Source organism: Rubrivivax sp. JA1055, from assembly GCF_020966565.1.
GTDB lineage: Bacteria > Pseudomonadota > Gammaproteobacteria > Burkholderiales > Burkholderiaceae_C > Rubrivivax > Rubrivivax benzoatilyticus.
Genome location: NZ_JAJKFP010000001.1, coordinates 454,549 through 510,057, shown reverse-complemented (window position 1 = coordinate 510,057; position 55,509 = coordinate 454,549). Strand labels below are relative to the sequence as shown.

At 72.7% G+C, this 55,509-nt stretch carries 52 protein-coding genes and 1 riboswitch (2 of these 53 cut by a window edge); of the genes, 33 read left to right on the top strand and 19 right to left on the bottom strand.

From position 1 onward, the window contains the following. The 6 genes from LOC65_RS02135 to LOC65_RS02110 all read right to left on the bottom strand — a co-directional run. Positions 1-1,011, bottom strand: partial view of a ribonuclease catalytic domain-containing protein gene (locus LOC65_RS02135; RefSeq protein ID WP_230246475.1) — the 5' portion only. The gene continues 1,005 nt to the left of window position 1, outside the view; 1,011 of the gene's 2,016 nt are visible here — the first part of the coding sequence; its start codon is at positions 1,009-1,011; its stop codon lies beyond the left edge, outside the window. Between the two features lie 432 nt (positions 1,012-1,443). Continuing rightward, the gene (locus LOC65_RS02130; RefSeq protein ID WP_230246473.1) at positions 1,444-2,154 is read right to left on the bottom strand and encodes a beta-ketoacyl-ACP reductase; all 711 of its coding nucleotides are present in this window, start codon (positions 2,152-2,154) and stop codon (positions 1,444-1,446) included. After that, a complete protein-coding gene (locus tag LOC65_RS02125; protein ID WP_230246471.1) occupies positions 2,145-2,735 on the bottom strand; it encodes a YqiA/YcfP family alpha/beta fold hydrolase in 591 nt (196 codons plus the stop codon). The genes LOC65_RS02130 and LOC65_RS02125 overlap by 10 nt, the downstream gene beginning before the upstream one ends. Continuing rightward, complete coding sequence (gene mpl, locus LOC65_RS02120) at positions 2,732-4,090, bottom strand: UDP-N-acetylmuramate:L-alanyl-gamma-D-glutamyl-meso-diaminopimelate ligase (protein WP_230246469.1); 1,359 nt, start codon at positions 4,088-4,090, stop codon at positions 2,732-2,734. Before mpl ends, LOC65_RS02125 begins: the two co-directional genes overlap by 4 nt. Before the next feature lie 120 nt (positions 4,091-4,210). Further along, positions 4,211-5,503 carry a glutamate-1-semialdehyde 2,1-aminomutase gene (hemL, locus tag LOC65_RS02115; RefSeq protein WP_009857639.1) on the bottom strand — a complete coding sequence of 431 codons (1,293 nt, stop codon included), beginning with the start codon at positions 5,501-5,503 and terminating at the stop codon, positions 4,211-4,213. Positions 5,504-5,514: 11 nt separating this feature from the next. Continuing rightward, positions 5,515-6,471, bottom strand: coding sequence for a bifunctional hydroxymethylpyrimidine kinase/phosphomethylpyrimidine kinase (locus tag LOC65_RS02110; protein WP_029718530.1), 957 nt, complete (start codon positions 6,469-6,471; stop codon positions 5,515-5,517). Between the two features lie 169 nt (positions 6,472-6,640). On the opposite strand from LOC65_RS02110, the gene LOC65_RS02105 reads away from it, so the two are divergent. From LOC65_RS02105 to LOC65_RS02075, 7 genes are read left to right on the top strand one after another with little or no spacing between them, the layout of a single operon-like run. After that, entirely contained in the window at positions 6,641-6,793 is a 153-nt protein-coding gene (locus LOC65_RS02105) for a rubredoxin (RefSeq protein ID WP_081467630.1), read from the top strand. 53 nt (positions 6,794-6,846) lie between these two features. Then, a complete protein-coding gene (locus LOC65_RS02100) occupies positions 6,847-7,239 on the top strand; it encodes a PleD family two-component system response regulator (RefSeq protein WP_009857636.1) in 393 nt (130 codons plus the stop codon). Positions 7,240-7,282: 43 nt separating this feature from the next. Beyond that, positions 7,283-7,648 (top strand): PleD family two-component system response regulator, encoded by a 366-nt coding sequence (locus tag LOC65_RS02095; protein ID WP_009857635.1) that lies wholly within the window; start codon positions 7,283-7,285, stop codon positions 7,646-7,648. 4 nt (positions 7,649-7,652) lie between these two features. Next, on the top strand, positions 7,653-8,183 hold the full coding sequence (locus tag LOC65_RS02090; protein WP_009857634.1) for a chemotaxis protein CheW: 531 nt from the start codon (positions 7,653-7,655) through the stop codon (positions 8,181-8,183). 19 nt (positions 8,184-8,202) lie between these two features. After that, positions 8,203-10,500: a methyl-accepting chemotaxis protein gene (locus LOC65_RS02085; RefSeq protein WP_230246467.1), complete on the top strand. Its 2,298-nt coding sequence runs from the start codon at positions 8,203-8,205 to the stop codon at positions 10,498-10,500. A 10-nt stretch (positions 10,501-10,510) separates the two neighbouring features. Then, on the top strand, positions 10,511-16,657 hold the full coding sequence (locus LOC65_RS02080; protein ID WP_230246466.1) for an Hpt domain-containing protein: 6,147 nt from the start codon (positions 10,511-10,513) through the stop codon (positions 16,655-16,657). Between the two features lie 3 nt (positions 16,658-16,660). Next, positions 16,661-17,683, top strand: coding sequence for a GGDEF domain-containing protein (locus tag LOC65_RS02075; protein ID WP_230246465.1), 1,023 nt, complete (start codon positions 16,661-16,663; stop codon positions 17,681-17,683). Between the two features lie 27 nt (positions 17,684-17,710). Here LOC65_RS02075 and LOC65_RS02070 read toward each other — a convergent pair whose 3' ends face one another. Together LOC65_RS02070 and LOC65_RS02065 are read right to left on the bottom strand one after the other, a co-directional pair. Then, positions 17,711-19,258 (bottom strand): methyl-accepting chemotaxis protein, encoded by a 1,548-nt coding sequence (locus tag LOC65_RS02070; RefSeq protein ID WP_230246464.1) that lies wholly within the window; start codon positions 19,256-19,258, stop codon positions 17,711-17,713. Positions 19,259-19,390: 132 nt separating this feature from the next. Further along, positions 19,391-20,908 carry a deoxyribodipyrimidine photo-lyase gene (locus tag LOC65_RS02065; RefSeq protein WP_230246463.1) on the bottom strand — a complete coding sequence of 506 codons (1,518 nt, stop codon included), beginning with the start codon at positions 20,906-20,908 and terminating at the stop codon, positions 19,391-19,393. A gap of 33 nt (positions 20,909-20,941) precedes the next feature. Between LOC65_RS02065 and LOC65_RS02060 the strand changes: the two genes are divergently transcribed. The 8 genes from LOC65_RS02060 to LOC65_RS02025 are packed head-to-tail and all read left to right on the top strand — an operon-like array spanning position 20,942 to position 27,979. Then, positions 20,942-21,511 (top strand): YqgE/AlgH family protein, encoded by a 570-nt coding sequence (locus tag LOC65_RS02060; protein WP_009855279.1) that lies wholly within the window; start codon positions 20,942-20,944, stop codon positions 21,509-21,511. Positions 21,512-21,537: 26 nt separating this feature from the next. After that, complete coding sequence (gene ruvX, locus LOC65_RS02055; protein ID WP_230246462.1) at positions 21,538-21,948, top strand: Holliday junction resolvase RuvX; 411 nt, start codon at positions 21,538-21,540, stop codon at positions 21,946-21,948. Next, positions 21,945-22,448 (top strand): bifunctional pyr operon transcriptional regulator/uracil phosphoribosyltransferase PyrR, encoded by a 504-nt coding sequence (pyrR, locus tag LOC65_RS02050; protein WP_230246460.1) that lies wholly within the window; start codon positions 21,945-21,947, stop codon positions 22,446-22,448. Before ruvX ends, pyrR begins: the two co-directional genes overlap by 4 nt. A gap of 37 nt (positions 22,449-22,485) precedes the next feature. Then, the gene (locus tag LOC65_RS02045; RefSeq protein WP_230246459.1) at positions 22,486-23,448 is read left to right on the top strand and encodes an aspartate carbamoyltransferase catalytic subunit; all 963 of its coding nucleotides are present in this window, start codon (positions 22,486-22,488) and stop codon (positions 23,446-23,448) included. 5 nt (positions 23,449-23,453) lie between these two features. Beyond that, entirely contained in the window at positions 23,454-24,758 is a 1,305-nt protein-coding gene (locus LOC65_RS02040) for a dihydroorotase (protein ID WP_009855275.1), read from the top strand. 5 nt (positions 24,759-24,763) lie between these two features. Next, on the top strand, positions 24,764-25,492 hold the full coding sequence (locus tag LOC65_RS02035) for a lysophospholipid acyltransferase family protein (protein ID WP_310733809.1): 729 nt from the start codon (positions 24,764-24,766) through the stop codon (positions 25,490-25,492). A gap of 28 nt (positions 25,493-25,520) precedes the next feature. Continuing rightward, positions 25,521-27,044: a thymidine phosphorylase family protein gene (locus tag LOC65_RS02030; RefSeq protein ID WP_230246458.1), complete on the top strand. Its 1,524-nt coding sequence runs from the start codon at positions 25,521-25,523 to the stop codon at positions 27,042-27,044. Beyond that, positions 27,041-27,979 (top strand): ribose-phosphate diphosphokinase, encoded by a 939-nt coding sequence (locus tag LOC65_RS02025; RefSeq protein WP_230246457.1) that lies wholly within the window; start codon positions 27,041-27,043, stop codon positions 27,977-27,979. Before LOC65_RS02030 ends, LOC65_RS02025 begins: the two co-directional genes overlap by 4 nt. A gap of 143 nt (positions 27,980-28,122) precedes the next feature. Here the strand turns inward: LOC65_RS02025 and gpmA are convergent, their stop codons facing one another. After that, positions 28,123-28,869, bottom strand: a complete 747-nt coding sequence (gpmA, locus tag LOC65_RS02020; protein ID WP_009855271.1) for a 2,3-diphosphoglycerate-dependent phosphoglycerate mutase — start codon at positions 28,867-28,869, stop codon at positions 28,123-28,125. 49 nt (positions 28,870-28,918) lie between these two features. On the opposite strand from gpmA, the gene LOC65_RS02015 reads away from it, so the two are divergent. The 4 genes from LOC65_RS02015 (at position 28,919) to LOC65_RS02000 (ending at position 31,476) form a co-directional block, all read left to right on the top strand. Then, on the top strand, positions 28,919-29,527 hold the full coding sequence (locus LOC65_RS02015) for a rhodanese-like domain-containing protein (protein WP_230246456.1): 609 nt from the start codon (positions 28,919-28,921) through the stop codon (positions 29,525-29,527). A gap of 101 nt (positions 29,528-29,628) precedes the next feature. Continuing rightward, entirely contained in the window at positions 29,629-29,886 is a 258-nt protein-coding gene (gene grxC / locus LOC65_RS02010; protein ID WP_009855269.1) for a glutaredoxin 3, read from the top strand. Positions 29,887-29,978: 92 nt separating this feature from the next. After that, positions 29,979-30,449 (top strand): protein-export chaperone SecB, encoded by a 471-nt coding sequence (gene secB, locus LOC65_RS02005; RefSeq protein ID WP_009855268.1) that lies wholly within the window; start codon positions 29,979-29,981, stop codon positions 30,447-30,449. Positions 30,450-30,495: 46 nt separating this feature from the next. Next, a complete protein-coding gene (locus tag LOC65_RS02000; RefSeq protein WP_230246455.1) occupies positions 30,496-31,476 on the top strand; it encodes an NAD(P)H-dependent glycerol-3-phosphate dehydrogenase in 981 nt (326 codons plus the stop codon). Positions 31,477-31,621: 145 nt separating this feature from the next. Here the strand turns inward: LOC65_RS02000 and LOC65_RS01995 are convergent, their stop codons facing one another. Together LOC65_RS01995 and LOC65_RS01990 are read right to left on the bottom strand one after the other, a co-directional pair. Then, a complete protein-coding gene (locus tag LOC65_RS01995) occupies positions 31,622-32,092 on the bottom strand; it encodes a tRNA (cytidine(34)-2'-O)-methyltransferase (RefSeq protein WP_230246454.1) in 471 nt (156 codons plus the stop codon). Positions 32,093-32,106: 14 nt separating this feature from the next. After that, positions 32,107-32,793 (bottom strand): ComF family protein, encoded by a 687-nt coding sequence (locus LOC65_RS01990; RefSeq protein ID WP_230246452.1) that lies wholly within the window; start codon positions 32,791-32,793, stop codon positions 32,107-32,109. 20 nt (positions 32,794-32,813) lie between these two features. Here LOC65_RS01990 and LOC65_RS01985 point away from each other — a divergent pair, with 20 nt between their 5' ends. Next, positions 32,814-33,725 carry a trans-aconitate 2-methyltransferase gene (locus LOC65_RS01985; RefSeq protein ID WP_164963095.1) on the top strand — a complete coding sequence of 304 codons (912 nt, stop codon included), beginning with the start codon at positions 32,814-32,816 and terminating at the stop codon, positions 33,723-33,725. Between the two features lie 83 nt (positions 33,726-33,808). Next, a complete protein-coding gene (locus tag LOC65_RS01980) occupies positions 33,809-34,420 on the top strand; it encodes an SCO family protein (protein WP_230246450.1) in 612 nt (203 codons plus the stop codon). 57 nt (positions 34,421-34,477) lie between these two features. On the opposite strand, the gene rpoH is transcribed toward LOC65_RS01980, so the two are convergent. From rpoH to LOC65_RS01950, 6 genes are all read right to left on the bottom strand, one after another. Next, positions 34,478-35,398: an RNA polymerase sigma factor RpoH gene (rpoH, locus tag LOC65_RS01975; RefSeq protein WP_230246448.1), complete on the bottom strand. Its 921-nt coding sequence runs from the start codon at positions 35,396-35,398 to the stop codon at positions 34,478-34,480. A gap of 109 nt (positions 35,399-35,507) precedes the next feature. Continuing rightward, entirely contained in the window at positions 35,508-36,179 is a 672-nt protein-coding gene (locus tag LOC65_RS01970) for a YiiX/YebB-like N1pC/P60 family cysteine hydrolase (RefSeq protein ID WP_230246446.1), read from the bottom strand. Next, positions 36,148-36,522: a DUF4878 domain-containing protein gene (locus LOC65_RS01965; protein WP_009855259.1), complete on the bottom strand. Its 375-nt coding sequence runs from the start codon at positions 36,520-36,522 to the stop codon at positions 36,148-36,150. Before LOC65_RS01965 ends, LOC65_RS01970 begins: the two co-directional genes overlap by 32 nt. 86 nt (positions 36,523-36,608) lie before the next feature. Continuing rightward, complete coding sequence (locus tag LOC65_RS01960) at positions 36,609-39,797, bottom strand: CHASE domain-containing protein (RefSeq protein ID WP_230246444.1); 3,189 nt, start codon at positions 39,795-39,797, stop codon at positions 36,609-36,611. A gap of 61 nt (positions 39,798-39,858) precedes the next feature. Next, a complete protein-coding gene (gene ychF, locus LOC65_RS01955; protein WP_009855257.1) occupies positions 39,859-40,953 on the bottom strand; it encodes a redox-regulated ATPase YchF in 1,095 nt (364 codons plus the stop codon). Positions 40,954-41,049: 96 nt separating this feature from the next. Continuing rightward, positions 41,050-41,901: an MOSC domain-containing protein gene (locus tag LOC65_RS01950; protein WP_230246443.1), complete on the bottom strand. Its 852-nt coding sequence runs from the start codon at positions 41,899-41,901 to the stop codon at positions 41,050-41,052. 81 nt (positions 41,902-41,982) lie between these two features. After that, positions 41,983-42,095, top strand: a riboswitch (TPP riboswitch). Positions 42,096-42,162: 67 nt separating this feature from the next. On the opposite strand from LOC65_RS01950, the gene thiM reads away from it, so the two are divergent. The 9 genes from thiM (at position 42,163) to LOC65_RS01905 (ending at position 50,626) form a co-directional block, all read left to right on the top strand. Beyond that, positions 42,163-42,993 carry a hydroxyethylthiazole kinase gene (gene thiM / locus LOC65_RS01945; protein ID WP_230246442.1) on the top strand — a complete coding sequence of 277 codons (831 nt, stop codon included), beginning with the start codon at positions 42,163-42,165 and terminating at the stop codon, positions 42,991-42,993. Then, positions 42,986-43,651: a thiamine phosphate synthase gene (gene thiE, locus LOC65_RS01940; RefSeq protein WP_230246441.1), complete on the top strand. Its 666-nt coding sequence runs from the start codon at positions 42,986-42,988 to the stop codon at positions 43,649-43,651. Before thiM ends, thiE begins: the two co-directional genes overlap by 8 nt. Then, positions 43,648-44,490, top strand: coding sequence for a bifunctional hydroxymethylpyrimidine kinase/phosphomethylpyrimidine kinase (gene thiD / locus LOC65_RS01935; protein ID WP_230246440.1), 843 nt, complete (start codon positions 43,648-43,650; stop codon positions 44,488-44,490). The genes thiE and thiD overlap by 4 nt, the downstream gene beginning before the upstream one ends. 63 nt (positions 44,491-44,553) lie before the next feature. Continuing rightward, on the top strand, positions 44,554-45,696 hold the full coding sequence (locus tag LOC65_RS01930) for an FAD-dependent monooxygenase (RefSeq protein WP_230246439.1): 1,143 nt from the start codon (positions 44,554-44,556) through the stop codon (positions 45,694-45,696). Continuing rightward, positions 45,693-46,424, top strand: a complete 732-nt coding sequence (locus tag LOC65_RS01925; protein ID WP_009855251.1) for a DsbC family protein — start codon at positions 45,693-45,695, stop codon at positions 46,422-46,424. The genes LOC65_RS01930 and LOC65_RS01925 overlap by 4 nt, the downstream gene beginning before the upstream one ends. A gap of 89 nt (positions 46,425-46,513) precedes the next feature. Then, positions 46,514-46,948 (top strand): DUF3429 domain-containing protein, encoded by a 435-nt coding sequence (locus LOC65_RS01920; RefSeq protein WP_230246438.1) that lies wholly within the window; start codon positions 46,514-46,516, stop codon positions 46,946-46,948. A 1-nt stretch (position 46,949) separates the two neighbouring features. After that, positions 46,950-48,665: a M61 family metallopeptidase gene (locus LOC65_RS01915; RefSeq protein WP_230246437.1), complete on the top strand. Its 1,716-nt coding sequence runs from the start codon at positions 46,950-46,952 to the stop codon at positions 48,663-48,665. Further along, entirely contained in the window at positions 48,665-49,765 is a 1,101-nt protein-coding gene (locus tag LOC65_RS01910) for a DUF3108 domain-containing protein (RefSeq protein ID WP_230246435.1), read from the top strand. The genes LOC65_RS01915 and LOC65_RS01910 overlap by 1 nt, the downstream gene beginning before the upstream one ends. Before the next feature lie 66 nt (positions 49,766-49,831). Next, positions 49,832-50,626 (top strand): enoyl-CoA hydratase, encoded by a 795-nt coding sequence (locus LOC65_RS01905; protein ID WP_230246434.1) that lies wholly within the window; start codon positions 49,832-49,834, stop codon positions 50,624-50,626. 277 nt (positions 50,627-50,903) lie between these two features. On the opposite strand, the gene LOC65_RS01900 is transcribed toward LOC65_RS01905, so the two are convergent. Both LOC65_RS01900 and lysS read right to left on the bottom strand, forming a co-directional pair. Next, positions 50,904-51,449, bottom strand: coding sequence for a pyridoxamine 5'-phosphate oxidase family protein (locus LOC65_RS01900; RefSeq protein WP_230246433.1), 546 nt, complete (start codon positions 51,447-51,449; stop codon positions 50,904-50,906). A gap of 41 nt (positions 51,450-51,490) precedes the next feature. Next, entirely contained in the window at positions 51,491-52,969 is a 1,479-nt protein-coding gene (gene lysS / locus LOC65_RS01895; RefSeq protein WP_009856566.1) for a lysine--tRNA ligase, read from the bottom strand. 54 nt (positions 52,970-53,023) lie between these two features. Between lysS and LOC65_RS01890 the strand changes: the two genes are divergently transcribed. The 3 genes from LOC65_RS01890 to LOC65_RS01880 form a co-directional block, all read left to right on the top strand. Next, positions 53,024-54,088: a Gfo/Idh/MocA family protein gene (locus LOC65_RS01890; protein ID WP_029718525.1), complete on the top strand. Its 1,065-nt coding sequence runs from the start codon at positions 53,024-53,026 to the stop codon at positions 54,086-54,088. 104 nt (positions 54,089-54,192) lie between these two features. Beyond that, positions 54,193-54,768 carry an acyltransferase gene (locus LOC65_RS01885; RefSeq protein WP_230246432.1) on the top strand — a complete coding sequence of 192 codons (576 nt, stop codon included), beginning with the start codon at positions 54,193-54,195 and terminating at the stop codon, positions 54,766-54,768. After that, positions 54,750-55,509, top strand: partial view of a DegT/DnrJ/EryC1/StrS aminotransferase family protein gene (locus LOC65_RS01880; protein WP_230246431.1) — the 5' portion only. 326 nt of this gene lie beyond the right edge of the window; the window shows 760 of its 1,086 coding nt (coding positions 1-760); its start codon is at positions 54,750-54,752; its stop codon lies off the right edge, out of view. Before LOC65_RS01885 ends, LOC65_RS01880 begins: the two co-directional genes overlap by 19 nt.

The following is a 55,509-nucleotide window of genomic DNA, read 5'->3' as shown; positions in this document are numbered from 1 at the left end:
GGCCTCGTCGACCGTCGCGTACAGGCTGACGGCCGGGCAGTCGCGGCCCTCGATCAGCGTGTAGGCCTGCACGACCTCGTCGGGCAGCATCGTGATCTTCCAGCCCGGCATGTAGACGGTGGACAGGCGGTCGCGCGCGACCTTGTCCACCGGCGAGTCCGGCTGGATCGCCAGCCCCGGGGCGGCGATGTGGATGCCGAAGATCACCGTGCCGGTGCCCAGGCCCTGGACCGACAGTGCGTCGTCGATCTCGGTCGTCTGCGAGTCGTCGATCGAGAAGGCCTGCACCGCGGCCAGCGGCAGCTCTTCCTTGATCGCCGGCGCCGCCAGCGCCGGGAAGCCGGTGCCGTGCGGGAAGGTCTCGAACAGGAAACGCCGCCAGTGGAACTGGTACGGGCTGTCGATCGCGCCGGCGTCCTTCAGCAGGTCCAGCGGTGCGCGTTGCGTGCGCTTGGCGGCCTCGACGACGGCCTTGTACTCGGGCGCGTTCTTGTCGGGGCGGAACAGGATCTTGTAGAGCTGCTCGCGCACCGGCGCCGGGCACTGGCCGGCGGCGATCTCGCCGGCCCAGGCCTCGATCTGCGCCGCGAGCTGCTTCTTGCGCTCGATGCCCAGCAGCGCCGCCTTGACGGTCTCCTCGGGTGCCTTGCGGAACAGGCCCTTGCCGAGGCGGCGGAAGTAGTGCGGCGCCTCGAACAGGCGGAACAGCGCCGCGGCCTGCTTGTCGGGGCCGGCCGAGGCCTCGAAATAGTCGCGCGCCAGGTCGGCGAAACCGAATTCACCTTCGGGCGCGAACTCCCAGGCGAGGTCGAGGTCGATTTCCGCCGCCAGCGCCTGCGCCTGGGCGATCAGCTCGGCCGGGGCCGGCTTCTCGAAGCGCAGCAGCACGTTGGCCGCCTTCACCTTCACGCGTTTGCCGGAATCGAGCTCGATCTGCATCGAGCTCTCGGCTTCGGACATCACGCGGCCGGCGTGGAATTTCCCGGCGTCGTCGAACAGGGCATAAGTCACCGGGCGATTGTCCACCAGCGGCCCGGGTGCCGGGCTTGCCGGATCGCCGGGGTTCGATCGGCGTCAGGCTTCAGCAGTGCGTCTCGCTGCACTCGCTTCAGCCGCGGCGGGCCACGGCCGCCGGGCGGCCGGCTCGCTCCATGTCCCCCTGCCGGGCTGCGCCCGGCCTCCTCCTAATACTTGCGCGATCCGGCCGCCCGGCGTCCGCGGCCGGCACCGCCGAGGCGTCGGGCAGCTGGCGTGCGGTGTGCAACAGCCGGTTCGGGCCGGCCGGCGGGGCGTGTCCCGGAGTGAAGTCAAGGAGGAGACCCGGCCGCAGGCCGGGGCGGGGGACATGAACGCAGGGACACGCCCCGTCGGCCGGCCTCGCGCCGCCGCTGGCGCGAAAACCGTGCTCGTGGAGCCACGCCGCGCAGCCGGCGCCGTGGCCCGTTACACCGTCATCCCGCCCGAGACCTCGAGCACCGCGCCGTTGACATAGCTGGCCTCGTCGCTGGCCAGGAAGGCGTAGACGGCGGCGATCTCCTCGGGCCGGCCCAGGCGCTGCAGCGGCACCTGCTCGCGCATGTGCGCCAGCACCTTCTCCGGGATCGTGTCGAGGATCGGTGTGGCGACGAAACCCGGCGCGACGGCGTTGACACGCACGCCCTTGGGGCCGAGTTCGCGGCTCCAGGTCTTGGTGAAGCCGATGACGCCGAACTTGGACGCGGCGTAGTTGGTCTGGCCGAAGTTGCCGTAGATGCCGACGACGCTGCTGGCGTTGAGGATCACGCCCGAGCCCTGCTCGATCATCAGCGGCGCCACCGCCTGCGCGCAGTGGAAGACGCCGCGCAGGTTGACGTCGATGACGGCGTCGAACTGCTCCTCGGTCATCTTCACCAGCCGCGCGTCGCGCGTGATGCCGGCGTTGTTGACCAGCACGTCGATGCGGCCGTGTTTCGCCCTCACCGCGGCGACCATCGCATCGACCTGGGCGCGCACGGTCACGTCGACGGCCAGGCTTTCGGCGGCGCCGGGCACGGTGTCGGCGTGGCGGTCGCAGGCGACGACCACGGCGCCTTCGGCCGCGAACTTGGCGACGGTGGCCGCGCCGATGCCTTGCGCCGCGCCGGTGACGATGCAGACCTTGTCCTTCAATCGCATAGCCGCAGAAACCTCAGCAGGTGGGGCAGGTGCTCGTCGAAGTCGGACAGCGCGTGGTCGCTGCCGTCGACGAGGCGGATCGTCGCGCCGGCGTAGCGCGCGTGCATCTCGCGCCAGTCCAGCAGCTCGTCGCCGGTGGCGACGACGGCGAAGTAGCGCTCGGGCCGGGTGATCGCCGGCACCGTCAGCGCACGCAGCTCGTCGACGTACTCGGGCAGGAAGAAGAAGCTCTCCTCCGGCTTGTGGAACTGCTTGTTCTCGCCGATGTAGGCGGCGAGGTCGCGTGCCGGGTCGACGGCCGGGTTCAGCACGCCGGCCGTCCAGCCGCGCGCCTCGGCGACCGCGGTGGCGTAGAAGCCGCCGAGCGAGCTGCCGACGACGGCGGACGTCTGCGGCCAGTCGGCCGTGCCGTCGAGCAGCATCGCCACCGCGGCGCGTGGCGACGGCGGCAGCTGCGGGCTCCAGAACTGCAGATCGGGCCGGTGCTCGGCCAGCCAGGCGCCGACACGCCGCGCCTTCGCCGACTGCGGCGAGGAGCGGAAGCCGTGCAGATACAGCAGGTGGGTCGGTCCTGCGCTCACGCCTTCCCCTGCAGCGCCGCCAGCAGCTTGGCGTGGATGCCGCCGAAGCCGCCGTTGCTCATGCAGACGACGTGGTCGCCCGGCTGAGCGGCGCGCGCGATCGTGGCCACCAGCATGTCCACCGTGTCGGCCGTCACCGCCTTGGCGCCCAGCGGCGCCAGCGCTTCCTTGACGCTCCAGCCCCAGTCGCCCTGCAGGCCGAAGGCAAGGTCGGCGTCTTCCAGCGCCCAGGGCAGCTGGGCCTTCATCGTGCCCAGCTTCATCGTGTTCGAGCGCGGCTCGAAGACGGCGAGGATGCGCGCCGCGCCGACCTTGCGGCGCAGGCCGTCGATCGTCGTGCGCATCGCCGTCGGGTGGTGGGCGAAGTCGTCGTAGACCTTGACGCCGCCGGCTTCGCCGCGCAGCTCGAGCCGCCGGCGCACGTTCTGGAACGTGGCCAGCGCCGCCGCGGCGGCGTCCGGTGCGACGCCGGCGTGTTCGGCGGCGGCGATCGCCGCCAGCGCGTTGAGCTGGTTGTGCTCGCCCAGCAGCGCCCAGTCGACGCGGCCGATCTTCAGGCTGCCGCGCAGCACGTCGAAGGCGTGCGGCTCGCCGCGGGCGCGCAGCGCGCCGGGCTCCTCGCGCTTCGGGCCGAAACGCTGCACCTCGCTCCAGCAGCCGCGCTGCAGCACACGCTGCAGCGCCTCGTCGCGGGCGTTGACGACCAGCCGGCCGCTGCCGGGCACGGTGCGCACGAGGTGGTGGAACTGGGTCTCGATCGCCGCCAGGTCCGGGAAGATGTCGGCGTGGTCGTGCTCGAGGTTGTTCAGGATCGCCGTGCGTGGCCGGTAGTGCACGAACTTGCTGCGTTTGTCGAACAGCGCGGTGTCGTACTCGTCGGCCTCGATGACGAAGAAGCGGCCGCCGCCCAGGCGCGCCGAGACGCCGAAGTTCAGCGGCACGCCGCCGACCAGGAAACCCGGCGCCAGCCCGGCATGCTCGAGGATCCAGGCCAGCATCGAGGTCGTCGTCGTCTTGCCGTGCGTGCCGGCGACGGCCAGCACGTGGCGGCCGAAGAGCACGTTCTCGGCCAGCCACTGCGGCCCGCTGGTGTAGGCGGCGCCGGCGTCGAGGATGGCTTCCATCAGCGGGTTGCCGCGCGTGACGACGTTGCCGATGACGAAGACGTCGGGTTTCAGCGCCAGCTGGTCGGCCCCGAAACCCTCGATCAGCTCGATGCCGAGCGAGCGCAGCTGGTCGCTCATCGGCGGGTAGACGTTGGCGTCGCAGCCGGTCACGCGGTGGCCGGCTTCGCGGGCGAGGGCGGCGATGCCGCCCATGAAGGTGCCGCAGATGCCGAGGATGTGGAGATGCATCCGGGCATTCTAGGCAGCGGGTCCGACGGGGGACGGCGGTCCCGCGTCAGCCCATGAAAAACGGCCGCCCTGGGGCGGCCGTCGGGGCGTGGCGGCGGCACGCGGCCGCCGCGTCGGGCCTCAGCCCGCCTTCAGCGCTTCCAGTGCGGCCTGGGCGGTCGCCGCCAGGTCCTCGTCGGTGTGCGCGGCGCTGACGAAGCCGGCTTCGTACATCGCCGGGGCGAGGTAGACGCCGCGGTCGAGCATGCCGTGGAAGAAGCGGTTGAAGCGCTCCTTGTCGGTGGCCATCACCGCGGTGTAGTTCTGCGGCAGCGCATCGGCGAAGAAGAAGCCGAACATGCCGCCTTCGCTGTCGGTGACGATCGGCACGCCCGCCTCGCGGCCGGCGTCGGCGATGCCCTGCACCATCTTCTGCGTCTTGGCCGCCAGCGCCTCGTAGAAGCCGGGCTTGGTGATCTCGGCCAGCGTCGCCAGGCCGCAGGCCGTGGCCACCGGGTTGCCCGACAGCGTGCCGGCCTGGTAGACCGGGCCCAGCGGCGCGAGCTGCTTCATCACGTCCTTCTTGCCGCCGAAGGCCGCCAGCGGCATGCCGCCGCCGATGACCTTGCCGAAGACCGTCATGTCGGGCTCGAAGCCCGGGATCAGCTTGGCGTAGACGCTCTGCGCGCCGCCGAGCGCGACGCGGAAGCCGGTCATCACCTCGTCGAACACCAGCAGCGCGCCGTGCTTGGTGCACAGCTCGCGCAGCTTGGTCACGAACGGCACCGAGGCACGCACGAAGTTCATGTTGCCGGCGATCGCCTCCAGCATCACGCAGGCGATCTCGTCGCCCTGGGCGGCGAAGGTCTCCTCGAGCTGCTCGACGTTGTTGTATTCGAGGACCAGCGTGTGCTGCACGACCTCGGCCGGCACGCCGGCGGAGGTCGGGTGGCCGAAGGTCGCCAGGCCCGAGCCGGCCTTGACCAGCAGCGCGTCGGCGTGGCCGTGGTAGCAGCCCTCGAACTTGATGATCTTGCTGCGGCCGGTGACACCGCGCGCCAGGCGCAGCGTGCTCATGCCGGCCTCGGTGCCGCTGGAGACCAGGCGCACCTGCTCGATGCTCGGCACCTGGGCGATGATGGCTTCGGCGAGTTCGATCTCGCGCTCGGTCGGCGCGCCGAAGCTGAAGCCCTCGCGCAGCGCCTTCTGCACCGCTTCGAGCACCGCCGGGTGGCCGTGGCCCAGGATCATCGGGCCCCAGGAGCCGATGTAGTCGATGTAGCGCTTGTCTTCGGCGTCCCAGATGTACTGGCCTTCGGCGCGGGCGATGAAACGCGGCGTGCCGCCGACGGCGCGGAAGGCGCGCACGGGCGAGTTGACGCCGCCGGGAATGACGGCCTGGGCGCGGGCGAAGAGCTGTTCGTTGGTGGTCATCGAGAGTGTTTTCAGTGCACGCGCCGCGGGGCGCCTTGGGTCTTGGGATCGTCGAAGCCGGGGTCCGGCTCGTCGGGGCCGGGCTCGGGCTCGCCGTCTTCGGCTGGCGGCAGAGCCCAGAAGAAGCGGTCGGGCACGACGTTGCCCATGCCGGGGCGGAAACCCGCGTCCAGGCTCTGGTCGAGGAAGGACAGGGCTTCGCCCACCGCCGCCTGCAGCTCGCTGCCGGCGGCCAGGAGTGCGGCCAGGGCCGCGGACAGCGTGTCGCCCGCGCCGACGAACGCGGTTTCGAAACGCTCGAACTTCTCGCCGGTCAGTGCGCCCTGCGGCGACGCCAGCACGTTGTCGATGTACTGCTCGTGGCCCTTGCTGGCGAGCATCACGCCGGTGACGAGCACGTAGCGCGTGCCGTGTTCGCCGGCGGCCACCGCCAGCTCGCGCGCCGACGGCGGGCGCTCGCTGTCCCAGTCGGGCAGCAGGAAGTCCTGCAGCGTCTTGTGGCTGCCCACCAGCACCTCGGTGGCCGGCAGGATCAGCTCGCGGAAGGCGTCGAGGTAGGGCTGCAGCTGCTCCTCGTCGAGCCAGGACAGGCCGGGCAGATAGGCCACCAGCGGCACGTCGGCGTAGTCGGACAGCACCTCGGCGACGGCGCTCACGGTCTCGGCGTTGCCCAGGAAGCCGACCTTCCAGCCGGAGATCGTGACGTCCTCGAGGATGGTGCGCGCCTGCTCGACGACGGCGTCGTCGTCGATTTCGTGCTGATCGAAGACCTCGGCCGTGTCGCGCATCACGATCGACGTGACCACCGGCAGCGCATGGGCGCCCATCGCGGCTATCGTCGCCACGTCGCCGGCCAGCCCGCCGGCACCGCTCGGGTCACTGGCGTTGAAGCTGATCACGCACGCCGGCGGCGGGGGCTCCTGCGCAGGATCCTGCAGCTCCGTGGCGGGGTGGGGGTCGGGGGTCATCGCGATGCCTTTGCGCGTTCCGCCCGGGGCCTGTCGGAGACCTCGAGCGAAACCTGAAGAATGGTGCGTATGTCCTCACAAATCCTTGATTTTTCGCGGATATGCGTGACTACAATCGTTGCCCATTGTAGTGAGGGACCGCCCCGAAGTGAGCCATAGCCGAACCTGGATGTGTCTGATCTGCGGCTGGATCTACGACGAAGCCGCCGGGGATCCCGAGCACGGGATCGCCGCCGGCACCGCGTGGGCCGACGTTCCGATGAATTGGACCTGTCCGGAATGCGGAGCCCGTAAAGAAGATTTCGAAATGGTCGAAATCTGAACGCCGTCGGCGGCCTTCCGTGCCGCCGGGCACTCCAACAGGTGGACAGTGACGTGAACGAAGCCGTGTCCTCCGGCGCCAAGGTCCTGGTGATCGACGACAGCAACACGATCCGGCGCAGTGCCGAGATCTTCCTGCGCCAGGGCGGCCACGAGGTCGTGCTGGCGGAGGACGGCTTCGACGCTCTCGCCAAGGTCAGCGACCACGATCCCGAACTGATCTTCTGCGACATCCTGATGCCGCGGCTGGACGGCTACCAGACCTGCGCCATCATCAAGCGCAACCCGCGCTTCGCGAAGGTGCCGGTGATCATGCTGTCGTCCAAGGACGGCCTGTTCGACAAGGCCCGTGGCCGCATGGTCGGCTCGGAGGACTACCTCACCAAGCCGTTCACCAAGGAACAACTGCTGCGTGCGGTGGAGTCCTTCCGCCGCACCGCCGCCTGAACCCGCGGCGCTGCCGCCCGTCAGAACCCGAGACCCGCTTCCGATGGCCATCCGCAAGATCCTCGTCGTCGACGACTCGAAGACCGAGTTGCACCACCTGTCGGACATCCTCGGCAAGCGCGGCTACGCCGTGCGCACCGCCGAGAACGGCGAGGAGGCCATGCGCCGCCTCGACGAGGACCTGCCCGACCTCATCCTGATGGACGTCGTGATGCCGGGCCAGAACGGCTTCCAGCTCACGCGTCAGATCACGCGCGACCCGCGCTACGCCGCGGTGCCGGTGATCATGTGCACCAGCAAGGGCCAGGAGACCGACAAGGTCTGGGGCCTGCGCCAGGGCGCACGCGACTACATCGTCAAGCCGGTCCAGGCCGACGAGCTGCTGTCCAAGATCCGCGCCTTCGACTGAGGCGATGGCCAAGCGCGAAGCCCTGCGGGACCTGCAGAGCCGCCTGGCCCAGCGGCTGAGCGCCGTCCGCAGCGAAGCCCCCGCCGCCTCCTGGCTGGCCATCGAGTGCGCCGGCGTCGGCCTGCTCGTGCCGCTGGCCGGCGCCGGCGAGATCTTCCCGGTCGGCACGCTGGCGCCGGTGCCGCACACGCGGCCCTGGTTCGTCGGCGTCGCCAACCTGCGCGGCGGCCTGCACGGCGTCGTCGACCTGGCGGCCTTCCTGGGCCTGCGGCCGACGCAGTCGGCGGCCGAGGGCGTGCGCGAGCAGGCCCGGCTGCTGGCGCTGAACCCGGCCGTCGGCAGCCACGTCGCGCTGATGTTCGAGCGTCTGGCCGGCCTGCGCACCGCGGGCCAGCTGCAGCGTGAACCCGAGGACGACGTGTCGCGCCCGTCGTTCGCCGGTGCCCGGTGGCGCGACGACCGTCAGCGCGTGTGGCAGGAGATCGACCCGGCCGCGCTCGTCCAGCACGAACAGTTTCTCGGCATCGCCCGATGACGAACGCCGCGAGGATCGAATGAGCTTTCTCGACAAGTTGAAGGGCCCCGCGCGGGGCCGCCCGTCGGTGCCTGACGCGCCGTCCCAGGAAACCGTCGCCGGCGACGCCATGGACGCGACGATCCGCCTCGGCCCCGGCACGCTGGCGCCCGAGAGCCGGCCGCGCGCCGAGGACTCCTCGATCATCTCGGAAGCCGCCCCGTCGGAGCTGGCCGGCGAGTACGCCAACACCCGCGTGCCCGAGGACAGCGCTCCCGAGATCGCCACCGGCCTGCCGATCGTCGGCGGCATGCCGCTGGCGCGCCAGCAGCAGCTGATGGCCTTCGCCTTCGGCATCGGCCTGACCGGGCTGGTGCTCAGCGGCGGTGCCGGCATCGTCTCGGCCAGCCGCAGCGCGCAGCAGGTCTCGGCCGCCGGCCAGGCGCAGACGCAGTCGCAGCGGCTCGCCAAGTCGGTGTCGCAGGCGCTGCTGGGCAACCCGCAGGCCTTCCCCGAACTGCGCGAGAGCGCCGAGATCCTGTCGCGCAACGTGCGCGGCCTGGCCGAGGGCGGCGACGTGCCGGCGGTCTCCGGCAGCCTGGGCGACCGGGTGCAGGCGCTGCTGCCGATGGTCGAGCGCGCCGACAAGAGCGCGCGCTCGGTGCTTGCCCAGCAGAAGACGCTGACCCAGGTCGGCGCCGCGCTGCGCACCATCAACCGCCAGTCGGCCGATCTGCTGGAGATCGCCGAGACGGTGTCCTCGCTGAAGCTGCAGGGCGGCGCCTCGGCCGGCGAGCTGTCGGCCGTCGGCCAGCTGGTCATGCTGACGCAGCGCATCGGCAAGAGCGCCAACGAGTTCCAGACCACCGAGGGCGTCAGCGCCGAGGCCGTGTTCCTGCTCGGCAAGGACCTGAACTCCTTCCGCGAGATCGCCCAGGGCCTGCTCGACGGCAGCGCCGAGCTGCGCCTGCCCGGCACGCGCGAGCCCCAGGTGCGCGAGCAGCTGCAGGAGCTGCTCGCCCAGTACGACAAGACGCGCACCGAGGCCGGCGCCATCCTGGGCAACCTGCAGGGCCTGGTCGGTGCGCGCGAGGCCCAGGCGGCGATCATCCGCGACAGCGAACCGCTGCGCCGCGGCCTCGACGAGCTGCAGGGTGAACTGGCCGACGCCGGCGGCCTGCGCGCCATCGTGCTCGTGCCGGCGCTGCTGTCGGCGCTGCTGCTGGCCGCAGGCGCCTTCGGCCTGCTGCGCCTGTTCGTCGCCGACCAGACCAACCGCGCCCGCCTCGCCGAGGCCCAGCGCCAGGAAGCCGAGCGCCAGGAGCTGGAGGCCAAGCGTGTCAACGACGCCAACCAGGCCGCCATTCTTCGCCTGATGAACGAGCTGCAGAGCGTCGCCGAGGGCGACCTGACGCAGCAGGCCACCGTCACCGAGGACATCACCGGCGCGATCGCCGACTCGGTCAACTACACCGTCGAGGAACTGCGTTCGCTGGTCACCTCGGTGCAGGGCACCGTCACGCGCGTGGCCGACACGACGCAGCAGGTCGAGCAGACCTCCTCCGAGCTGCTGGCGGCGTCGACCGAGCAGCTGCGCGTCATCCGCGAGACCGGCGAGTCGGTGCTGCAGATGGCCGACCGCATCACCGAGGTGTCGGCCGAGGCGCAGCGCAGCGCCGAGGTCGCGCGCCAGTCGCTGGAGGTGGCGGCCACCGGCCAGCAGGCGGTGCAGAACTCGATCGGCGGCATGAACGCCATCCGCGACCAGATCCAGGAGACCTCCAAGCGCATCAAGCGTCTGGGCGAGAGCTCGCAGGAGATCGGCGAGATCACCGAGCTGATCTCGGACATCACCGAGCAGACCAACGTGCTGGCGCTGAACGCCGCGATCCAGGCCGCCAGCGCCGGCGAAGCCGGCCGCGGCTTCAGCGTCGTCGCCGAGGAAGTGCAGCGTCTGGCCGAACGTTCGGCCGAGGCGACGCGCCAGATCGCGGCCATCGTGCGCGCCATCCAGACCGACACCCAGGACGCGGTGGCCGCCATGGAACGCTCGACGCAGGGCGTGATCGAGGGCGCGCGGCTGTCCGACGCGGCCGGCAGCGCGCTGGCGGACATCGACCGCGTGACACGCGAGCTCGCCGAGCTGATCGGGCGCATCTCCGAGCAGGCCTCCAGCGAAGCCGAGTCGGCCAGCGGCGTGGCCACCAACATCCAGCACATCCTGGCCGTGACCGAGCAGACCGGCGAGGGCACACGCTCGACCGCCCAGGTGGTGCACGAGCTCTCGCGCGCCGCCGAGCAGCTGCGCGCGTCGATCTCCCGCTTCAAGATCAGCTGACGCCACGCGGATGAACGCCGTCACCGACAGCCTCGGCGGCAGCGCCGACGACCTCAGCCCGCTGGCCTGGGTGCACGGCGAGCTGCGCCGTTCGCTCGAGCTGGCGCACAAGGCGCTGCACCGGCACCTCAAGGAGTCGGAGGCGGCGGCCGCGTCCGACGTCGACGCCGTCGAGCCGGCCGTGCTGCGCACCGCGCGTGTGCACCTGCACCAGGGTGTCGGCGCGCTCGAGCTCGTCGGCCTGCCGGCGGCGGCGCAGATGCTGCGCGCCAGCGAGACGCTGGTGCAGCGCTGGGTGGCCAAGCCGGCGCTGGTCGACGCCAAGGCGGTGCAGACGCTGGAGAAGGCTTCGTTCGCGCTGCTGGACTACCTGTCGCGGCTGCTCGCGCGCCGGCCGGTGTCGCCGGTGGCGATGTTCCCGCAGTACCTGGCGGTGCAGGGCCTGGCCGGTGCCGAGCGTGCGCATCCGGCGGACCTCTGGCCGCAGGACTGGCGCTGGATCGAGCTGCCGCCCGAGCCCGGCGTGCGTCCGCATGCGCCCGACGCCGCGGCGCGCACGGCGATGGAGTCGCTGTCGCTGGCGCTGATGCGCCAGCCCGAGCCGGCGCGGCTGGACGCGATGGGCGAGGTCTGCGCCTCGCTGGCCGCCGGCACGCAGGGCCGGCTGTCGACGCTGTGGCGTCTGGCGGCGGCCTTCTTCGAGGCCCAGGCCCGCGGCCTGCTGTCCAGCGACGTCTACACCAAGCGCATCGCGTCGCGCCTGCTGTCGCAGCTGCGCACGACGATGCGCGACGCCGACGAGGTCTCCGACCGTCTGGCGCAGGACCTGCTGTTCTTCTGCGCCCACGCCCGTGCACCGGCCGGCGGCGAGGCGCCGCGGCTGGCCGCGGTGCGCGAGGCCTGGCGCTTGGACGACAGTGCCGCCGCGGACTACGACGTCGCGCGCCTGGGCCGCTTCGACCCGGCCTGGGTCGCGCAGGCGCGCAAGCGAGTGGGCGGCGCCAAGGACGCCTGGTCGGCGGTCGCGGCCGGCGAGCTGCACCGCCTGACCGGCCTGGCCGAGCAGTTCACGCTGGTTGGCGACTCGGTGCAGCGGCTGTTCCCGTCCGGCGAGGTGCTGGCCAACGTGCTGCAGGACGCCGCGACGCAGACCGTTGCGGCGCAGGAGGCGCCGCCGGCCGCGCTGGCGATGGAAGTCGCCACCGCGCTGCTGTCGCTGGACGCGTCGCTGGAAGACGGCGAGTTCGACCATCCGGCGCTGCCCGAGCGCGTGCAGCGCCTGGCGCGCCGCGTCGACGACGTGCGCCGCGGCCAGCCGCAGCTGCCGCTGGAGCCGTGGATGGAGGAGCTGTACCGCCGCGTCAGCGACCGCCAGACCATGGGCAGCGTCGTGCAGGAGCTGCGCAGCAGCCTGTCCGAGATCGAGAAGCAGATCGACACCTATTTCCGGGCCCCGGCGCAGCGCGAGACGCTGATCCCGGTGCCGGGCCAGCTGTCGGCGATGCGCGGCGTGCTGTCGGTGCTCGGCCTGGACCAGGCCTCGCAGGCCGTGCTGCGCATGCGCGACGAGGTCGACACGCTGGCCCAGACCGAGGTCGACCCGACGCACGAGCCGGCACGGCTGAGCTTCGAGCGCCTGGCCGAGAACCTGGGCGCGCTGAGCTTCCTGATCGACATGCTGGGCGTGCAGCCGGCGCTCGCCAAGTCGCTGTTCCGCTACGACGCCGAGAGCGGGCGCCTGTCCACCGTGATGGGCCAGGCGTCGCGCCCGACGGTGCCGCCACCGTCGCCGCCGGCCCGCCCGGCCGAGCTGCCTCCGCCTCCGGCGCCGCCGGCGCGGCCGCCGGAGCCCGTGGCGGCTGTCGCCACGGCCGAGGACGACGAGATGCGCGGCGTCTTCCTGGAGGAAGCCGCCGAGGTCATCCCGGCGGCGCGCGAGTCGCTCGCGCGTCTGGCCGACGAACCCGAGGACCTGGGCGAGATGACCGCGGTGCGCCGCGCGTTCCACACGCTCAAGGGCAGCTCGCGCATGGTCGGGCTGAAGGACTTCGGCGAAGCCGCCTGGGCCTGCGAGCAGCTGTTCAACTCGCGCCTGGCGCAGTCGCCGCGGCTGGACCCGGCGCTGCGCTCCTTCACCTCCGAGGCGCTGGACTACTTCGCGGCCTGGGTCGCCGCGCTGAGCGCCGGCCGCGACGAGGGCCACGCCTCGCAACCCGTGGTGCGCGCCGCCGACGGCCTGCGCCTGGACGGCCAGCGCCTGGCGATCGGTGCCGCCGCGGTGCCGCCGGCCGTCGTGCCGGCTGCCGAAGCCGCAGCGCCGGCGTTCGAGCCCGTGGCCGAGCTGGCCGTCGAGCCGGCCGTCGAGCCGCTGCCCGAGCCGCTGCCCGAGCCGGTCGTCGAGCCGGTCCCCGACGCGGCGCTGCTGCCGGACTTCGAGTTCGACTTCGGCACCGACACCTCGCCCCCGGCGCTGGCCGAGCGTGTGCCCGACCTGCCGAGCGCGGCCGATCTCGACCTGGACCTCGGGGCTGCCCCGGCCGCCGCCCCGGCGCTGCCGCTGCCCGCCGACGAGGTCGACTTCCGCCTCGACCTCGGCGCGCTCGAGCCCGAGGCCGAAGCCGCTCCCGAGCCGGTCGAGACCGCCGAGCTCGCCGAGAGCTTCGACGCCATCGAGGCCCTGCAGCCGCTCGAACCTGCGGCGCCAGCCGAACCCGCGCCGCAGGCCGCTTACGCCGACTTCGACTTCGATCTCGGCGAACTCGCCGCCATCGGCCCCGAGCCCGCGGCGCTGCCGGCCGAACCCGCGGTGCCTGCCGCCGACGCCGAACCGGCGCCCGACGAGACCACCTGGCCCGAGCGCCTCGAGGTGCCGGCCGACGAGCCGCTGCCGCAGCCGGTGTTCGTCGAGACCGTGCCCGGGCCGCTGCCCGCGGCCGAGGTGCTCGAAGGCGCCGAGATCGACTGGCCGGCCGAATTTGCCGCCGCGCCCGCGGCCGAGGCTCCGCCGCCGGCCGAGCCGGTGCCGTCGTCGCCGGTTGAACCCGAGGCCGCCGAACCCGGCCTCCAGCCTGCCAAGAGCGACGCCGAAGTCGAGCCCGAGCCCGAGCCCGAGCCCGGGGCCGAGCCCGACGCGGCGCCCGAGGCCGACGCCGACGGCGTGCCGATGCCGGAGGTGTTCGCCGTGCCCGCCGCCGAGCCGGTGTCGCCGCCGGCCACGCCGGAGCCGGAGAGCGTCGACGCCCCCGCCGCCGCGCCGCTGTCGGCCGACGAGGCGCCGTCGCCGGAGATCGGGGCCGTCGAGCCGGCCGAGGCCGAGTCGCCGGTGCCCGACGAGGAGCCGGTCAAGGTCATCGGCCCGCTGCGTGTGCCGCTGCCGCTGTTCAACATCTACCTCAACGAGGCCGACGAGCTGTCGCGCCGGCTGGGCACCGAACTCGCCGAATGGGCGCTGGAAGCCGAACACCGGCCGGTGTCGGAGACCGCGATCGCGCTCGCCCACTCGCTGGCCGGCAGCTCGGCCACCGTGGGCTACGCTGACCTGTCGGCGCTGTCGCGCTCGCTGGAGCATGCGCTGATGCGCTCGCGTGCCGGCGGCCGCGGCCGCGACGGCGAACCGACGCTGTTTGCCGAGGCCGCCGAGGAGGTCCGCCGCCTGCTGCACCAGTTCGCCGCGGGTTTCCTGCGGCCGGTGGCGCCGGCCATCGTCGAGCGCCTGGCCGACCACGAGCGCTGGCCCGATCTGCCGCCGCCGGCGGCCGACACCTCCGGCCTCGGGCCGCTGGACAGCGGCTATGGCGACGAGGAGCTCGACGCCGAGGACGCGCTCGACCCCGAGCTGTTCCCGATCTTCGAGGACGAAGCCGACGAGCTGCTGCCGCAGCTGCTGTCGCGCCTGCGCGAGTGGGCCGACAACCCGGCCGACGGCGGCGCCGCGGCGGCCTGCCTGCGCACGCTGCACACCTTCAAGGGCGGTGCCCGCCTGGCCGGAGCGATGCGCCTGGGCGAGCGGGCCCACCGCATGGAGACCGCGATCGAGCGCCTGGGCGACCGCGGCGGCGTGCACGCCAGCGAGGTCGAGACGCTGCTCGCACGCGCCGACACGATGGTCGCCGAGTTCGAGGCCCTGCGTGCGCCGCCGGCCGCCGAGCCGCCGGCCGAGGTAGCCGAGGCCGTCGAGGCGGCGCCCCTGCCGCCGGCCGAGGCCCAGGCCGCGGCCGCCGAGCCGCCGGCCGCGCCGGTGGCCGAGATCGACTGGAGCCGCTTCGCCGTGGCGGCGCCCGCTGTCGTGGTGCCGGCGGAGCGTGCCGCCCCGGCCTCGACGGCCGCGGTGCGGGTGCGCGGTGCGCTGCTCGACCGCATGGTCAACCATGCCGGCGAGGTCAGCATCGCGCGTGCCCGGCTCGACGGCAGCGTGCGCCAGCTGCAGGGCTCGCTGGGCGAGCTCACCGGCAGCCTGGAGCGCATGCGCAGCCAGCTGCGCGACATCGAGCTGCAGGCCGAGTCGCAGATGGCCTCGCGGCTGGAGGCCGCCAAGGCTGCCGCCGAGGTCTTCGACCCGCTCGAGATGGACCGCTTCACGCGGCTGCAGGAGCTCACGCGCTTCATGGCCGAGTCGGTCAACGACGTCGCGACGCTGCAGCGCAGCCTGCAGCGCACGCTGCAGTCGGCCGAAGACGACCTCGCCGCGCAGGCCCGCCTGACGCGCGAGCTGCAGGGTGACCTGCTGCGCACGCGCATGGTCGAGTTCGACAGCGCCAGCGACCGCCTCTACCGCACCGTGCGCCAGGCCGCCAAGGAGACCGGCAAGAGCGTGCGCCTGGACATCCTGGGCGGCGCCATCGAGGTCGACCGCGGCGTGCTCGACCGCATGATCGGCCCGTTCGAGCACCTGCTGCGCAACGCCGTCGTGCACGGCATCGAGCCGGCCGCGGTGCGCGCCGCCGCCGGCAAGGACACGACCGGCACGATCACGCTGGTCATCACGCAGGAAGGCAACGAGGTCGGCGTCGAGCTGCGCGACGACGGCGCCGGCCTGGACCTGGCGCGCATCCGCGCGCGCGCCGTCGAGCGCGGCCTGCTCGCCGCCGACACCACCGTCGACGACGAGGCGCTGGCGCAGCTGATCTTCACGCCGGGTTTCAGCACCGCCGCCGACGTCACCGAGCTGGCCGGCCGCGGCGTCGGCCTGGACGTCGTGCGCGCCGAGGTCGCCGCGATGGGCGGCCGCGTGCAGGTGCACCACGCGCCGGAGCGTGGCACCCGCTTCCGCCTGCTGCTGCCGCTGACCACGGCGGTGACGCAGGTCGTCATGCTGCGCTGCGGCGAGCTGTCGGTGGCCGTGCCGTCGACGCTGATCGAGGCCGTGCGGCGTGCCTCGCCGGCGGAGGTCGAGGCGGCCTACGCCAGCGGCGTCTACACCGACGGTGACCAGGCGCTGCCCTTCCATTGGCTGGCCGCGCTGCTCGACGGCCCCGAACGCGGCGCCGCCGGCACACGCAGCCAGGCCGTCGTCGTCGTGCGCTCGGCCGAGCAGCGTGTCGCGCTGCACGTCGACGAGGTCGTCGGCAACCAGGACGTGGTCGTCAAGAACGTCGGCCCGCAGCTGGCGCGTGTGCCCGGCCTGGCCGGCGTGACGCTGCTGCCCAGCGGCGCGGTGGCGCTGATCTACAACCCGGTGGCGCTGGCCACGCTGTACGGCCCGGCGGCGCGGGCGCGGCTCGAAGGCCGCGGCGTCGAGCGGCTGCCGGACGTCGCCGAGCCGGTGGCTGCCGAGCCGCTGCCGCCGCTGGTGCTGGTCGTCGACGACTCGCTGACCGTGCGCCGCGTCACCCAGCGCCTGCTGCACCGCGAGGGCTGGCGCGTCGAGACCGCCAAGGACGGCGTCGAGGCGCTGGAGCGGCTGGCCCAGGAGCGGCCGGCGGTGATGCTGTCGGACATCGAGATGCCGCGCATGGACGGTTTCGACCTGCTGCGCGCGGTGCGCGCCGACGCCGCGCTGGCCGGGCTGCCGGTGGTCATGATCACCTCGCGCATCGCGCAGAAGCATCGCGACCACGCCGCGGACCTGGGGGCCGACCACTACCTCGGCAAACCTTATGCGGAAGAGGAGCTGCTGGCCCTCGTCGCACGTTACGCGGGAGCGGCCAGGCCGAGCTGAACGGTGTCCCGGGTTGCCGATCATCTTGCGGAACTGACCGGGTTCCGGGACCGCGACGCGCTCGACGCGACGCTGGTCAGCGCGCTGCATGACCTGCTGCGCCCGCTGGACATCGCCATCTACCGCATCGTCGGCGAAGGCGAGGACCGCCGCTGGTTCACGCGCGCACGGCTGGCCGCCGGCGAGCTGGTGCCCAGTGCCGACCCGCTGTGGGCCGACCTGTCGGCGCTGCCGCCGCTGGCCGAGCATCCGGTGCGCCAGACCTGTCTGCGCCAGCGCGAAGGCCTGATGCTCGACGGCCAGCCGGCGCTGACGCTGCTGCCGCTGGACCTGGAGCGCGACTGCGACGCCGTGCTCGAGCTGCGCAGCCATGCGCCGCTGGGCGCCGAGCAGCTGCGCCTGATCGGCAGCGTGCTGCGCGTCTACCGCAACTTCCAGTCGCTGCTGGACTACAGCGAACGCGACACGCTGACCGGTCTGCTCAACCGCAAGACCTTCGACGAGAGCTTCATGCGCTGCACCGTGCCGCTGCCGCCGCCATCACGCGACGCGCTGGGGCAGCGCCGCGGCGGTGGCGCCGCCTGGCTGGGCGTCGTCGACATCGACCACTTCAAGCACGTCAACGACTGCCACGGCCACCTGATCGGCGACGAGGTGCTGCTGCTGCTGTCGCGGCTGATGCGCGGCGTGTTCCGCCAGGGCGACCAGCTCTACCGCTTCGGCGGCGAGGAGTTCGTCGTGCTGATGCGCTGCGACGACGGCGAGGCCGCCGGCCGTGCCTTCGAGCGCCTGCGCGCGACGATCGAGGAGCACGCCTTCCCGCGTGTGGGCCGCATCACGGTCAGCATCGGCTTCACCGCGGTGCGGCCGGGCGACACGCCGAGCTCGGCCTTCGAGCGTGCCGACCAGGCGGTCTACTTCGTCAAGCAGAACGGCCGCAACCGCGTCGCCAGCCACACCGAGCTGGTGGCCCGCGGCGACCTCGTCGAACACCGTCAGGGCGGCGACGACGTCGTCCTGTTCTGAGCCGCGGCCGCCGGCCGCGGCCCGCCGTCAGGCGTCGGTGCGCGCCGGCAGGCGGAACAGCTTCACCGCCTCGTCCAGCGCGGTTGCCTGCTCGGCCAGCGCGGCGGTGGCATGCGCCGCCTCCTGCACCAGGCGGGCGTTGTCGCCGGTCACGCCTTCCAGGCTGGACAGCGTGCGGTTGACTTCCTCGATGCCGGCCATCTGCTCGCGGCTGGCGGCGTCGATCTCCGACATGATGTCGGTGACGCGCTTCACGCTGTCGACGACCTCGGTCATGGTCTGGCCGGCGCGGTGCGCCATGCGCGAGCCGCCGACGACCTGCTCGACCGTGGAGTCGACCAGCGTCTTGATCTCCTGCGCCGCCTGCGACGAGCGCTGGGCCAGCGCCCGCACCTCGCTGGCGACGACGGCGAAGCCGCGGCCGTGCTCCCCGGCGCGCGAGGCCTCGACCGCGGCGTTCAGCGCCAGCAGGTTGGTCTGGAAGGCGATGTCGTTGATGACGCGGTTGATCTCGGCGATGCGCTTGGACGCGGCGCTGATCGAGTCCATCGTCGTCACCACCTGGTCCACGACCGCGCCGCCGGCCTTGGCGACGTCGGAAGCCGAGATCGCCAGCGCGTTGGCCTGACTGGCGTGCTCGGCGTTCTGGCGCGTGGCGTCGGTCAGGCGCGACATCGACACCGCGGTCTCGTGCAGCGCCTGGGCCTGGTGCTCGGTGCGCGACTCCAGCTCCTTGTTGCCGCCGGCGATGCGCGCCGAGGCCTGGGCGATGGTGTCGGTGCCGCGGCGCACGCGGCCGACGATCGACGCCAGGCTGCCGCGCATCTCGTGCAGCGCACGCTGCAGGTGGCCGATCTCGTTGCGGCTGTCGACGACGACGTCGCGCGTCAGGTCGCCCGAGGCGATGCCGTGCGCCAGGTCGACGCCCTGTTCCAGCGGCCGCGTGACGACGCGGCGGATGAACGGGTAGATGACGATCAGCACCGGGATGCAGGTGACGATGGCCATCAGGATGGTCTGCCAGCGCTGGCGCGCCATCAGCGCGTTGGTCTGGTCCAGCGAGACCTTCATGCTGACCGCGCCCAGCACCGTGCCCTCGGGCACCTGGTGGCAGGTCGTGCAGTCCTTGCCGAGGTAGTTCTTGGACGCGATCGCCGGGCGCACGACGCGCAGGTACTCGCCCTTGTCGTCGCTGGCGACGTGGATCTCGGTCTTGCCGGTGGCGAGCACGGCGCGCTCGGCGGCGTCGGGGTCGCTGGCGTCGGCGCCGGTGCCGTTGCCGAAGATCTTGTTGACGGCCTCGCCGCGCAGCACGCGCAGGTCACGGATGTTGTCGAGCTGGCGCACCTGGTCCAGCAGCACGGCGCGCTGCGCCACGGTGCCGGTGACCATCATGCCGGTCAGGCCGGCCATCGTGGCGTCGTGCATGCTGCTGGAGAAGGCGGTCGCCTGCTCGATCGCGGCCTCGCGGTTGACCCGGCCCTGCCAGACGATGCCCACCGCCCAGACCACCGTGAGCGCGATCGCGATGGTGCTGATCAGCTGTACCCAGATCTTCTTTTGTGCGACGTGCATCGCGCACGCTCCTGACGTCCAATGCCGGCCCCGGATGTCGGGCCGGCCCCGTCGTCTTATCGGCACGTGAGGGGATGGAATGAAGCGAGAAATCGCGCGAATCGCCGCCGTCGCGCTGGATCTTGAGCCAGCTCAGGAGTCGCGGCCCGCCGCCGGCCGGGCCCGGCCGGCGGCACGTGCGGCCGCCGGCTTGACGGCCGCGAAACGCGCCAGCGTGCGTTCGCGCGCCTCCTCGTGGGCGACGACGGGCGCGGGATAGTCGCGGCCCAGCACGACGCCGGCGGCGGCCAGGTCGGCCGGGCGGGCGCGCCAGGGCGCGTGCAGCAAGGTGTCGGGCAGCTTGGCCAGCTGCGGCAGGTAGCGGCGGATGAAACGCCCCTCGGGGTCGAAACGTTCGCTCTGGCTGACCGGGTTGAAGATCCGGAAGTAGGGCTGGGCATCGCAGCCGGTCGAGGCCGCCCACTGCCAGCCGCCGTTGTTCGATGCCAGGTCGAAGTCGTTCAGGTGGCGTGCGAACCAGGCCTCGCCGCGGCGCCAGTCGATGCCGAGGTCCTTGGTCAGGAAGCTGGCGCTGATCATGCGCAGCCGGTTGTGCATGTAGCCGGTGCGCGTGAGCTGGTGCATCGCCGCGTCGACGATCGGATACCCGGTGCGGCCCTCGCACCAGGCGGCGAAGAGCTCGTCGGCGTGTTTGCCGTGCTCCCAGTGCAGCCGGTCGTACTCGGTCTTGAAGCAGCCGCCGACGACCCGCGGGTGGTGGTGCAGCAGCTGGTGGTAGAAGTCGCGCCAGACCAGCTCCGACAGCCAGACCTCGGCGCCGCGCGAGCCGGCCGTCAAACGCTGGTGGGCCTCGCGCGCCAGGCGGCGGATCGACACCGTGCCGAAACGCAGGTGCGGCCCCAGGTAGCTCGGGCCCTTGACGGCCGGGAAGTCGCGCCAGTCGGCGTAGTGGTCGACGCGCTCGAGAAAGTCGGCCAGCAGCTCGCGGCCGCCGGCCGGGCCGCTGGGCAGCTTCAGCGCGTGCAGGTTGGTGCTCTCGAAGCCGATGTCGGCCAGCGTCGGCAGCGTCTCGCCGGCGGGTTTGGGCGCCAGCGCGCCGGCGTGGCGCTCGACCGGGTAGGACGAGAGGTAGAAGTCGTCGAGCTTCTTCAGCCAGGCGTTGCGGTACGGCGTGAACACCGAGAACGGGCCGCCGCCCTGGGTCAGCACCTCGTCGCGCTCGAAGATCACGTGGTCCTTCGAGCCGTGGAAGGCGATGCCGGCGTCGGCCAGCGCGCCGCGCACGCGGGCGTCGCGTGCCAGCGCCTCGGGCTCGTCGTCGTGGCTGGCGTAGACCGCCTGCGCGCCCAGCGCCGCCGCCAGCCGCGGGATCTCCTGCAGCGGCCGGCCGTGGCGCACGATCAGCCCGGCGCCGTCGATGCCGTGCGAGGCGGCCAGCGCGCGCAGCTCGGCGTCGACGCCGACGACGCTGTCGCGGATGAACTCCACGCGCCGGTCGGCGCGCGGCAGCGGCTCGAGGATCTCGGGGTCGAAGACGAACACGCACCAGACCCGCCGCGCCGCGCGCAGCGCGTGGTACAGGGCCGCGTTGTCCTCGGTGCGCAGGTCGCGGCGCAGCCAGACCAGGGCGTTGTCGATGCCGTTCTTCACATCCGCCAGTGTGCCGCGGAATAAGATAGGCGCATGGCCGCCATCGACCTGTCGAACCAGTTCCTCATCGCCATGCCCGGCATGGCCGACGAGACCTTTGCCGGCTCGGTGGTCTATCTGTGCGAGCACAACGAGCGTGGTGCGCTCGGGCTGGTGATCAACCGGCCGATCGACATCAAGCTGCGCAACCTGTTCGAGCGTGTCGATCTGCCGCTGGACCGCGACGAGTTCGCCGAGCAGCCGGTGTTCTTCGGCGGCCCGGTGCAGACCGAACGCGGCTTCGTGCTGCACGAGAAGGCCGGCGACGGCAGCGCCTACAGCTCGACGATGTCGGTGCCCGGCGGCCTGGAGATGACGACCAGCAAGGACGTGCTCGAGGCGATGTCGCAGGGCGGCGGCCCGCGCCGCGTGCTGGTGACGCTGGGCTACAGCGGCTGGGAGGCCGGCCAGCTCGAGGACGAGATCCGCCGCAACGGCTGGCTCAACGTCGACGCCGACCCGCGCATCATCTTCGAGACCCCCGTCGAGCAGCGCTACGGCCAGGCGCTGTCGCTGCTGGGTGTCGACCCGCGCATGCTGTCGCAGGAGGCCGGGCACGCCTGACGCGTGACCCGTCACGTCGTTCCCGAATGAGCCCGGCCGCTCCGCCTGCCCCCGCGCGCAGTTTTCTCGCCTTCGACTTCGGCGTGCGCCGCGTCGGCGTCGCCGTCGGCAACACCTTGCTGGCCCAGGCCCGGCCGCTGAAGACCGTCGCCGCCGAAGGCGACGCACGTTTCGAGGCCATTGCCCGGCTGATTGACGAGTGGCAGCCCGACGCGCTGGTCGTCGGCGTGCCGTTCCATCCGGACGGCGCGGAGCACGACAATACGCGCCGCGCGCGGCGCTTCGCCCGCCAGCTGCACGGCCGCTTCCGGCTGCCGGTGCACGAGGTCGACGAGCGCTACACGACCGTCGACGCGCTGGCCGCCGGGGCCCGCGACGCCGACGCCGCGGCCGCCGCACTGATCCTCGACCAACACCTGAGAACCCTCGCCCCATGACCGTCCTGCAGCTCGATGCCGAGGCGCTCTACGCCGAACTGCGCCAGGGCCTGCGCGCCATCCTCCCGCCCGACGCGGTGCTCGTCGGCATCTGGTCCGGCGGCGCCTGGCTGGCCGAACGCCTGCAGCGCGACCTGGGCCTGCCCGGCGCGCACGGCGTCATCTCCAGCATGCTGCACCGCGACGACTTCGGCTCGCGGGGGCTGGCCGCCGGCACCGCCACGACGCAGCTGCCGTTCGCCGTCGACGGCCGCCATGTCGTGCTCGTCGACGACGTGCTCTACACCGGCCGCACGATCCGCGCCGCGATCAACGAGCTCTACGACTTCGGCCGCCCGGCCAGCGTGACGCTGGTGGTGCTGGTCGACCGCGGCGGCCGCGAGCTGCCGATCGCCGCGGCGCTGGCCGCGGCGCGCATCACCCTGCCGTCCACGCAGCGCCTGTCGCTGGCGCGTGCCGAGGACGGCCGCTTCACTTTCGCCATCGAGGAGGCCGCATGAGACCTCAGGACCGCGCCCTGCGGCGGGAGGCCCGCTGATGCTGTCGCGCCGCAACCCCCAGCTCAACCGCCACGGCGAGCTGATCCACCTGCTGTCCATCGAAGGCCTGCCGCGTGCGGTGCTGACGCAGATCCTGGACACCGCCGGCACCTTCCTGTCGGTCAACGACCGCGAGGTCAAGAAGGTGCCGCTGCTGCGCGGCAAGAGCGTGTTCAACCTGTTCTTCGAGAACAGCACGCGCACCCGCACGACCTTCGAGATCGCCGCGACGCGGCTGTCGGCCGACGTCATCAATCTCGACATCAACAAGAGCAGCACCGCCAAGGGCGAGAGCCTGCTGGACACGATCGCCAACCTGTCGGCGATGCACGCCGACATGTTCGTCGTGCGCCACAGCGAAAGCGGCGCGCCCTACCTGATCGCCCAGCACTGCGCGCCGCACGTGCACGTGGTCAACGCCGGTGACGGCCGCCACGCGCACCCGACGCAGGCGCTGCTCGACATGTACACGATCCGCCACTACAAGCGCGATTTCACGCAGCTGACGGTGGCCATCGTCGGCGACATCGTGCACTCGCGCGTGGCGCGCTCGGACATCCACGCGCTGAACATCCTCGGCGTGCCCGAGATCCGCGCCGTCGGCCCCAAGACCCTGGTGCCGGGCGACCTGGCCGGCATGGGCGTGCGCGTCTGCCACGACATGGCCGAAGGCATCCGCGACGCCGACGTGATCATCATGCTGCGCCTGCAGAACGAGCGCATGAGCGGCGCGCTGCTGCCCTCGGCCGGCGAGTACTTCAAGAACTACGGCCTGACGCCGGAGAAGCTGGCGCTGGCCAAGCCCGACTGCATCGTCATGCACCCGGGGCCGATCAACCGCGGCGTCGAGATCGAGTCCTCGGTCGCCGACGGCACGCACAGCGTCATCCTGCCGCAGGTGACCTTCGGCATCGCGGTGCGCATGGCGGTGATGTCGACGATCGCCGGCAACCAGGCCTGAACCCCATGAAGATCCTCATCCGCAACGGCCGCGTCGTCGACCCGGCCACCGGCCGCGACGAGACGGCCGACGTCGCGATCGCCTCCGGCCGCATCGTCGGCCTCGGCGCCGTCGGCGACTTCCAGGCCGACCGCACGATCGACGCCTCGGGCCTCGTCGTCGCGCCCGGCCTCGTCGACCTCGCCGCGCGCCTGCGCGAACCCGGCCAGGAACACGAAGGCATGCTCGAGAGCGAGCTGGCGGCCGCCGCCGCCGGCGGCGTCACCAGCCTCGTCTGCCTGCCCGACACCGACCCGGTGCTCGACGAGCCCGGCCTGGTCGAGATGCTGAAGTTCCGTGCCCGCAAGCTCAGCCGCTGCCGGCTGTTCCCGCTGGGCGCGCTGACGCGCCGGCTCGAAGGCACGACGCTCGTCGAGATGGCCGAGCTGACCGAAGCCGGCTGCGTCGGCTTCTCGCAGGTCGATGTCGCGATCCAGGACACCCAGGTGCTGCTGCGCGCCATGCAGTACGCCGCAACCTTCGGCTACGCCGTCTGGCTGCGGCCGCAGGACGGCTGGCTGGGCAAGGGCGTCGCCGCCTCGGGCGCGGTGGCCACGCGCATGGGGCTGTCGGGCGTGCCGGTGGCCGCCGAGACGGTGGCGCTGCAGACCATCCTCGAGCTGGTGCGGGTCACCGGCTGCCGCGTGCACCTGTGCCGGCTGTCCAGCGCCGCCGGCGTCAGGCTGGTGCGTGCCGCCAAGGCCGAGGGCCTGCCGGTCACGGCCGACGTCAGCATCAACTCGCTGCACCTGACCGACGTCGACATCGGCTTCTTCAACGCCGACATGCGCCTGACGCCGCCGCTGCGCCAGGGCGCCGACCGCGACGCGCTGCGCGCCGCGCTGGCCGACGGCACGATCGACGCGCTGGTCTCGGACCACAACCCGGTCGCCGAGGACATGAAGAACCTGCCGTTCGGCGAGGCCGAGCCCGGCGCCACCGGGCTGGAGCTGCTGCTGAGCCTGGCGCTGCGCTGGGGCCGCGACCACGGCCTGACGCTGTCGCAGGCGCTGGCGCCGGTGACGCAGGCGCCGGTGCGGGTGCTCGGCGAGGCCGTCGGCTCGCTGGCGTCGAGTGCCGGCCGGCTGGTCGAAGGCGGTGTCGCCGACGTCTGCGTCTTCGATCCCGAAGCCGAATGGCAGGTCGCGCCGGCGGCGCTGGCCAGCCAGGGCAAACACACGCCGTTCGCGTTCGCGTCGACCGGCATGGCGCTGCCGGGCCGGGTGCGTGCGACGCTGGTCGCCGGCACGGTCGCCTACGAGGCCGCTTGACCGCGGTGCTGCTCGCCCCCTGGCGCGTCGCCGGCGTGCTGCTGCACGGCCTGCGCGGCGTGGCGATGGCGCTGTGGGTCTTCCCGCGACTGGACGCCGCGGGCCGTCACCGGCGCACCCGCTGGTGGGCCGCGACGATGCTGCGCTGCCTGGGTGTCGAGCTGCGGGTGCAGGGCGAGTTCCGCCCCGGCGCCAAGCTGATCGTCGCCAACCACCTGTCGTGGCTGGACATCATGGCCATCCACGCCGTCTGCCCCGAGGCGCGTTTCGTCTCCAAGGCCGACGTGCGCCACTGGCCGGTGGCCAACCGCCTGGTCGATGCCGCCGGCACGCTGTACCTGGAGCGCGAGAGCAAACGCGATGCGCTGCGTGTCGTGCACCGCATGGCCGAGGCGCTGCAGGCCGGCGACACCGTCGCCGTCTTCCCCGAAGGCACGACCGGCGACGGCCATGCGCTGCTGCCCTTCCATGCCAACCTGTTGCAGGCGGCGATCGCCACCGCCACGCCGGTGCAGGCGGTCGCGCTGCGTTATGCCGAGCCCGGCCACGCCGTCAGCCCGTCGGCCCGCTGGGTCGGCGCCGAGACGCTGGCCGCCAACGTCTGGAAACTCGCCCGGGCGCGCGGCGTCGTGCTGCACCTGACGGTGCTGCCGGCCGAAGCCAGTGCCCACGCCGACCGTCGCGCGCTGGCGGCGCGGGTGCGTGAACAGATCGCCAGCGTCTTGCCCGACTGAACGCCTCGCGCGAGCGAGCGTGCCCGCGATGAACCGTCCGACCCTCGCCGTGCGCCGCCTCGGCATCGACACCTGGCGCGAGAACGTCGCCTTCCTGCACCGCGACTGCCCGGTCGTGCGCGCCGCCGGTTTCCAGGCGCTGTCCAAGGTGACGATCGCCGCCGGCGGCCGGAGCATCGCCGCGGTGCTCAACGTCGTCGACGACCTGCGCCTGCTCGAGCCGCTGCAGCTGGGCCTGAGCGAACAGGCGTTCGCGCGGCTGGGCGCCGCCGAAGGCGACAGCGTCTCGATCGAACACGCCGCGCCGCCGCCGTCGCATGCCGCGCTGCGGCGCAAGATCGCCGGCGAGCGCCTGGGCCGCGAGGACCTGCACGCCGTCGTCGCCGACATCGCCGCCGAGCGCTACACCAAGGTCGAACTGGCCGCCTTCGTCGTCGCGACGCAGCAGTACGAGCTCGACCGCGAGGAGGTGCTGCACCTGACCGAGGCGATGATCGCCGCCGGCCGGCGCCTGGACTGGAACGGCAGCGGCGGCGGCCGGCCGATCGTCGACAAACACTGCATCGGCGGCGTGCCGGGCAACCGCACCTCGATGCTCGTCGTGCCCATCGTCGCCGAGCACGGCCTGCTGTGCCCCAAGACCTCGTCGCGCGCGATCACCTCGCCGGCCGGCACCGCCGACACGATGGAGGTGCTGGCCGAGGTCGAACTCGCGCCAGAACGGCTCAAGCAGATCGTGCACGCCGTCAACGGCTGCCTGGCCTGGGGCGGCACGGCGGCGCTGTCGCCGGCCGACGACGTGCTGATCGCCGTCGAACGCCCGCTGGCGATCGACTCGCCGGGGCAGATGATCGCCTCCATCCTGTCCAAGAAGATCGCCGCCGGCTCGACGCACCTGGTGCTGGACATCCCGGTCGGGCCGACGGCCAAGGTGCATGGCGAGGCCGCGGCGCAGCGCCTGAAGCGGGTCTTCGAGTTCGTCGCCGAACGCCTGGGGCTGACGCTGGAGGTCATGCTGACCGACGGCCGCCAGCCGATCGGCCGCGGCATCGGCCCGGTGCTGGAGGCGCGCGACGTGATGCAGGTGCTGCGCCACGACCCGCAGGCGCCGCAGGACCTGCGCGCCAAGGCGATCCGCCTGGCCGGCCGCATGATCGAGTTCGACCCCGCGGTGCGTGGCGGTGACGGCGAGCGCATCGCCACGCAGATCCTCGACTCGGGCCGCGCGCTGGCGCGGCTGGAGGCGATCATCGAGGCCCAGGGCCGGCGCGCCGAGCCGCCGCCGCCGGGGCCGCTGGTCTTCGACGTGCCGGCGCCGGCCGACGGTGTCGTCGCCGGCATCGACAACCTGCGCCTGGCGCGCATCGCCGGGCTGTCGGGCGCGCCGCAGATGGCCGGCGCCGGGCTGGACCTGTTCGTCAAGATCGGCGCCGCGGTGCGCCGCGGCGAGCCGCTGTACCGCATCCACGCCTGCGTCGCCGCCGACCTGGAGTTCGCGCGCCGCGAGGCGCTGCACGACTGCGCCTACGCCCTCGCCGGAGCTGCCCGATGAGTCTGCTGCTCGCTTTCGACGACGAACTGACGCTGGCCCGGCCGCTGGCCGCGGCGCTGGGCTGGCCGCTGGCGGTGGTCGATCGCCATGTCTTCCCCGACGGCGAATCGCGGCTGAGGCTGCCGCCGGCGCTGCCGCCGCGGGTCGTGCTGCTGCGCGGTCTGCAGCGGCCCAACGAGCGCCTGGCCGAGCTGATGCTGGTCGCCGGCGGCGCGTGTGAACTCGGTGCTGCCGAGCTGACGCTGGTCGCGCCGTACCTCGGTTACATGCGCCAGGACATCGCGTTCACGCCCGGGGAGGTCGTCAGCCAGCGCCACCTGGGGCGGGCGCTGGCGGCCTGGTTCGACGCCGTGATCACCGTCGACCCGCATCTGCACCGTGTCGCGTCGATGGCCGAGGTCGTGCCCGGGCGGCGCGGCGTCGCGCTCGGTGCCGCGCCGCTGCTCGGCCGGCTGGCCGCAGAACGTGTGCCGGGTGCGCTGCTCGTCGGCCCGGACGCCGAGTCCGAGCAGTGGGTGACGGTGGCCGCCGAGGCCGCCGGGCTGGAGCACGCGGTCTGCCTGAAGCAGCGCCACGGCGACCGCGACGTCGCCGTCGCGCTGCCGGCGGCCGACGTCGCCGGGCGCGCCGTCGTGCTGCTCGACGACGTCGCCAGCACCGGGCGCACGCTGCAGGCCGCGACACGCGGGCTGCTGGAACGTGGCGCGGCCAGCGTCGACGTCGCCGTCACGCACGCGCTGTTCGTCGGCGACGCGCTGGCCGAGCTGCGCGCCGCCGGCGTGCGTCACGTCTGGAGCAGCGACTGCATCGCGCACGAGAGCAACGCGGTGTCGGTGGTGCCGCTGCTGGCGGCGGCGCTGCGGGACGGGGCAGGCTGGGGTCAGGTCTCACAAGGCAGGCTGGGGTCAGGTCTCACAAGACCTGACCCCCTCTAGGCAGGCCGAGGTCAGGTCTCACGAGACCTGACCCCTCCCGGCGTGACCCCTCCCGGCGCGAGACCTGACCCCACCCGCTGGTTGCGCCAACGAAAACGCCGGCGCGAGGCCGGCGTCGTCCGTCGTGCTCGGGGGAGGGCGCGTCAGGCCTTCTTGCCCTGGTTCGCCACCGCAGCCGCGGCCTTGGCGGCCGCCTCGGGGTCGCCGAGGTAGTAGCTGCGGATCGGCTTCAGCTCGTCGTCGAGCTCGTAGACCAGCGGGATGCCGTTGGGAATGTTGAGGCCGACGATGTCGGCGTCGCTGATGCCGTCCAGGTACTTCACCAGCGCGCGGATGCTGTTGCCGTGCGCGGCGATGACCAGGCGCTGGCCGCTCTTGATCGCCGGCGCGAGCTCCTCGTTCCAGAACGGCAGCACGCGCGCGACGGTGTCCTTCAGGCACTCGGTCAGCGGCACCTGCTCGGGGGCGAGCTTGGCGTAACGCGGGTCCTGGCGCTGGCCACGCGGGTCGGCGGCGTCGAGCACCGGCGGCGGCGTGTCGTAGCTGCGGCGCCAGATGAGCACCTGCTGGTCACCGTACTGCTTGGCCATGTCGGCCTTGTTCAGGCCCTGCAGCGCGCCGTAGTGGCGTTCGTTCAGGCGCCAGTCCTTGACGACCGGCAGCCAGGTGCGCTCCATCGTGTCCAGGCAGTGCCACAGCGTCCAGATGGCACGCTTCAACACCGAGGTGTAGGCGACGTCGAACTCGTAGCCGGCGGCCTTCAGCAGGCGGCCCGCTTCGCGCGCCTGGGCGACGCCGGTGTCGGTCAGCGGGACGTCGGTCCAGCCGGTGAAACGGTTCTCGAGGTTCCAGGTGGATTCCCCGTGACGGATCAGGACGAGCTTGTGCATGGCCCGAATTCTATAATTCGCGCCCTCTGCCGCCCTTGACCCCGACGCCTTGAACTTCCTCATCGAAAACTGGTTGCTCGTCTTCATGGCCGCCCTCTCCGGCAGCCTGCTCCTGTGGCAGACGATCCAAGGCGGCACCGGCCGCGGCGTGCCGCCTGCCGAGGCGGTGCGGTTGATCAACCGCGAGAAGGGCGTGCTGATCGACGTATGCGAGCCCGCCGAGTACGAGAAGAGCCACGCCGTCGGCGCGCGCAACATCCCGCTGGCGACGCTGGCCGACGCCAAGGGCCTGCCGGGCAACAAGACGCTGCCGATCCTGCTGCTGTGCGCCTCGGGCGCACGCGCCGGCCGTGCCGCGGCGCAGCTGCAGAAGGCGGGTTACGAGAAGGCCGTCGCGGTGGCCGGCGGCAATGCCGCCTGGCGCGAAGCCAACCTGCCGATGGAAAGCGGTGCCAAGGCCGACAAGCCCGAGAAGGCCGAAAAGGCCGAGAAGAAGGCCAAGGCCGCCAAGGCCGAGCCCAAGCCGCTGCCGGCGCCGGCCGCCGAAGCGCCCGCTGCCGAGCCCGCGCCCGCCCCGGCGCCGGTCGCCGAGATCCCCGTCGCCGAGACCCCGGCCGCCGAGCCGTCGGAGCCGCCCCAGGCGCCGAAGAGCGCCTGAGCCTCGCCCGGTCGGCGCTCGCCCCACGCGCCCTCCGGGTCTTCTCATCCGCCGGACAATCCGGCCTGAGCCCGCCATCCTCGTGCGGGCGAGGAAAGCGCATGAGTTCCGTCCGGATGTACACGACCCAGGTCTGCCCCTACTGCCTGCGCGCCAAGGCGCTGCTCAAGCAGCGCGGCGTCGAGGCGATCGAGGAGATCCGCGTCGACCTGGACCCCGCCCAGCGCGACACGATGATCGCGCTCACCGGACGCCGCACCGTGCCGCAGATCTTCATCGGCGAGACCCACGTCGGCGGCTGCGACGACCTGATCGCGCTGGACCAGCGCGGCGGCCTCGCGCCCCTGCTCGCGGGCTGACCGGCCCGGGGCGGACGCCCCGGTGCGCTGGTCCATAATCGCCGGCCGCTGCCGCCCGAACCCGGGCGGCCACCTCCCAACACGGAAGCACCATGGCCGACGAGACCCCCGTTTTCCAGATCCAGCGCATGTACCTGAAGGACCTGTCGCTGGAGCAGCCGAACTCGCCGCAGATCCTGCTCGAGCAGCAGCAGCCGGCGGTCGAGATCAACCTCGCGATGGCCGCCGAGGTCGTGGCCGACGGCATCTTCGAGGTCACCGTCACCGCCACCGTGACGACCAAGGTCGCCGACAAGACGCTGTTCCTCGTCGAGGCCAAGCAGGCCGGCATCTTCGAGATCCGCAACATCCCCGACGAGCAGATGCAGGGCATCCTGGGCATCGTCTGCCCGCAGATGGTCTACCCCTATCTGCGCGCCATCGTCTCGGACGTCTGCACGCGCGCCGGCTTCCCGCCGATCCTGCTGAACGAGGTCAACTTCCAGGCCATGTTCGAGGCCCGCATGCAGGCCGAGGCCGCCCAGGCCAACGGCGGCTCGCCGATCATCACCTCGGCGAACTGATCGCCTTCGCGGGGCCGCCCGGCCCCGCCCCCGCGCTGCCGACACGATGAAGATCGCCGTCCTCGGCGCCGGTGCCTGGGGCACGGCGCTCGCCGCCGCGGCCGCGCCGCGTCACGAGGTCCTGCTCTGGACCCGTGACGCCGCCCAGGCTGCCGAGATCGCGGCCACCGGCCGCAACACCCGCTACCTCGGCGACGAGCCGCTGCCCGCCGGCCTGCGCATCAGCGCCGACCGCGACGCCGCGCTCGCCCACTGTGCCGACGGCCTGCTGGTCATCGCCACGCCGATGGCCGGGCTGCGCGAACACCTGGGCTCGCTGCCCGACGATCGCCCCGCGCTCTGGGCCTGCAAGGGCTTCGAGAGCGTCACCGGCCTGCTCGGCCACGAGATCGCGCGCGAGCTGCGCCCCGGCGCCGCCGGCGGCGTGCTGTCGGGCCCGAGCTTCGCGCTCGAGGTGCTGCGCGGCCAGCCGACGGCGCTGGTCGCCGCCAGCGAGTCCGACGCCCTGGCCGCGGCCGCCGTCGAGGCCTTCCACAGCGACACGCTGCGTGTCTACACGGCACGCGACATCGTCGGCGTCGAGGTCGGCGGCGCGGTGAAGAACGTGCTGGCGATCGCCACCGGCATCGGCGACGGCCTCGCCGCCACGGGCCTGAACGCCCGCGCCGCGCTGGTCACACGCGGGCTGGCCGAGATGACGCGGCTGGGCGTCGCGCTCGGCGGCCAGGCGGCCACCTTCATGGGGCTGTCGGGCCTGGGCGACCTGGTGCTCACGGCCACCGGCGACCTGTCGCGCAACCGCAAGGTCGGCCTGGCGCTGGCCGCCGGCAAGGCGCTGCCCAACATCCTGGCCGAGCTCGGCCACGTCTCCGAAGGCGTCTACAGCGCTGCCACCGTGCTGCAGCGCGCACGGGCGCTGGGTGTCGAGATGCCGATCACCGAGGCCGTCGTCGAGGTCCTCGAAGGCCGCGTCTCGCCCGAGACCGCGCTGCGGCGCCTGATGGGCCGGCAGTCGAAGGCCGAGTAGTGGGGCCTCGCAGTTCGAGCGCCGCGCAGCAGCCATCGTCAGACTGACTGGAGCCTCCCTCGTGGAGGGAGGCTGGAGGGTGTGGTCGAACGAACTGGAGCACCCTCCCGGAGGGGGCTCGGGGAGCCGTGCGTAAAGCCGCCTTCTAGGCGGCGCCGGCGTAGCCGGCCTGCCGCCAGGCGTCGAAGACTGCGACCGCCACCGCGTTGCTGAGGTTCAGGCTGCGCTGGCCGGCGCGCATCGGCAGGCGCACACGCTGCGCGTCGGGGAACCGTGCCAGCAGCTCGGCCGGCAGGCCGGCGCTCTCGGCGCCGAAGACCAGCCAGTCGCCCGGCGTCCAGCGCTGCTCGGCCAGCGGGTGCGAGCCGCGGGTCGTGAACGCGAACATCCGCGCCGGGTCGGGGCGTTCGCTCTCCAGCAGCGCGTCCCAGGACGCGTGGCGGCGCACCGGCGCGTACTCGTGGTAGTCCAGCCCGGCGCGGCGCAGCTGCTTGTCGTCCATCGAATAACCCAGCGGTTCGACGAGGTGCAGCCGGCAGCCGGTGTTGGCCGCCAGGCGGATGACGTTGCCGGTGTTCGGCGGGATTTCGGGGTGGACGAGCACGATGTCGAACATCGGCCGACCATAACTCACTCGGGGGTGCGCGCCAGGATCCAGGCGTCGACCGCCGCGGCGCCGGCCTGGCGCAAGGCGGCCGCGGCTTCGCGCAGCGTCGTGCCGGTGGTCGCGACGTCGTCGACCAGCGCAATGCGGCGCCCGGCGAGCACGGCGCGCGCCGACGGCGGCACGTGGAAGGCGGCGCGCAGATTGGCCAGGCGTTCGGCGCGCCCCAGCTCGGCCTGCGGCGGCGTGTCGATCAGCCGTTCCAGCAAGTCGGTGCGCGCCGGCACGCCGCGTTGCCGGGCGGCGCGGCGCGCGATCTCCCAGGCCTGGTTGTAGCCGCGCTCGGCCAGCCGCCGGGCCGACAGCGGCACCGGCACGACGACCTCCGGCACCGGCAGCGCCGCGGCGGCGTCGGCCACGAGCGGCGCCAGCGCGGCGGCGAGTTCGACGCGGCCGTGGAACTTCAGCGCCGCGACCAGGCCGTCCCAGGGGAAACCGTAGTCGGCGGCGCAGGCGGTGTGCTCGAACGGCGGCGGGTGCTGGCGGCATTCGCCGCACAGATCGCCGGCGGCCAGCGGCAGCGCGCAGCGGCGGCAGCGTGGCCGCGGTGCGGCGAAACGTGCGACGCAGTCGGCGCACAGCGCCGCGCGGGTGGCGCTGCGGCAGACCTCGCACTGTCCGGGCAAGCGGGCGAGCCAGGCGGCCGAAAGCATGGTCTCAATATACTGGCCGCATGCCCGAGACCGACGCCGCCGAGCGCAGCACGCGCCGCCCGCTCGACGAGGCGGCGCTGGCCCGCGTGCTGCGCCGCCTGCGCGCCGCCGACGCGCCGCCCTGGCTGCACGGCGAGGTCGCGCGCCGCATGGCCGACCGCCTGGCGGTCATCCGCAAGCAGCCGGCGAAGGTGCTCGACTGGTGGGCCGCCACCGGCGCCAGCCGCGGCGTGCTGGCCGCGGCCTATCCGGCCGCCGAGATCGTCGCCGTCGAGTCCGAGGCCGCGCCGGCGCCGGCCGCAGCGCCGTGGTGGTCGCCGCGGCGCTGGGGCGGCGCTCGCCCGCTGCAGGTGCTGGCCGAGGCCGACGTGCCGCCGGGCGGCGCCGAGCTGGTCTGGGCGAACATGATGCTGCACGGTGTCGCCGACCCGCGGGCCGCGATGGCGCGCTGGCACCGGGCGCTGGCCGTCGACGGGTTCCTGATGTTCTCGACACTCGGCCCGGGCACGCTGGAGCGGCTGCGTTCGCTCTATGCCGCGCAGGGCTGGCCGGCGCCGTTCGCGCCCTTCGTCGACATGCATGACCTCGGCGACATGCTGGTCGAGGCCGGTTTCGCCGACCCGGTGATGGACCAGGAGATCGTCACGCTGACCTGGCCCGACGCGGCGGCGGCGATCGCCGAGCTGCGCACCCTGGGCGGCAACGTCGCGGTGTCGCGCCACGCCGGCCTGCGCACGCCGCGCTGGCGTCGGCGGCTCGAGGCGGCGCTCGCCGCCGACGCCGCTGCCGATGGCCGCCCGGCGCTCGCTTTCGAGATCGTCTTCGGCCACGCCTTCCGGCCGCCGCCGCGGCCGCGTGTCGCGGCGCAGACCGCGGTGCCGCTCGACGACCTGCGCAGCATGGTGCGCGCCGGGCGTCCCGGCCGCGGCTGATGCCCCCGCGCCCCGGCGCCGTCAGGGGCAGCCTCGCAACGCTGCTAGGCTTGCCGCTTCCGTCCGTTCGCGCTCCTCAGGCCATGACTGTCCGTTCCCGCCGTCTGATCCTCGCCGCCGCCGCGGCGCTCGCGCTCGCCGCCTGTGACAGTGGCAACAGCCCGCCGCGTGCCGGCTTCGACGGCGTCGACATCACCGGCGCCGACTACGCGAAAGAGCTGAACCTGCCCGACGCCGACGGCCGCCGGCGCAGCCTGCAGGACTTCCGCGGCAAGGTCACGGTGGTCTTCTTCGGCTACACCCAGTGCCCCGACGTCTGCCCGACGACGATGGTCGAGCTCGCCGAGGTCAAGCGCCAGCTGGGGCCCGACGGCGAGCGCATCCAGGGCGTGTTCGTCAGCGTCGACCCCGAGCGCGACACGCCGGAGATGCTGAAGGCCTACGTCGCCAACTTCGACCCCGGCTTCGTCGCGTTGCGCGGCACGCCCGAAGAGACCAAGGCCGCGGCCAAGCAGTTCAAGGTCTTCTACAACAAGGTCGCCGGCCAGACGCCGACCAGCTACACGATCGACCACACCGCCGGCTCCTACGTCTTCGACGCCCAGGGCCGGGTGCGCGTGTTCACGCGCTACGGCGCCGGCATCGACAAGCTCCGGCACGACCTGAAGATCCTGCTCGACGAGAAGGCCGCCTGAAAACGATGCGGGCCGCCCGAAGGCGGCCCGGCGGTGGGGCAGGGCGGCGGCGGCGCGTCAGGCGGCGGCCTCGAGCGCCTTGCGCATCTTCTTCATCGCCGCGACCTCGATCTGGCGGATGCGCTCGGCGCTGACGCCGTATTCGGCCGCCAGTTCGTGCAGCGTCATGCCGCCGCTGGAGTCGTCGTTGACCTTCAGCCAGCGCTCCTCGACGATGCGGCGGCTGCGTGCGTCCAGCACCGACAGCGCCTGGGCGATGCCGTCGCCGGACAGCCAGTCGCGGCGGCGGGCCTCGAGCAGGCGCGTCGGCTCGCTGGCCTCGTCGGCCAGGTAGGCGATCGGCGCGAAGCTCTCCTCGCTGTCGTCGGTCTGCGGCTCCAGCGCGACGTCGCCGCCGGCGAGCCGGGTCTCCATCTCGACGACTTCGTCGGGCTTGACGTTCAGCTCGCGCGCGACGGTCTCGACCTCGGCCGGCGTCAGCGTGCTGCGGTGCAGGTCGGCCTCGGCGGCGTCGGCCTTCAGGCCCTGCTTCATCGAGCGCAGGTTGAAGAACAGCTTGCGCTGGGCCTTGGTCGTCGCGACCTTGACCATGCGCCAGTTCTTCAGGATGTATTCGTGGATCTCGGCCTTGATCCAGTGCAGCGCGTAGCTGACCAGGCGCACGCCCTGGTCGGGGTCGAAGCGCTTGACGGCCTTCATCAGGCCGACGTTGCCTTCCTGGATCAGGTCGCCGTGCGGCAGGCCGTAGCCCAGGTACTGGCGCGAGACCGAGACGACGAGGCGCAGGTGCGACAGCACCAGGCGGCCGGCGGCTTCGAGGTCGCCGTGCTCGCGCAGGCGCTTGCCGAGCGCCACTTCTTCTTGTGCGCTGAGCATCGGCAGGCGATTGACGGCCGTGATGTAGGCGTCGAGATGGCCGATCGAGGGCACCAGGGCCCACGGATCGCGGACGGTCAGGGCGGTGGGGGCAGGGTTCATGGTGGCTTGGGAGTCCTGGAGGAGGTCTCGAGTTCCACAAAATATTAGCACTCGGTCAGGATGAGTGCTAAAGACCGGCTGTGTCGCCGTTGTGAGCGTGTGCCTACATTCATGGCTGGTCTCGAATCTCCGAGAGCATCGCGTCGCGGCGCAGACCATCCGGCGAATAGGCCGGCTCGCGCAGTGTCGGCGCGCTGACCGTGGCCAGGCGCGGCGCCAGGTCGACGCCGCCGGCGCGCAGGGCTTTCAACACCAGCTCGGTGCAGTACATCGTGGTGTCGTCCGAGTACACGAATCCGAGGTCGAAAGGCTTGCCGACCTGGGCTTCGAGATAACGCCGCAGCGCCGCGCCGGCCGCCGGGGTCAGGTTCGGCGCCCGGAAGACTGCGACCTCGGCCGCGAGTTCCGCGGCGGCGAAGGCCTGCAACGACTCGCGCAGCACGCCCGACGGGCCCTGGCCCTCGCCCGGCGTCGCATGCACGACCATCGGCCGGCCGTCGTCGATCAGCAGCATGCCGACGTGGGAGAAACGCGCCCGGTCGTCCTGCGCGAGGACGATGCCGGCCATCAGGTCACGTCCGCGCCGGAAGACGAGATCGCCGTCGCGCAAGACCTGCACGGCCGGCAGCGGTGTCACGGGCCCGGCTTCGACCGGCGGTGTGCGATCGGCGCGCAGCGTCGCCGAGACGGCCGCCGCTGCGGCCAGCGCGACCCCCAGGCCCAGCGCCGTCAGCGGCGCCGCCGGCCGGCTACTTCGCCGCGCCGATCTTCCACTTGCCATCTTCCTGGATGAGCTTGACCGCCTCGGTCTTCGCGGGGCACTGGCCCTTGTAGCTGACGGTGGCGCTGCCCTGGCGGACCTCGCCCTCGCCCGACAGCTTGACCTCGACCGACTTGATGCCGCCGCATTCGCCGACGCGGGTCGACTCCTTGGCCAGCGCCGCGCTGATCTTCTGCGGCCCGAGCAGGGCCACGATCTGCTGCGACAGATAACTCTGGGCCTCGGTGATCTGCCCCTTGCCGACGGCGGTGTAGAAACTCTCGACCGTCGACTCCGGCGACTTGGCGCAACCGGCCACCAGCAGCAGCGGCGCGGCAAGCGCCGCGATCTTGAACGCTCTCATGAACCCTCCCTGGGCATCGGATCTTGTCGCGTCGAGTGTAGCGACGGCCCGCCGAGGCAGCGGCCACGTTCGAGGTGCTCCGCCCGTCACAAGCCCCAGCGTGTCTCGTGCGACGCCAGCGCCTCGTCGACGGTGCGCAGGAAGCGGCGCACGTCCAGCGGCTTGGTGACGTACTGCGCCGCGCCCAGCGTCAGCGCCTCCTGCATGCGCGCCGTCGTCGCGTCGGCGCTGACGACGATCACCGGGATGTCGGCGACGTCGCGGTCCTGCTTCAGGTGGCGCAGCAGCTCCAGGCCGCTGATGTCGGGCAGGTGCATGTCCAGCAGGATCAGGTGCGGCCGGTGCTGGCGCACCGCGGCCAGCCCGTCCAGACCCATCGTCGAGACCTCCAGCACGATCTGCGGCCGCTGCGCGAGCACGCCGCGCATGACCTCGACGTTGGTCTCGTTGTCCTCGATGTAGTGCACGCGCCGCCGGGTGTAGGGCTCCAGCGGCGCGCTGATCGTCGACGGCGGCGCGCCGGCCACCAGCTCGGCGCGCGGCAGCGTCAGCGTGAACACCGAGCCGCTGCCGGCGGTGCTGTCGCCGTCGAGCGTGCCGCCCATCAGCTCGGCCAGCCGGCGGCTGATGACGAGGCCGATGCCGGTGCCCTCGATCGTGCTCTGCTCGCGGCCCAGCCGGTTGTAGGGCTGGAACAGGCCGGCCACCTGCTCCGGCGTCATGCCCAGGCCGGTGTCGCGCACGCGCAGCTGCACGTGTTCGTCGTCGGGCGCCAGCGACTCGACGACGACGGTGCCGCCCGGCCGGTTGTACTTGACCGCGTTGGACAGCAGGTTGGTCAGCACCTGCTTGAGCCGCGTGTCGTCGGCCAGCACCGCCAGCGCTTCCGGCGCGAGTTCGGCATCCACCGTGACGCCCATGCGCTCGGCGGCGGTGGCGATCATCTCGATGCTGGCGCCGACGGCCGAACGCAGGTCCAGCGGGCGCAGGTCCAGCTGCACCGCACCGGTCTCCAGCCGCGCCAGGTCCAGCGTGTCGTTGATCATCGCCAGCAGGTGCCAGCCGGCGCGCAGCATCTGCGTCGACCACTCGCGCTGGTGCGGCGCCAGCGGCGGGTCGCGGTCCAGGCCCAGCAGCTGGGCGAAGCCGATCATCGCGTTCAGCGGCGTGCGCAGCTCGTGGCTCATGCGCGACAGGAACTCGGTCTTGGCGCGGTTGGCGGCCTCGGCGCGGTGCAGCGCCCGCTCCGACTCCTCGAGCCGCCGGTGCTCGGTGATGTCCTCGGCGACACCGGCCAGGCGCCAGGGCTGGCCCGAGGCGTCGTGCAGCAGCGTGAACAGCGTGCGCGCGTGCAGCGCCGCGCCGTCGGCACGTAGCAGCCGCGTCTGGCGGCGCACCGTGCTCGCGCCGCCGGCACGCAGCGTGCGCAGCGCCTGGCGGTCGGCCTCGCGTTCGTCGGGGTGGGAGATGTCGTCGAGCGAGCAGCGCACCAGCTCTTCGGCGCTGCGGCCGAGCATCGTGCACAGGCAGGGGTTGGTGTCGAGCAGGCGGCCGTCGAGGTCGGCGAACATCACGCCGATCGGCACGTTGTCGAGGATGCCGCGCAGCCGGTCCTGCACCTCGCGCATCTCCTCCTCGGCGCGACGGCGCTCGCCGATCTCGCGGCGCAGCTCGGCGGTGCGCTCGTCGACGGCCAGGCCGATGCGGTGGGCGCGACCGGTCACGGTCAGCAGCAGCGCACCGAGCACGGCGGCGGCGGCCAGCCCGGCCACCGAGAACACCCAGGCGTTGGTCTGCTGGCGTTCACGTTCCCAGGCCGGCGTCGAAGTCACGCGCAGTTCCAGCGTGCGTGCGGCCAGCGCGATGCGGTGCTCGGCGCGCAGGCCCTCGGGGCGTTCGTCCTCGCAGCCGGTGGGGCCGGCCAGGCGGACACGTTCGATGCCGGGCTCGGTGTCGACCAGACACCAGTGCAGGCCGGCGGCGTCGTTGCCCGGCAGGCTGGAGAGCAGGCGTTCGGCGCGCACGGTGACGAACAGCACGCCGGTGAAGCGCTCGGCGCGTGTTGCGGCGTCCGCCGGCCGGCCGCCGGCGTAGAGCGGGTAGTACAGGACGAAGCCGTTCTCGTCGTCCTTCGGGTCCGACTGCGACAGCCGGAACGCCGCGGTGGCCGTCGGCTCGCCGCTCTGGCGTGCCAGCTCCAGCGCGGCGCGGGCCGCCGGGATCGTCGTGATGTCGACGCCCAGCGCCCGTTCGTTGGACTCGCGCGGCGCGATGAGGTCGATCACCAGCGCATCCGGCGAGCTGGTCGGCCCGCGCATGTGCACCGTGAAGTCGGCCGCGCCGGCGCCGCGCTGGCGGGCCTCGAAGGCGGCGATCGCGTGGCGCGGCACGCGGCTGGCGTGGCCCGCGGCGCGCAGCTGCAGCGGCTGCGACAGCCACCAGCGCGCCGCGTCGTCCAGCATGGCGGCATTCATGCCGCCGGCCGCCCGGTAGGCGCCGGCCAGGGCCTGCAGCGCCTGCAACGGCTCGTGCAGCTGGCGGTCGGCGTCGGCGGCCAGCGTTGCGGCGTCGGCCTGGAAGCTGGCGACGAGGCGCTCGCGGTCCCAGCGCCCCACCGCCACCGTCGCGCCGGCCAGCAGCAGCGTCGTGGCCAGCAGCGGCAGCGCCACCGTGCGCCGCCGCGGGCGCCAGGCGGCGGCCGGCCGGCCGACGAGGGTCAGCGCCAGCGGGGCACCGATCATCACGCCGAGCGTGTCGCCGACCCACCAGGTCAGCGCCGTCACCGGCGCCTGGCTGTTGCTCAGCGCCCCGGCGCTCCACAGCGCCGTCGTCGCGACGACAGGGTTGACCAGGCAGGCGACGATGCCGCCCCAGACGCCGGTGGCCGTGATGTCGCGCACGCTGTCGAGCACCAGCGGCTGCGGCACCAGCCGTCGTACCAGCGCCGCGCCCAGCGCGGCCTGCAGCATCGCGCCAAAGCCGATCGCCACCGGCACGAGCAGGGCGGAGAGCTCGGCCTGCCCGCGAGCCGCGCCGAGCACGAGGTTGACGAGACAGCTGCCGAGAAAGACCCCGGGCAGTGCCGCGCGCCCGTAGACCAGCACCGCGACCAGCGCGATGCCTGACGGCGGATACAACGGCGAGGCGTAGCCCGGCGGCACGGCCAGCAGCAGGGCCAGCCAGCCGATCGCCGCGTAGGCGAGGGCCGTCGCGACGGCGACCCGCCAGGCGGGTGGAGTGGCGACGGCGGACGGGGCGTCGGCGTTCGGGCGCACGGACCCACTCTACCGCCGCCCGGCGCCGCGTGTCGCGGCGCTCAGGAAATGGTCGTGGGGATCAGACGTTGAACAGGAAGTTCATCACGTCGCCGTCCTTGACGACGTATTCCTTGCCTTCGGCGCGCATCTTGCCGGCGTCCTTGGCACCCTGTTCGCCGCCGAAGGCGACGAAGTCCTCGTAGGCGATGGTCTGGGCGCGGATGAAGCCGCGCTCGAAGTCGGTGTGGATGACGCCGGCGGCCTGCGGCGCGGTGTCGCCGATGTGGATCGTCCAGGCGCGCACTTCCTTCACGCCGGCGGTGAAGTAGGTCTGCAGGCCCAGCAGCGTGAACGCGGCGCGGATCAGGCGGTTCAGGCCCGGCTCGTCCTGGCCCATCTCGGCCAGGAACAGCGTGCGGTCCTCGTCGGACATGTCGGCCAGGTCGGCCTCGGTCTTGGCGCAGATCGCGACCACCGGCGCCTTCTGCGCCGCGGCGTACTCGCGCAGCCGCTCGAGGTAGGCGTTGTTCTCGAAGCCGTCCTCGGCGACGTTGCCGACGAACATCGCCGGCTTGGCGGTGATCAGGCACAGCGGCTTGAGCACGACCAGCTCTTCCTTGCTGAAGTCGATCGAGCGCACCGGCTTGGCCTCGTTCAGCGCCGCCTGGCACTTCTGCAGCACGTCGACCAGGCGCTGGGCTTCCTTGTCGCCGCCGGCACGCGCCTGCTTGGAGTAGCGCACCAGGCTCTTCTCGACGGTGCCCAGGTCGGCCAGGCAGAGCTCGGTCTGGATGACCTCGATGTCGGCGATCGGGTCGACACGGCCGGCGACGTGGATCACGTTCTCGTCGTCGAAGCAGCGCACGACGTTGACGATGGCGTCGGTCTCGCGGATGTGGCTCAGGAACTGGTTGCCCAGGCCTTCGCCCTTGCTGGCGCCGGCCACGAGGCCCGCGATGTCGACGAACTCGACGATCGCCGGCACGACACGCTCGGGCTTGACGATCTCGGAGAGCTTGACGAGGCGCGGATCGGGCAGCTCGACGACGCCGACGTTGGGCTCGATCGTGCAGAACGGGTAGTTCTCGGCGGCGATGCCGGCCTTGGTGAGGGCGTTGAAGAGGGTGGACTTGCCGACGTTGGGCAGGCCCACGATGCCGCACTTGAGGCTCATGGAGGGGCTTTCGCGAAAGGAGGCGTTCGGGGCGCCGGCGGCAGGCGCCGGCGCGAAGGCGGCGATTTTCCTACAGCCGGCGCCCGCCGTGCGGATTCAGAAGGCCCAGCTCGCGTTCGCCGCCTGGCCGCGGCGCAGCGTGCGGCCGAAACCTTCGACGATCACCGCGTTCATGCCGAAGGTGATGCCGCCATCCATGCGCGCGTCGGCGCGGAAACCGGCCAGCGTCGCGCCGGGCTCGGCGCCGGTCTCGGCCGTCGCCGGGTCGACGTTCGGGATCGAGCAGCGCACGCAGGGTTTGACGAGCTTCAGCCGCACCGGGCCGCCGTCGGCCTCGATGACGATCTCGTCGACGTGGTCCTCGTCGAAGGGCTGCAGGCCGTCGAGCACGAGGTTGGGGCGGAAACGTTCGATGCCCACCGGCGGCTGGCCGCGTGCCGCCAGACGCTCGTTCAGTTCGGCCAGCGAGGCGGTGGAGGCGACGAGGATCGGGAAGCCGTCGGAGAACTGGTTCTCGGCCTCGATGTCGCCGGTCCAGCGGCGCGAGGACAGCCGGCGCTGCTCGGGGTCGAAACGCAGCAGCCGCGCCGGGCGGCCGAGGAAGTCGCCGAACCACTGCGCGGCCAGCGCGCCGAGGTCGTAAGCCGCGACCTCGTCGTCCCAGACGCGGGCGCGGGTGGCGCGCTCGACCTGGTCGACCGGCAGGTGCAGCGCCAGCATGCCGGGCGCACGCAGCACCAGCTCGTCGCCGCGCAGCGTGGTCGCGACCAGCGCCAAACGCGGCAGCTGGCGCTGGGTGAGCATCGCGCCGGTCTCGTCGACCAGCATCCAGGCGCGGTCCAGGTCGAGGCCGGTCTCGACGACGAGCGCTTCGTCGCATTCGATGCCGGCGCAGGACTTCACGGGGTGGACGAACAGCTGCGCGACGCGGCAGTCGAGATCGCTCAAACGAGCCTCCGAACGGCGGGGTGGGACGCCGATTGTGCGCGGCCCGCGCCTTCTAGAATGGCGTTCGCCGCGCCTGTTGCGCGGTCTCGCTGGGGGTGCTGGCCCGGCCGTCGTGCGACGGCCAGGCCGGCTGAGAGAGTCCCTTAGAACCTGATTGAGGTAATCCTCGCGCAGGGAAGTCGAGTCCGGAAGCGCCGCTGCCGTGCTGCCGCGCCGCCGCTTCCGGAGCCGGCCGACCTGCCATTTCGTTGCAAGGACGTCATGGCAAGAACCACGCTCCAGGCCCGCGATCTCTGGGCCGACATCCAGACCCTGCGCGAGCGCCGCCCGCTCGTGCACAGCATCACCAACGTGGTGGTGACCAACTTCAACGCCAACGTGCTGCTGGCCGCCGGCGCCTCGCCGGTGATGACCCAGGCGCACGAGGAGCTGGAGGACATGGTCGCCATCGCCCAGGCGCTGGTCATCAACATCGGCACGCTCGACGCCTATGCCGTCGAGGCGATGACGATCGCGCTGCGCGCCGCCAACGCGCGCGGCGTGCCGGTGGCGCTGGACCCGGTGGGCGCCGGCGCCACGGCCTACCGCAACCGCACGCTGGCGGCGCTGCTGGCCGCCGGGCGGCCGACGGCGATCCGCGGCAACGCCTCGGAGATCATGAGCCTGGCCGGCGAGGCCGTCGCCACGCGCGGCGTCGACAGCAGCGCCGGCGCCGAGGCGGCGCTGGCGCCGGCGCTGGCACTGGCGGCCAACCACGGCGCCGTCGTTTGCGTCAGCGGCGCCGTCGACCACGTCGTCGCGCCCGACGGCCGTGTGCTGCGCCTGGACAACGGCCACGAGTGGATGACACGCATCACCGGCGTCGGCTGCTCGCTGACGGCGCTGGTCGGCGCCTTCTGCGCCGTGCAGCCCGACGCCTGGCGCGCCACCGCCGCGGCCACCGCGCTGATGGGCGTGGCCGGCGAGATCGCCGCCGAGCAGGCGCGCGCCCGTGGCGCCGGCGTCGGCACGATGGCCGCGCTGCTGGTCGACGCGCTGCAGCTCGTCGACGAAGCCGGTTTCCTGGCCCGCGCGAGGCTGCTCGATGACTGAGCGCCGCGTGCCGATGGCCGGCTGGGGCGTCGAGGCGCTGCGGCTGATGCTGGTCACCGACGAGGCGCTGTGCGCCGGCCGGCCGCTGGAGCAGGTCGTCGCCGCCGCCGTCCGGGGCGGCGTGCGCTGCGTGCAGCTGCGCGAGAAACAGCTCGGCACACGCGCTTTCGTCGAACGTGCCCGGGCGCTGAAGGCGCTGCTGGCGCCGCTGCGGGTGCCGCTGGTCGTCAACGACCGTGTCGACGTCGCGCTGGCCTGCGGTGCCGACGGCGTGCACCTGGGCCAGAGCGACATGCCGGTCGAGGACGCGCGCCGGCTGCTGCCGCCCGAGGTCTTCATCGGCTGGTCGGTCGAGAGCTTCGACGACCTGCGCCGCGCGGCCACACTGCCGCTGGACTACCTGGGCACCAGCCCGGTGTTCGCGACGGCGACCAAGAGCGACGCCGCGCCGCCCTGGGGGCTGGCCGGCCTGCGCGCGGCGCGCGACGCGACGGCGCTGCCGCTGGTCGCCATCGGCGGCCTGCACGCCGGCAATGCCGCGCTGGCCATTGCACACGGCGCCGACAGCGTCGCCGTCGTCAGCGCGATCTGCGCCGCGGCCGACCCGGAAGCGGCGGCGCGCGAGCTGGCCCGTGCGGTCGCGGAGGGCGCACGATGACGCCGCCGCCCTTCACTCACCGCTACGCGCGGGTGCTGATCATCGCCGGCTCGGACAGCGGCGGCGGTGCCGGCATCCAGGCCGACCTGAAGGCCGTCGCCGCGCTCGGCGCCTACGGCATGACGGCGATCACCGCGCTGACGGCGCAGAACACGCGGGGCGTGCGCGCGATCCACGGCGTGCCGCCGGCGATGCTGCGCGCCCAGATCGACGCCGTCGCCGAGGACATCGGCGCCGACGCGGTGAAGATCGGCATGCTGCACGCGCCGGAGATCGTGCACGCCGTCGCCGACGCGCTCGACGCCCACCGCCTGGCGCCGGTGGTGCTGGACCCGGTGATGATCTCGACCAGCGGCTCGCGCCTGCTGCAGGACGACGCCGTGCAGGCGCTGGTCGCCGAGCTCTTCCCGCGTGCCGCGCTGGTCACGCCCAACCTCGACGAAGCCGGGTTCCTGACCGGCCGCCGGCTGGACGACGAAGCCGGCATGGCGGCGGCCGCCGACGAGCTGCTGGCGCGCGGCGCGCCGGCGGTGCTGCTCAAGGGCGGCCATCTGCCGGGCGACGAGGTCGCCGACCTGCTGGCCACGCGCGCCGGCGGCCGGCGCTGGCTGCGCGCGCCGCGTATCGCCAGCGCCAACACGCATGGCACCGGCTGCACGCTGTCGTCGGCGATCGCCGCACGGCTGGCCTTGGGCGACACGCTGGACGCCGCGGTGCAGTCCGCGCACGCCTACGTGCGCCAGGCGCTGGCCGCCGGCGCGGCGGTGCGCACCGGCGCCGGCAGCGGGCCGCTGAACCACGGCGCGGCGCCCGAGCCGACGCGGCTGATCGAGCTGTGACGCCGTCGCGGGCTTGCGCGGCGTCGACCCGGCGCGCGCGGCCCGCTCCCTACAATCCGCCGCATGGCCTCCTGCGACGTCCTCGTCCGCGGCGCCGGCGCCGTGGGGCTGGCCGGTGCCTTGTCTCTTGCCCGCCAGGGCCTGCGTGTCGCGCTGCTCGGCAGCTCGCCGCCGGTCGCCCCGGCCGGCCGCGCCGACATCCGCACCTATGCGCTGAACGCCGCCTCGGTCGCGCTGCTGCAGTCGCTGCGGGTCTGGGATGCGCTGCCGCCGGATGCGCGCACGCCGGTGCACGACATGCGCATCGAAGGCGACGTGGCGGGCAATGCACTCGATTTCTCCGCCTGGTCGCAAGGCGCCGACGCGCTGGCCTGGATCGTCGACGCCGCCGAACTCGAACACGCGCTGGGCACCGCCGCACGCTTCGCGCCGCATCTGGAACGCGTGAGCAGCGAGGTGCCGGCCGAACTCGTCGTGCTCGCCGAAGGCAAGGCCTCGCCGACACGCGAGCGCCTGGGCGTGAAGATGGCGCTGCATCCCTACGGCCAGCGCGCGGTCTGCGCCCGGCTGGAGGCCGATCAGGCGCACGCCGGCCTGGCGCGCCAGTGGTTCCGTTCGCCCGACATCCTGGCGCTGCTGCCGTTCGACCGGCCGCGCGCCGGCCACGGTTACGGCCTGGTCTGGTCGGTGCCCGAAGCGCGCGCCGCCGAGCTGATGGCGCTGGACGACGCCGGTTTCGAGGCCGCGCTGGCCGAAGCCACCGGCGGCACCGCCGGCATGCTGCGCCTCGCCGGTGCGCGCGCCGACTTCCCGCTCGCTTTCGGCCGCGCCGAACGGCTGTGCGGCCCGGGCTGGGTGCTGGTCGGCGACGCCGCCCACGTCGTGCATCCGCTGGCCGGCCAGGGGCTCAACCTCGGCCTGGCCGACGTCGCCGCGCTGTCGGCGGCGGTTGCCGGGCGCGAACCCTGGCGGGCGCTCGGCGACGAGAAGCTGCTGCGCCGCTACGCGCGTGAACGCGAGCTGCCGACACGCGCGATGGGCCAGCTCACCGACGCGCTGCTGCATCTGTTCGCGAGCGAGGAGCCGCTGCTCAGGGAACTTCGCAACCGGGGTCTGGATCTGGTGAACCGTCTGCCGCCGCTCAAGCGTTTCCTGACCGAGCGTGCGCTGGACCGTCCCCCCGCCGTTTCGAAGGAACCCCGATGAAGACGACGACCGCGCGGCTGGCCCTGGCTGCCGCCGCCGTGCTCGCCTGCGGCAGCGCCGCGGCGCAGGAAGCCGCGATCCGCAAGGCGCTCGCCGAGCGCCTGCCCAGCATGCCCAGGATCGACGAGGTGCGCCCGGCGCCGATCGCCGGCCTCTACGAGGTGCGCTACGGCGGCAGCGAGATCCTGTACGTCGACGCCAAGGCCGAGTTCATCGTCCAGGGCTCGATCCTCGACACCAAGACGCTGACCAACCTCACCGAGGCCCGGCTGGACCAGCTGACGGCGATCGACTTCGCCAAGCTGCCGTTCAAGGACGCGATCACGCTGCGCCAGGGCAGCGGCAAGCGCCAGGTCGCGGTCTTCGTCGACCCGAACTGCGGCTACTGCAAACGTTTCGAGCGTGACCTCGCCGGCGTGAAGGACCTGACGATCCACGCCTTCCTGATGCCGATCCTGGGGCCGGACTCCAGCGCCAAGTCGCGCGACATCTGGTGCAACAAGGATCCGGCCAAGACCTGGCGCGCCTGGATGCTCGACGGTGTCGTGCCGCCCAAGGCGATGGGCGCCTGCGACGCCGGTGCGCTGGCGCGCAACGTCGCGCTCGGCCAGCGCCACCGCATCAACGGCACGCCGGCGGTCGTCTTCGAGGACGGCACGCGCAAGCCGGGGGCGATCCCGATCGACCAGGTCGAGAAGCTGCTGGCCGCCGCGTCGAAGAAGGTCTGAGGCCGCACGCCGGCCGGCCGCTGCCCGCGAAGGGCCTGGCGGCTGGCGCGGCCAGAGCAGGGCTGAACGGCCGCGGCGACAATCGCCGCATGACTCCCACGCTGTCTCCTGCCGCGCTGCGGCTCGGTTATGCCGGGCTGCTGCCGTTCGTGCTCGGCGCCGCCCTGGTCTGGCTGGTGCATCCCGACGTGCTGCCCTACGCGACGCTGGCGCTGGCCGCGTACGCCGCCACCGTCGTGTCCTTCCTCGGCGGCATCCACTGGGGCATCGGTTTCCGCGAAGCCCAGCCCGAGGGCCGGCTGTTCGTCAACGGCGTCGTGCCGCCGCTGGTCGCCTGGGCCGGCGTGATGATGCCGGCCAACGCCGGGCTGGTCGTGCTCGGCGTGATGCTCGTCGTCTGCTACCTCGTCGACCGCGGCGTCTACCCGCGCCACGGCATGGGCCACTGGCTGACGCTGCGCTTCCGCCTGAGCGCGATCGCGTCGCTGAGCTGTTTCCTGGGCGCCGCCGGAGCCGGGAGCTGAAATGCCGCGTTACCGCATCGAGTTCGCCGACCTCCACGCCCACCTGTTCCGCGTCACGCTGACGCTGCCGCGGCCGGCGGCGGCGCAGCGGCTGGCGCTGCCGGCGTGGATCCCGGGCAGCTACATGATCCGCGACTTCGCGCGTCACCTGGTCGGGCTGGAGGCGAAGCAGGGTGACCGTGCCGTCGCACTGGAAGCGCTGGACAAGACGAGCTGGCTGGCGCGCTGCGACGGCGCCGAGGCGCTGGTCGTCATCGCCACCGTCTACGCCAACGACCCGTCGGTGCGTGGCGCCTTCCTCGACGGCACACGCGGCTTCTTCAACGGCACCAGCGGGCTGCTGCGCGCCGAAGGCCGCGAGCACGAGCCGCACGTCATCGAGCTCGGCCCGCTGCCCGCCGGCTGGGAGGTCGCCACCGCGATGCCGGCCGCCGGCCGGCGCCGCTGGCAGGCCGCCGACTACGACGAGGCCATCGACCACCCGTTCGCCTTCGGCCGCTTCTGGCGCGGGCGTTTCGAGGTCGCCGGGGCGGAGCACGAGATCGCCGTCGACGGCGCCTGGCCGAGCTTCGACGGCGAGCGCCTGCTGGCCGACGTCGAGCGCATCTGCCGCTGGCAGATCCGCTTCTGGCACGGCGCGCGCGGCAAGCCGCCGTTCTCGCGTTACCTGTTCCTGCTGCACGCCGCCGACGACGCCTACGGCGGCCTGGAGCACCGCGCCAGCACGGCACTGATCGCCTCGCGCCGCGACCTGCCGCGCCGCGGCGAAGCCGAACCCGGCGAGGCCTACGTCGGCCTGCTGGGCCTGTTCAGCCACGAGTACTTCCACACCTGGAACGTCAAGCGGCTGCGCCCGCGCTCGCTGGTCGGCGCCGACCTCGGGCGCGAGGCGCCGACCTCGCTGCTGTGGTTCTTCGAGGGCTTCACGTCCTACTACGACGACCTGTCGCTGCTGCGCACCGGGCTCGTGACGCGCGAGCGCTACCTGGCGCTGCTCGGCAAGCAGCTCGCCGGCGTGCTGGCCACGCCGGGCCGGCGCGTGCAGAGCGTCGCCCAGGCCGCGGCCGACGCCTGGACGCGTTACTACCGCGCCGACGAGAACACGCCCAACGCCACCGTCAGCTACTACGCCAAGGGTGCGCTGGTCGCGCTGCTCGTCGACCTGCGCCGCCGTGCCGCCGGCAGCTCGCTGGACGAGGCGATGCGCCGGCTGTGGAAGCGCCACGCCGAGCGCCCGGTCGACGAAGCCGACCTGGTGGCTGCGCTGGCCGACGGCGTGCCCGGCCTTGCCGAGGAACTGGCCGAGTGGGTGCACGGCACCGGCGAGCTGCCGGTGTCCGAGGCGCTGGCCGGCTTCGGCGTCACGACACAACTCGGTGCCGGCTCGCTGGCGCAGCGCCTGGGCCTGCGGCTGAGCGAAGGCGCAGCGGGTTCGGTGGTGCGCCAGGTGCTGCGTGGCAGTGCGGCCGAAGCCGCCGGCGTCGCGCCCGGCGACGAACTGCTGGCCGTCGACGGCTGGCGGCTGCGCCGGCTCGAGGACGCGCTGCAGTGGCTGCCGGCCGGCGCGCCGTTCGAGCTGCTGGTCGCGCGCGACCAGCGCCTGCAGCCGCTGGTGGTCCGCCCCGGCGCCGCCGCCTCGCCGGCGGTGGGCCTGGCCGTCGAGGGCGCCGCGTCGGCGCTGGCGCAGTCCCGCCGCAAGGACTGGCTGGGCCGCTGATGGAGCGTCGCACGCGGCGACGGGCGGCGCTGGCGGTGCTGGCGCTGGCGCTCGTCGCCGTGCACCTGGGGCTGGCCGATGCGCTGCTGCAGGCCGGGCTCGTCGACGCCGGCGCCGGCGTGCCGCGGCGCCTGGACGTCGCCTTCGTGCGCACGCTGCAGCCGGCCCCGCCGCCGGAGGCGCCCGCCACCCGGCCGGCGCCGGCCCGTCGCGCGCCGACGGCCGTGGCGCCGGTGGCCGCGCCGGCGGCTTCCGAACCCGCTTCGGCGCCGGAGCCGACGGTCGTCGCCGAGACCCAAGCGCCCCCGGAGACCCCTGTCGCCGTCGGCGACGAGACCCTGGGGCCGCCGCCCGAACCGCCGGTGCCGCTGCCGGGCATGCCGCAACCCGTGGCCAGCGCCGACGCGGCCGCCGGCGCGCCGCCGTTCGAATGGCCGCCGTCGACGCAGCTGAGCTACACGCTGACCGGCCACTATCGCGGGCCGGTGCAGGGCGAGGCCACGGTCGAGTGGCTGCGTGTGGGCTGGCAGTACCAGGTCATCGTCGAGGTGAAGATCGGCCCGTCGTTCGCGCCGCTGGTCACGCGCCGGCTGTCCAGCGATGGCGAGGTCACCGAGCACGGCCTGCGCCCGCGCCGCTACGACGAGCTGACGCGGGCCGCGTTCCGCGACGCGCGCCAGCTCACGGTGCATTTCGACGACCACGTGATCCGCCTGGCCAACGGCCGCGAGCTGCCGATGATCGACGGCGTGCAGGACAGCGCCAGCCAGTTCGTGCAGATGACCTGGCTGTTCATCACCCAGCCGGCGCTGCTGGAGCCCGGCCGCTCGGTGCAGCTGCCGCTGGCGCTGCCGCGCCGTGCCGACACCTGGACCTACGACGTCATCGGCCGCGAGACCGTGCACGCGCCGTTCGGCGATCTCGACACCGTGCACGTCAAGCCGCGCGGCAGCGCGCGGCCGGGCAAGGACCTGACGGCCGAGATGTGGGTCGCGCCGACGGTGCAGTACCTGCCGGTGCGCATCGTCATCCGCCAGGACGACGACACCTGGGTCGACCTGCTGATCCGCCAGCTGCCGCGCCAGGCCACGCCGAGCTGAACGCGCTTGCGGCATAGTCGGCGCCGAGCCCGCACGGGCGCTTCACCGACGACAGGAGACCGCCGCATGACGACCCCCGAGCCCCTGGTGCTGACCGAACTGCGAGGCGACGGCGAACGCCGCACCGCGCTCGTCACGCTGAACCGGCCCAAGCAGCTGAACGCGCTGAACGACGCGCTGATGGACCAGCTCGGCGACGCGCTGGCCGCCTTCGACGCCGACGACACGGTCGGCTGCATCGTCATCACCGGCAGCGAGAAGGCTTTCGCCGCCGGCGCCGACATCACCGCGATGGCCGGCTTCAGCTTCATGGACGCCTACAAGGGCGACTTCATCACGCGCAACTGGGAGCGCATCCTGCGCGTGAGGAAACCCGTCATCGCCGCGGTCTCGGGCTTCGCGCTCGGTGGCGGCTGCGAGCTGGCGATGATGTGCGACTTCATCATCGCCGCCGACACGGCGAAGTTCGGCCAGCCCGAGATCAAGCTCGGCATCATCCCCGGCGCCGGCGGCACGCAACGGATGCCGCGTGCGGTGGGCAAGGCCAAGGCGATGGACATGATCCTGACGGCCCGCATGATGGACGCCGCCGAGGCCGAGCGCGCCGGGCTGGTGTCGCGCGTCGTGCCGGCGGCAGCGCTGCTCGACGAGGCGCTGGCCGCCGCCGAGCTGATCAACGCCCAGAGCGGCCCGAGCGTGATGATGGCCAAGGAGTGCGTCAACCGCGCCTTCGAGTCCGGCCTGGCCGACGGCCTGGGCTACGAACGCAGGCTGTTCCACGCGCTGTTCGCCACCGAGGACCAGAAGGAAGGCATGGCGGCCTTCGTCGCCAAGCGCAAGCCGGCGTTCAGGCAGCGCTGAGGAAGTGCGGGGTCGAAGTGCGAGAAGTCCGGGGTCAGAAGTCCGGGGTCAGAAGTCCGGGGTCAGGTCCCGTGGGACCTGACCCCTTCCCCCGCGGAAGTGCGGGGTCAGGTCTCGTGAGACCTGACCCCCTCGCGGCGCCGGAATACCGGGGTCAGGTCCTGTGGGACCTGACCCCACCCCATCGTGGGACCTGACCCTCCTCGCGGCGCCGGAATGCAGGGGTCAGGTCCTGTGGGACCTGACCCCGTCCCATCCCCGTCCCCCGCGGCCCGCGTCACGGCGCCAGCCAGTGCCCGCCGTCGGCGTCGAACAGCGCGCGGCGCTGGCCTTCGGGGTGCAGTTCCAGCCAGTCGAGCGCGTCGACGCGCATCGTCATCATCGCGAAGTGGGCGCGGGTGCCGCGTTCGGGCACCGGCTTGACGATGCGGCTGCCGGGCGGCAGCGGCGACAGGTAGTCCTGCGCCGCGGGCGTCATCATCAGCTTGGCCCAGCGCGACCAGACGGCCAGGCCGGAGGTCTCCACCGTCACATGCACGTGCGCCCGCAGCTGCCAGCCGCGGGTCGCCGACCACAGCACCAGCACGCCTTCGGGATGGGTCTCGACGTGCGCGACCTTGGGGCTGCGCGCGTCGGTGTAGACGATCAGCGAATGCGCCGCCGGCTCGACCTCGCGCAGCACGACGCTGCGGGCGTCGGCGCGCTGGCCGTCGGTGGTGGCGAGCACGCCGACGTGCCAGTCATGGGCCGAGTCGGTCGCGCGGCCCAGTTCGTGCCAGACGGCGTCCTCGATGGCGGCGAGGTCGTGCAGGCGTTCGTTCATTCTTTTTCGTCTCCCGCTGCCGACTCGCCGCTTTCCTCGCGTCAGGCCTCCCGGCGCAGCGCTGGGAACAGGATCACGTCGCGGATGCTGGGGCTGTCGGTCAGCAGCATGATGAGCCGGTCGATGCCGATGCCGCAACCACCGGCCGGGGGCATGCCGTACTCCAGCGCGCGGATGAAGTCGGCGTCGTAGTACATCGCCTCCTCGTCGCCGGCGTCCTTGTTCGCCACCTGGGCCTGGAAACGCGCCGCCTGGTCCTCGGCGTCGTTGAGCTCGGAGAAGCCGTTGGCGTACTCGCGCCCGGTGATGAAGAGCTCGAAACGTTCGGTGATCGACGGGTTGCTGTCCGACGCGCGCGCCAGCGGCGAGACCTCGACCGGGTAGTCGATGATGAAGGTCGGCTGCCAGAGCTTGTCTTCGACCGCGGCCTCGAACAGGCCGAACTGCAGCTCGGCCAGCGTCCAGTGCGCCGGCGGCTCCTCGCCCAGCGCCTTGAGCCTGGCGTGCAGCGCCGCGGCGTCGTCGGCCTCGCTCTCGCTGACGCCGGCGTGAACGACCAGCGAGTTGCGCACCGACAGCCGCGCGAACGGCTGGGCCAGGTCGACCTCGCGGCCGGCGTAGCTCAGCGTGGCGCTGCCGGTGGCGGCGCGCGCGGCGTGGCGCAGGACCTGTTCGGTGAAGTCCATCAGGTCGTGGTGCGTCCAGTACGCCGCGTAGAACTCCATCATCGTGAACTCGGGGTTGTGCCGGACGCTGATCCCCTCGTTGCGGAAGTTGCGGTTGATCTCGAACACACGCTCGAAGCCGCCGACCAGCAGCCGCTTCAGGTAGAGCTCGGGCGCGATGCGCAGGAACATCTCCTGGTCCAGCGCGTTGTGGTGCGTGACGAAAGGCTTGGCGTTCGCGCCACCCGGGATCGGGTGCAGCATCGGCGTCTCGACCTCGAGGAAACCGTGCTCGACCATGTACTGGCGGATCGAGCTGACGGCCTTGCTGCGCGCGACGAAACGCGAGCGCGCGGCGTCGTCGGTCATCAGGTCGACGTAGCGCTGGCGGTACTTCTGCTCCTGGTCGGTCATGCCGTGGAACTTGTCCGGCAGCGGGCGCAGGCTCTTGGTCAGCAGGCGCACGTTCGTCGCCTTGATCGACAGCTCGCCGGTCTTGGTGCGGAACAGCGTGCCTTCGCAGCCGAGGATGTCGCCCAGGTCCCAGCGCTTGAACGCGGCCAGCGTCTCAGGCCCGACGGCGTCCTGCGTGACGTAGAGCTGGATGCGGCCGGTGGCGTCCTGCAGCGTCGCGAAGCAGGCCTTGCCCATCACGCGCTTCAACATCATGCGGCCGGCGACCGAGACCGTGACGGCCTTCGGCTCGAGCTCCTCGTTGGGCACCTGGCCGTGCTGGTGGTGCAGGTCCGCGGCGTGGTGGCGCGGCTTGAAGTCGTTCGGGAAAGCGACGCCGGCGGCGCGGATGGCTTGCAGCTTCTCGCGGCGTTCGGCGATCAGTTGGTTGTCGTCGGTCATGGGGGGCCCGGTGATGTGCCGCAATTTTAGGCGCAGCCTAGAATGATCGGTTCGATGAAAGTCAGCCCCAGCCTGCCGATCGTGCAGCGCCCGATCCGGTTCGCCGTGGTCGGATGCGGCCGCATCTCGGCCAATCACATGGAGGCGCTGCGGCAGCACGCCGACCGCGCCCAACTCGTCGCCGTCTGCGACAACCGCCCCGAAGCCCTCGCCGCCGCGGTCGCCAAGACCGGTGCCGCCGGCTATGCCAGCCTCGACGAACTGCTCGAAGCCAGCGACTGCGACATCGTCACGCTGGCCACGCCCAGCGGCCTGCACCCGCGCCAGGCGATGAAGGCCGCGCGCGCCGGCCGCCACGTGCTCACCGAGAAGCCGATGGCGACGAAGTGGGACGAAGGCATGGAGATGGTGCGCGTCTGCCGCGACGCCGGCGTCAAGCTCTTCGTCGTCAAGCAGAACCGGCTCAACCCGACGATGCAGCTGCTCAAGCACGCGGTCGACGCCGGGCGCTTCGGCCGCATCCACTGCGTCGTCGTCAACGTCTTCTGGACGCGCCCGCAGAGCTACTACGACGACGCGCCCTGGCGCGGCCGCTGGGATCTGGACGGCGGCGCCTTCCTGAACCAGGCCAGCCACTACGTCGACATGGTCGACTGGCTGGTCGGCCCGGTCGACAACGTGCACGCCTACACCGCGACGCTCGCCCGCGACATCGAGGCCGAGGACACCGGCGTGATGTCGCTGCGGCTGCGCAAGGGCGGGCTGGCGTCGATCAACGTGACGATGCTGACCCACGGCAAGAACTTCGAGGGCAGCATCACGATCCTCGGCGAGCGCGGCACGGTGCGCATTGGCGGCGTCGCCGTCAACCAGATCCAGCACTGGGAGTTCGACACCCCGGCGCCCGAGGACGAGGCGGTGAAGAACGCCAGCTACGCCGCGCCCTCGGTCTACGGCCCCGGCCACCCGCTGTACTACGACAACGTCATTGGCACGTTGCGCGGCGAGAAGAGCGCCGAGGTCGACGGCTACGAAGGCCTGCGCTCGCTCGAAGTCATCATCGCCGCCTACCGCAGCGCGCGCGACGGCGTTCGCGTCGGCCTGCCGCTGGTGTTCTGATGCAAGCGCCGGCCGACTCTCGCGGTCAGGCCCCCTCGCCCGCGCAGCGGGAGAGGGCACCCTCACCCCAGCCCTCTCCCGCGAGCGGGAGAGGGGGCGAGGCGGTGCACCCCAGCGCCATCGTCGACGACGGTGCGACGCTGGGCGAGGGCACGCGCGTCTGGCACTTCGCCCACGTCTGTGGCGGCGCGACGATAGGCGCCGGCTGCTCGCTGGGGCAGGGCGTCTACGTCGGCAACGACGTCGTCATCGGCGACAACGTCAAGATCCAGAACAACGTCTCGGTCTACGACGCCGTCACGCTCGAGGACGACGTCTTCTGCGGCCCGAGCATGGTCTTCACCAACGTCTTCAACCCGCGTTCGGCGGTGCCGCGCAAAAACGAGTACCGGCGCACGCTGGTGCGCCGCGGCGCGACGCTGGGCGCCAACTGCACCATCGTCTGCGGCACGACGATCGGCGAGTACGCCTTCGTCGGCGCCGGCGCCGTGGTCAGCCGCGACGTGCCGCCGTACGCGCTGGTCGTCGGCGTGCCGGCGCGCCGCATCGGCTGGATGAGCCGCCACGGCGAACGCCTCGCGCTGCCGCCCCGCGGCCACGGCGAGGCCGAATGCCCGGCCACCGGCGAACGCTACCGCCTCGACGGCGACACCCTCATTCCATGCAGTTCACCGACCTGAAGTCGCAGTACGCGGCGCTGAAGGGCTCGATCGACGCGCGCATCCAGCGTGTGCTCGACCACGGCCAGTACATCATGGGCCCCGAGGTCGCCGAGCTCGAGACCGCGCTCGCCGCCTTCGCCGGCACGAAGCACTGCATCACGGTTGCCAGCGGCACCGAGGCGCTGCTGATCGCCTTGATGGCGCTGGACCTGCAGCCCGGTGACGAGGTGCTGACGACGCCGTTCAGCTTCGCCGCGACCGCCGAGACCATCGTGCTCGCCGGCGCGCGCCCGGTGTTCGTCGACGTCGAGCCCGACACCGCCAACCTCGACGTCGCGCTGCTGGAGGCCGCGATCGGCCCGCGCACCAAGGCCATCGTGCCGGTCAGCCTGTACGGCCAGGTCGCCGACCTCGACGAGATCAACACCATCGCCGCGCGCCACGGCCTGGCCGTCATCGAGGACGCGGCGCAGAGCTTCGGCGCCGTCTACCGCGGCCGGCGCTCGTGCTCGCTGTCGACCTTCGGCGCCACCAGCTTCTTCCCGAGCAAGCCGCTGGGCTGCTACGGCGACGGCGGCGCGCTGTTCACCAGCGACGACCGCCTGGCGCAGGCGGCGCGCGAGATCCGCGTGCACGGCCAGAGCGCCCGCTACCGCCACACCCGCCTGGGCGTCGGCGGCCGCATGGACACGCTGCAGTGCGCCGTCGTGCTCGCCAAGCTCGAACGTTTCGACTGGGAGCTGCAGCGCCGCGCGGCGA

Excerpts from the sequence above, each read along its gene's own strand:
- LOC65_RS01990 (WP_230246452.1), bottom strand. The coding sequence starts at position 32,793 with ATGCTTTCGGCCGCCTGGCTCGCCCGCTTGCCCGGACAGTGCGAGGTC.
- gpmA (WP_009855271.1), bottom strand. The coding sequence starts at position 28,869 with ATGCACAAGCTCGTCCTGATCCGTCACGGGGAATCCACCTGGAACCTC.
- LOC65_RS01920 (WP_230246438.1), top strand. The coding sequence starts at position 46,514 with ATGACTCCCACGCTGTCTCCTGCCGCGCTGCGGCTCGGTTATGCCGGG.
- ychF (WP_009855257.1), bottom strand. The coding sequence starts at position 40,953 with ATGAGCCTCAAGTGCGGCATCGTGGGCCTGCCCAACGTCGGCAAGTCC.
- thiD (WP_230246440.1), top strand. The coding sequence starts at position 43,648 with ATGACGCCGCCGCCCTTCACTCACCGCTACGCGCGGGTGCTGATCATC.
- thiE (WP_230246441.1), top strand. The coding sequence starts at position 42,986 with ATGACTGAGCGCCGCGTGCCGATGGCCGGCTGGGGCGTCGAGGCGCTG.
- lysS (WP_009856566.1), bottom strand. The coding sequence starts at position 52,969 with ATGACCGACGACAACCAACTGATCGCCGAACGCCGCGAGAAGCTGCAA.
- ruvX (WP_230246462.1), top strand. The coding sequence starts at position 21,538 with ATGAGCCCGGCCGCTCCGCCTGCCCCCGCGCGCAGTTTTCTCGCCTTC.
- LOC65_RS01905 (WP_230246434.1), top strand. The coding sequence starts at position 49,832 with ATGACGACCCCCGAGCCCCTGGTGCTGACCGAACTGCGAGGCGACGGC.
- LOC65_RS02095 (WP_009857635.1), top strand. The coding sequence starts at position 7,283 with ATGGCCATCCGCAAGATCCTCGTCGTCGACGACTCGAAGACCGAGTTG.
- LOC65_RS02085 (WP_230246467.1), top strand. The coding sequence starts at position 8,203 with ATGAGCTTTCTCGACAAGTTGAAGGGCCCCGCGCGGGGCCGCCCGTCG.
- LOC65_RS02060 (WP_009855279.1), top strand. The coding sequence starts at position 20,942 with ATGGCCGCCATCGACCTGTCGAACCAGTTCCTCATCGCCATGCCCGGC.
- LOC65_RS01980 (WP_230246450.1), top strand. The coding sequence starts at position 33,809 with ATGACTGTCCGTTCCCGCCGTCTGATCCTCGCCGCCGCCGCGGCGCTC.
- hemL (WP_009857639.1), bottom strand. The coding sequence starts at position 5,503 with ATGACCACCAACGAACAGCTCTTCGCCCGCGCCCAGGCCGTCATTCCC.
- LOC65_RS02000 (WP_230246455.1), top strand. The coding sequence starts at position 30,496 with ATGAAGATCGCCGTCCTCGGCGCCGGTGCCTGGGGCACGGCGCTCGCC.
- LOC65_RS01910 (WP_230246435.1), top strand. The coding sequence starts at position 48,665 with ATGGAGCGTCGCACGCGGCGACGGGCGGCGCTGGCGGTGCTGGCGCTG.
- LOC65_RS02045 (WP_230246459.1), top strand. The coding sequence starts at position 22,486 with ATGCTGTCGCGCCGCAACCCCCAGCTCAACCGCCACGGCGAGCTGATC.
- rpoH (WP_230246448.1), bottom strand. The coding sequence starts at position 35,398 with ATGAACCCTGCCCCCACCGCCCTGACCGTCCGCGATCCGTGGGCCCTG.
- LOC65_RS02025 (WP_230246457.1), top strand. The coding sequence starts at position 27,041 with ATGAGTCTGCTGCTCGCTTTCGACGACGAACTGACGCTGGCCCGGCCG.
- LOC65_RS01900 (WP_230246433.1), bottom strand. The coding sequence starts at position 51,449 with ATGAACGAACGCCTGCACGACCTCGCCGCCATCGAGGACGCCGTCTGG.
- LOC65_RS02080 (WP_230246466.1), top strand. The coding sequence starts at position 10,511 with ATGAACGCCGTCACCGACAGCCTCGGCGGCAGCGCCGACGACCTCAGC.
- LOC65_RS01925 (WP_009855251.1), top strand. The coding sequence starts at position 45,693 with ATGAAGACGACGACCGCGCGGCTGGCCCTGGCTGCCGCCGCCGTGCTC.
- LOC65_RS02110 (WP_029718530.1), bottom strand. The coding sequence starts at position 6,471 with ATGACCCCCGACCCCCACCCCGCCACGGAGCTGCAGGATCCTGCGCAG.
- LOC65_RS02105 (WP_081467630.1), top strand. The coding sequence starts at position 6,641 with ATGTGTCTGATCTGCGGCTGGATCTACGACGAAGCCGCCGGGGATCCC.
- LOC65_RS01995 (WP_230246454.1), bottom strand. The coding sequence starts at position 32,092 with ATGTTCGACATCGTGCTCGTCCACCCCGAAATCCCGCCGAACACCGGC.
- LOC65_RS02040 (WP_009855275.1), top strand. The coding sequence starts at position 23,454 with ATGAAGATCCTCATCCGCAACGGCCGCGTCGTCGACCCGGCCACCGGC.
- thiM (WP_230246442.1), top strand. The coding sequence starts at position 42,163 with ATGGCAAGAACCACGCTCCAGGCCCGCGATCTCTGGGCCGACATCCAG.
- LOC65_RS02030 (WP_230246458.1), top strand. The coding sequence starts at position 25,521 with ATGAACCGTCCGACCCTCGCCGTGCGCCGCCTCGGCATCGACACCTGG.
- grxC (WP_009855269.1), top strand. The coding sequence starts at position 29,629 with ATGAGTTCCGTCCGGATGTACACGACCCAGGTCTGCCCCTACTGCCTG.
- LOC65_RS02130 (WP_230246473.1), bottom strand. The coding sequence starts at position 2,154 with ATGCGATTGAAGGACAAGGTCTGCATCGTCACCGGCGCGGCGCAAGGC.
- LOC65_RS01970 (WP_230246446.1), bottom strand. The coding sequence starts at position 36,179 with ATGGCAAGTGGAAGATCGGCGCGGCGAAGTAGCCGGCCGGCGGCGCCG.
- LOC65_RS01930 (WP_230246439.1), top strand. The coding sequence starts at position 44,554 with ATGGCCTCCTGCGACGTCCTCGTCCGCGGCGCCGGCGCCGTGGGGCTG.
- LOC65_RS01985 (WP_164963095.1), top strand. The coding sequence starts at position 32,814 with ATGCCCGAGACCGACGCCGCCGAGCGCAGCACGCGCCGCCCGCTCGAC.
- LOC65_RS02090 (WP_009857634.1), top strand. The coding sequence starts at position 7,653 with ATGGCCAAGCGCGAAGCCCTGCGGGACCTGCAGAGCCGCCTGGCCCAG.
- LOC65_RS01965 (WP_009855259.1), bottom strand. The coding sequence starts at position 36,522 with ATGAGAGCGTTCAAGATCGCGGCGCTTGCCGCGCCGCTGCTGCTGGTG.
- pyrR (WP_230246460.1), top strand. The coding sequence starts at position 21,945 with ATGACCGTCCTGCAGCTCGATGCCGAGGCGCTCTACGCCGAACTGCGC.
- mpl (WP_230246469.1), bottom strand. The coding sequence starts at position 4,090 with ATGCATCTCCACATCCTCGGCATCTGCGGCACCTTCATGGGCGGCATC.
- secB (WP_009855268.1), top strand. The coding sequence starts at position 29,979 with ATGGCCGACGAGACCCCCGTTTTCCAGATCCAGCGCATGTACCTGAAG.
- LOC65_RS01915 (WP_230246437.1), top strand. The coding sequence starts at position 46,950 with ATGCCGCGTTACCGCATCGAGTTCGCCGACCTCCACGCCCACCTGTTC.
- LOC65_RS01890 (WP_029718525.1), top strand. The coding sequence starts at position 53,024 with ATGAAAGTCAGCCCCAGCCTGCCGATCGTGCAGCGCCCGATCCGGTTC.
- LOC65_RS02070 (WP_230246464.1), bottom strand. The coding sequence starts at position 19,258 with ATGCACGTCGCACAAAAGAAGATCTGGGTACAGCTGATCAGCACCATC.